The organism is Pseudomonas sp. OA65, from assembly GCF_017498305.1.
GTDB lineage: Bacteria > Pseudomonadota > Gammaproteobacteria > Pseudomonadales > Pseudomonadaceae > Aquipseudomonas > Aquipseudomonas zanjanensis.
Genome location: NZ_JAGDEZ010000017.1, coordinates 1 through 55,852, shown reverse-complemented (window position 1 = coordinate 55,852; position 55,852 = coordinate 1). Strand labels below are relative to the sequence as shown.

Below are 55,852 nucleotides of genomic sequence, written 5' to 3'. Positions count from 1 at the left end.
GTCTACCTGCGGGCCGCCCGTGAGTTGACCCAGAAGCTCGACCATGAGCCCTCACCCGAAGAAATCGCCAACCTGCTGGAAAAACCGGTGGGGGAGGTCAAGCGCATGCTTGGGCTCAACGAGCGGGTGTCCTCGGTGGACGTTTCCCTGGGGCCGGACTCTGATAAAACCTTGCTCGACACCCTCACCGATGATCGACCTACCGATCCGTGTGAGTTGCTTCAGGATGATGACCTGTCCCAGAGCATCGACCAGTGGCTTTCCGAGTTGACCGACAAGCAACGGGAAGTGGTGATTCGCCGCTTCGGCTTGCGCGGGCATGAGAGCAGCACGCTTGAAGATGTTGGACTGGAGATTGGTTTGACCCGTGAGCGGGTGAGGCAGATCCAGGTTGAAGGTCTCAAGCGTTTGCGGGAGATCCTGGAGAAGAACGGCTTGTCGAGTGAGTCGTTGTTTCAGTAACACCGAAGGTAAGTGCAGCAGAAACGCGCCCTGACTGGCGGTGATGCTGTGCAGTTTGAAAAAACGGTGCTTCCCAGAAACGGGAAGTGCCGTTTTTTTGGGCCTGGGTTTGGGGGTATATCCGTTTCAAAAACGATGTGGCCTTGTCGCCGACCTGGTTCTTGATGAGACCGCGTTTCCCCTGTGGGAGCGGGCTTGCTCGCGAAGGCGGCGTTACAGTCGATGATGATTGAATGTACTGGCCCCATCGCGAGCAAGGGGATTGGGTGCGCATGAATTTTATGTCTGCTGAAAATCCAATGTGGGAGCAAGCTTGCTCGCGATAGCGGTGGCTCAGTCCATGAAGATTGAAATGTGCTGGCCTCTTCGCGAGCAAGCCCGCTCCCACAGGTTTTGCGATGTGTATGGGTTTTGTGACTGCTGAAAATCCAATGTGGGAGCGAGCCTGCTCGCGATATCGGTGGCTCAGCCGCATAGATGCCGGCATGTGCCCCGCTTTGCTCTTGCTCTTGCTCTTGCTCTTGCTCTTGCTCTTGCTCTTGCTCTTGCTCTTGCTCTTGCTTTGGATCTGGGCGCCCCGTTAAACCACGCTGGCCGAACGCAGGCATTGCGTAGTGGGCATCCCGGCATGGATGCCGGGATAGCCGCGCTGGGCCATGGATGGCCCTTCGCGGCGGCCCACGGAGCAATGCCGGAGTGAGGGCACACCGAGCCTAAGCGAGGTGCCGAGTGGTGGGGCAAAGCGCTTTTGGTTACTTTTGGCGCTCTTCCAAAAGTGACCCGCCGTAAGGGCGGAACCCTAAGTGGCCGTTACCGCAGCAACGGATATACACACCACCCCTGAACCCCCCCGCTCCTAAAACCATAGAACATCACGACTGGTTCGAATGCTTCTGCATATCTGAAGCATCGCTTCCCCAACCCAGCTCCATTTATAGGTTCAGCTTGTAAGCTTTTGCCTAGTGTTGCGTAAGCGATCGGTTCCTCATCGCCGGGACAGACCGCTATAAACGCCGTGATCCTTTCGTATTCACCTGATTTATAAAGGAAATTATTTGGTGAACATAGTGTGACAGAGCAACCCACCTGTATCACCCGCGTTGCACTCGCCTGGGAAGACACTAATATCAGCCCTGTGTCGACGGACAGACACACCCGTTAAGGACGATGGGAAGGAAGGACATCGCAGGACGCGATTCATCAGGACGATGAATAGGATTAAAGGGATTAGGGAAAAAATGTGGGCGGGTCAAACCGCCCCTTTTTTTTGCCTGCGATTTCTTGATCCGAAAAAGCAAAAAGGCCCGCAAGGGGCCTTTTCGACGAACGCAGGGATGATCAGCGTTCGAGGTCTGCGATCTTGCCAGTCTTGCCATCCCACTCTTCGGCGTCCGGCAGCGCATCTTTCTTCTCGGTGATGTTCGGCCAGATGTCCGCCAGCTCAGCGTTCAGCTCGATGAAGTTCTCCATGCCAGCCGGCACTTCGTCTTCCGAGAAAATGGCATTCGCCGGGCATTCCGGTTCACACAGGGCGCAGTCGATGCACTCGTCCGGGTGAATGACCAGGAAGTTCGGCCCTTCGTAAAAGCAGTCCACCGGACACACTTCTACGCAGTCGGTGTACTTGCACTTGATGCAGTTGTCGGTGACGACGAAGGTCATTTCTAATTCTCTCCTCAGGCGGCGGCAGCGAAGCCCCTTCACGGTAGGGTCGCCAGGTTTGGGAGCGATAGTCTGCGAACCAGGCTAATAGTCCGCAGCATCCCAAACCGCGCGCGATTCTAACAGCTTGAAAGCTTGTGTGTTAGATCCGTGTCTTCAATGTATAGAGTAAGTCCAGTGCCCGACGCGGGGTCAGGTCGTCCAGATCGAGCTTGGCCAGTTCATCGAGCACCGGGTGCGGCAGGCTGGCGAACAGGTCGCTTTGCTGTGGCGCGGCCGGTTTGCCTTTGGTCGGGCGCGGCGCTTCGTGGGGCAGGCTGGTGGTTTCCAGACGGCTCAGGTGCTCGCGGGCCCGACTGATCACTTCACTTGGCACGCCGGCCAGTTGCGCCACCGCCAGGCCATAGCTCTGGCTGGCCGGGCCGGGCAGCACATGGTGCAGGAAGACGATGCGTTCGTTGTGCTCGGTGGCGTTGAGGTGGACGTTGGCCACCAAGGGCTGGCTTTCCGGCAATACGGTGAGTTCGAAATAATGGGTGGCGAACAGCGTGTAGGCCCGCAGGTGCGCGAGGCGTTCGGCCGCCGCCCAAGCCAGGGACAAGCCGTCGAAGGTGCTGGTGCCGCGGCCGACTTCGTCCATCAGCACCAGGCTGCGTTCGGTGGCATTGTGCAGGATGTTCGCGGTTTCGCTCATTTCCACCATGAACGTCGAGCGTCCACCGGCCAGGTCGTCGCTGGAACCGATCCGGGTGAAAATCCGGTCCACCAGGGACAATTCGCAACTGGCAGCCGGCACGAAACTGCCAATGTGCGCCAGCAGCACGATCAACGCGGTCTGGCGCATGTAGGTGGATTTACCGCCCATGTTCGGGCCGGTGATTACCAACATGCGGGTGTTGTCGTCCAGGCTCAGGTCGTTGGCCACGAACGGCGTGGTCAGTACTTGCTCGACCACCGGATGACGACCTTGGCTGATGCGCATGCACGGCTCGCTGACGAAGCGTGGGCAGTTGAGGTCCAGGTTCAGCGCGCGTTCGGCCAGGTTGCTCAGCACGTCCAGTTCCGCCAGGGCACCGGCGGTGTCCTGCAACGGGGGGAGTTGGCTGATCAGGTCTTCGAGCAGCGCTTCGTAGAGCATCTTCTCCCGGGCCAGGGCGCGGCTCTTGGCGGACAGCGCCTTGTCTTCGAACGCCTTGAGTTCCGGGGTGATGAACCGCTCGGCACCCTTGAGGGTCTGGCGGCGAACATAATCGGCCGGGGCTTGCTCGGCCTGCTTGCTCGGCAATTCGATGAAATAACCGTGGATGCGGTTATAGCCGACCTTGAGGTTGGCCAGTCCGGTACGGGCTTTTTCCCGGGCTTCGAGGTCGATCAGGAACTGGCCGGCGTTCTCGCTCAGCGCTTGCAGTTCGTCGAGTTCGGCGTCGTAGCCGGTTTTCAGCACGCCACCGTCGCGGATCACCGCCGGCGGGTTGTCGATAATGGCTTTTTCCAACAGCGCGGCCAGCTCCGGGTAGGTGCTGGTGGTTTGTGCCAGTTGTTGCAGGTGCGGTGCTTCGAGGTCGGTCATCGCCACCTGCAGTTCAGGCAACGCGCCGAGGGCATCGCGCAAGCGCGCCAGGTCACGGGGACGGGCGTTGCGCAGGCCGATACGGGCGAGGATCCGCTCGATGTCGCCGATTTCCTTGAGCTGCGGTTGCAACTGCTCGAAGCGATAACGATCGAGCAGGCAGGTAATGGAGGATTGACGCGCCAGCAGCACGGTCAGGTCCCGCAGCGGACGATTCAACCAACGGGTCAGCAAGCGGCTGCCCATGGCGGTCTGGCAGCGATCGACCACCGATTGCAAGGTGTTGTCGCGCCCACCGGCCAGGTTGGTGTCCAGCTCCAGGTTGCGGCGGCTCGCGCCGTCCAGCACCACGGTGTCATCCAGGCGTTCGTGCCGCAAGCTGCGCAAGTGGGGCAGGGCGGTGCGCTGGGTTTCCTTGGCGTAGGCCAGCAGGCAACCGGCCGCGCCGATGGCCAGGGTCAGGTTCTCGCAACCGAAGCCCTTGAGGTCCTGGGTGGAAAACTGCTGGCAGAGACTTTTCAACGCCGAGTCGCGCTCGAAATCCCAAGGCGCCCGACGACGTACGCCTCGGCGTTTTTCTGCCGGCAAGTCTTTGGGCCAGTCATCGGGAATCAACAGCTCTACCGGATTGACCCGCTCAAGCTCCGCCAGCAGGTTTTCCCAGCCCTTGATTTCCAGCACCGAGAAATTGCCACTGGTGATGTCCAGGACCGCCAGGCCGAACAGGCGTTCGTCGCCCAGCACCGCGGCGATCAGGTTGTCCCGGCGTTCATCCAGCAAGGCTTCGTCACTGACTGTACCCGGTGTGATGATCCGCACGACTTGGCGTTCCACAGGCCCTTTGCTGGTGGCCGGGTCGCCGACTTGCTCGCAGATCACCACGGATTCGCCGAGCTTGACCAGCTTCGCCAGGTAACCTTCTGCCGCGTGGTAAGGAATCCCACACATCGGAATCGCCATGCCCGCCGATTGCCCACGCGCCGTCAGGGTGATGTCCAGCAGCTTGGCGGCTTTCTTCGCGTCCTCGTAGAAGATCTCGTAGAAGTCGCCCATGCGGTAGAACATCAGTTGATCGGGGTGCTGGTTCTTCAGGCGCCAGTATTGCTGCATCATCGGCGTGTGGGAGGACAGGTCGTTCACGGCGGTATTCATGGGTGTCAGGGAAGCTCGTTGAAAGGTGTGGGGCAAAAGGAGGGGCATTGGCCCGGCTTTTCCGCGATGGGCGCAAGGTTAACATGGGTGGTCGGGGGGGACCCAGGGGATGACTGTTTTTGGGATTGGGTGAATATCCGTTGCTGCGGTAACGGCTACTTAGGGTTCCGCCCTGACGGCGGCTCACTTTTGAAGAGCCCGGAAGCCGGCCCAGTCAAAAGTAAGCAAAACGCTTTTGCCCCACCACTCGGTGCCTCGCCTAGGCTCGGCATGCCTGAACGAAGGCATTGCTCCGTGGGCCGCCGCGAAGGGCCATCCATGGCCCAGCGCGGCTAACCCGGCATCCATGCCGGGTTGCCCACTGCGCAATACCTTCGTTCAGCCAGCGTGGTTAACGGGGCGCCCCAGATCAAAAACAAAACCGAGGCGGCCTAATAGCCGACCTGACTCTCCGGTCGTACACCCATCATATCTGTGGGAGCAAAGCTTGCTCGCGAGGCGGCCTGACAGCCGGCCTGGCTCTCCCGGTCGTACCCCCATCAGATCTGTGGGAGCAAAGCTTGCTCGCGAGGCGGCCTGACAGCCGGCCTGGCTCTCCCGGTCGTACACCCATCAGATCTGTGGGAGCAAAGCTTGCTCGCGAGGCGGCCTGATAGCCGACCTGGCTCTGGCATCTGGACTCCGATCCAATTGTGGGAGCGAGCTTGCTCGCGATGACGGTTGCCAATACAACTTAGTTGTAACTGGACTACCGCTATCGCGAGCAAGCTCGCTCCCACAGTGATGACTCGGGTTTCTCTTAGGTCTCGGCTTGCATCATGAGTGCCTACCTCACCTCAACCACATCCAACGCCCGGTTCGCCAGCAACTGACTCAGCTCGATCATCTGTTGAACCCCCAGCAAGATATTCCGCCGCGAGCCCTTCAGGTCGAATGCCAGGTCACTGACCATGGCATTGGCCGAGGCCAGGGTTTCGCTGAGGTTGGCGAGCAGGCATTCGGCGTCGACGTTGGGGGCGATGATGAAAAGGGTGTCGGGCGTGTCAGCGGTTTCCTTGTCGGTTTTCGGCTTGAGGTAATAGTCCAGGGCGCGGGTGGCCGCGTCGTCGAGTTTCTTGGCGTTGGCCGATTGGCTGCGGGAGACGTGATCGTTTGGGGGATTTGGAGTGTTCTTCGGCATTGTTTGGATCCTTGAAGTTGAGCCACCACTCACTCGCGACTAAACGAGGGGGTGGCAGCTGTACGCAGGTTAGTCGACCGGGGATCCAAGGAACCGGCGCGCCCGAGGGCGCCCTGCGCACAGCCACCATTGAGTGCAGGAAGTACCTGACTGAATGGAGCAATGAGCACCTTGGAATACCGAGCGACTAAACCCGATCACTGATGGGCAGTGACAGGATCAAAAGTACCGGTGGCCCCCAAGGCGCACAAGCCGGCGGATTCTGGCGTAGTTGTAGGCAGAGGCGCAAGAAAACGTAGCCTTGCGTCGCATATTTGAAGGACGGCTTTGGAGCCTTTTCCCAACGGCGTGTAGGGCGATTCCGTGGCGAGGGAGCTTGCTCCCGCTGGGCTGCGCAGCAGACCCTTTTGTGAGCGCTTCGCACTCAAGCGGGAGCAAGCTCCCTCGCCACAATGAATGCAACTGGTTGGAATTGCGTGTTTATGCAAAACAGCATTTGTCTTCTGCGAAAAGAACAAGCACTATGCGCGTTATGCAAAAACGCAACGTTTCTTCCGTATTAAGAGCATTGCTCGATCAGCACGGGATCTCCCCCACGGAGCTTCACCGGCGTACCGGCGTGCCTCAGTCCACCCTCTCGCGGATCCTCAGCGGCAAGATTGTCGACCCTTCGGATAAACACATCTCGAAGATCGCCGAATACTTCGCCGTGAGCACCGACCAGTTGCGCGGGCGCGCGGACGTTGCGCCCGCCGGCAATGCCCGCCGCGACGAGCCGCATTCCGAACTCAAGGACATAAGCCTGTGGGACGACGAAACACCTGTCGAAGAAGACGAGGTGTCGGTCCCTTTTCTGCGCGAGGTTGAATTGGCTGCTGGATCAGGAAGATTCGTCATCGAGGAAAGCGAGCGCTCAAGCCTGCGCTTTGGCAAGCGCAGCCTGCGCCACAATGGGGTGCAGTTCGACCAGGCCAAGTGCGTGACGGTGCGCGGCAACAGCATGTTGCCGGTGCTGCGCGACGGGGCCACGGTTGGGGTGAATGCGGGCAAATGCGGGATCGGCGATATTGTCGACGGTGACCTCTACGCCATCAATCACAACGGCCAACTGCGGGTGAAGCAGCTTTACCGCCTGCCCACCGGCATCCGCCTGCGTAGCTTCAATCGCGATGAACACCCGGATGAGGACTACACCTTCCAGGAAATGCAGGATGAGCAAATCGTCATCCTCGGTCACGTCTTCTGGTGGGGCATGTACGCCCGTTAACCCCTCCACTGTCAGATAAAACCCGCCGTCGTGCGGGTTTTTTTTCGCCTCCTGAAAACCCGCGACCCCCGTATTTACGAGAGCCCCATGCATTTACGCATTCATCACGCATAAATAAATGCATTTGCGCATTGACTGGATATGCATCCATGCATATTCTGTGTCCAAGCCGCTCGACAAAGCGGCTGGCAACGAAGCTCTTTAGTTCCACCAACAGGCAGCGATGAACCGGCCTTAACGGTTCAGAGGGTTGGCAACTGACCCGGGTGTGCAGCGTAAAGCACCAGAAGCAGTTATCCGGCGGGCAGGGACCGCGGTCGGAAGAACAATTTGAATGGATCCGTACCGCGCCAGTCGCGCCGAAAGATCAAGCGCATTACTGAAAAGCCTGGGCAACCGGGCTTTTTGGAATGCCTGTGCCGTGAGGCACTTCAAATAAGTAAGGAGACTCCTATGCACTCACTTTTAAAGGCTCAGGAGGTGTTCAGATAAAAACCTGTATCGACGCTCGCAAAAAACCAACTCATTTAAAGGAAGAAAATTGATGAAAAAAATAATCAGCGTACTGATCGCAACAATCCTGGCGACCCAGGCGATCCAAGCCATTGCTGAAACCTCACCTGTCGGTTCCTGGCAATTCGCTTACTACCACGTTCCGGGCGGTGGTTTTTATGCCAACCAAACGATCTGTTTCAAAGCAGACAATACCTGGTACTCGAGTTCGCAGGCCGGCTGGAAGGGCGCATGGTTCCAGAACGGGGACGATCTCCAATGGAATGGGAGTGTGCCAATGCCGGGTGCAGGGAGCGCCAACAATCTCGCGACCATTGCCATGGGTAAGTTAGCCGTCGCTGGTTCGATGTCGGGTAACTACGCGGAATGGGCCGCACCCAGTGCGCTACCGCTGTCTTGGGACAGGCACTACACCTACACCATGACTTACAAAGGCGCGACCTGTGCTGCGCCAAAGTGATGTCCGCCTTCAATGACCTGACAAACATTTGAACGCCATTTCTAGCAACTTAATGGGTTGCACCGACCCACATCTCATTCAACTTCAAACAACTTACCCGCCCAATCTTAATCACCCCAGGAAACGAGACATGACAAACGAGCAACAAGCGTTGCTGGACATGCCGATCTGGCTGGTCATCGTGCTCGCCCTGGTGGGCGGGGTGTCCGGCGAGATGTGGCGCGCCGACAAGGAGGGCGCCCGTGGCTGGCCGTTGCTGCGCCGCGTGGTTCTGCGCTCCGGTGCCTGCGTGGTCTGCGGCGTATCGGCAACCATGCTGTTGTATGCCCTCGGGATGTCGATCTGGAGCGCTTGCGCCCTGGGTTGCCTGACCGCCATGGCCGGTGCCGATGTGGCCATCGGTCTTTACGAGCGCTGGGTCGCCAAGCGGATCGGCGTGTGCGAAGTCCCACCGCGAGACCTTCCTCCCGACCAGCAGTGAACAGCGCTGATCCCTACACAAGGAGGCGATCAATGCCCGTCCTTATCGAAAAACCCTCGCAGTTGTTCTCGGCCATTGCCCAGACGCTGCGCGCCACTTATCCCACCTTGAAAGTCGGCAGCCCTCAGGAGTTCGATGGCACCGACGATCAACCCTGGATACTGATTGCCATCGAGCGTGATGCACCCGGCCACCGCGCCAACGACGGGCGTATCGCCCATGTCCTGACGGTTTCCCTGCAAGTGGTCATGGCCGTTCCGGGATGGGAGGCCTGCGATTTGGCCGCTGAGCTGAAGCACTTGGTCATGGATAACCGCTGGGGTCTGTCGGGCGATCAATGCGACTTGCCCACGGAGATCGATGGCCTGCCATCCACGTTTATCAACCTGACAAGGCCATACACCGCCTGGACCCTTTCCTTCAGCCAAACCCTGTACCTCGGCCCGACGCTGTTGGATGACCCGTTGGGCATCCCGAAGTTTGCCCGCACCTGGGAAGTGTCGAACATCGACGACCCTGACCAATACACCGCACTCGAGGGCTGAGCCATGTTTGATGCGCTGTTACGGATGCATCTGGGGCCGATCATCGAGCGTCTGGCGCAGATGGAAACCGAGCTGGAAGACTTGCATCGACGTGCGGAGAGTTTTTGCCGCATCGGCGTTTGCCAGGAAGTCGACGCGGCCAGCAACACCTGCAAAGTCAGCCATGGCGGACTGCTCACGCCGGCGATCCGCTTTTTCAACCCGAGCGCCGGCGCCCAAAGCGAGTCGCGGATTCCCTCCGTGGGCGAGCAATGCCTGTTACTCAACCATGGCGGCGGCGAAAGCGGCGGGCAGGCGGTGGCGTTGTTTGGCCTCAACGGCGGTCAGTTCCCGCCCGTCTCGACCCAGGCCTCGCTGACGCGTCGCCTCTATCAAGACGGCACGGAAAATGGCTACGACCACGCCAGCCATGTCCTGCATTGGAGGAACGGCCCGGCGACGTTCAGCGGTTCCCGTGAATCGCTCCAGTTGAGCATAGGCCCATCGAGTCTGGTGATGACGCCGCAAATCATCGAATTAAAACTCGGCGCCGTCGGCATTCGTCTCGACGCCTCCGGTGTGCACCTGAGCGGCCCCGTGGTGGATCACCAGGGACGCGTCATCAGCACCGCATAAGAGATTTCCTCATGATTGGAATCGATCGAAATACCGGCGCCACGGTCGACGACTGGCTGCAGTTCGTGCAGCGCGCCACCCGTGCCTTGACCACGCCGTTGGGCACCCGCCAGAAGCGCCCGTTGTATGGCTGCGCACTGACCCAGTTGCTGGGGCAGAACCTCGGCGACGACCTGTTGATCCTCGCCCAGAGCCATGCGGCCCAAGCGTTCTACAACCCCCATAACGGCATCGACGATTTCGAGCCCCAGGTCATCGTCGCCAGCCGGCACGGTGCCGGATTGCTGCTGCGTTTCGCCGGCACCTGGAAAAACCGCAAACAGACTTTCGAGGTGGTGACATGAGCATGTTGATACCCGGCCAGAACCAACTGGCCGAACCGGCCATCGTCACCGTCGAAGCGTTCGAGGACTTGCTCGCCGAGTTCAAGACCTTTGTGGTCGAGTACGTCGCCGCACGCTCGCCCGCCAGCGCCGTCAAGTTGGTGGACAGCCTCGAGAACGAAAGCGAACTGCTGACCCTGGCCCTCGAGGCGTTCTGTGTCCGGCTGCAAACCCACGAACGCAAATACAACGCCCGCATTAAGCAGATGTTGGCGTGGTGGGCCACCGGCACCAACCTCGACGCTCGCCTCGCGGACATGGGGCTCGAACGCCAGTTGCTCGACCCGGGCGACCCGGCGGCGTTCCCGCCCGTTCCCCCGGTCTACGAGAGCGATGACGATGCGCGGTTGCGCTACTACCTGGCGCCCCATGCGCCGGCGGCTGGCTCGCGCATGCAGTATCGGCGGGAGATTTTTACCCTGGGGCAGCGTCCCGTCGTAAAAGTCGAGAACGCCTCGGCGGGTGTGGTGACGGTCACCTACACCTTCGACCCGGACAGCTACGCCGCCCAGATCAAGGACGGTAACGGACGCCGTACCGCGCCCGGCGAAGTCACGGTCACGGTGCTGTCTCGCGACGGCGATGGAACGCCGTCCGAAGCGTTGCTCGACGGCGTCCGCGAGCACTTCGCCCGACCGGATGTACGACCCGAGACGGACTTGGTCATCGTGCAGGCCGCGCAAATCAAACCTTACAAGATCCGCGTCGTGGCGAAGATCAATCCCGGGCCTGACTCGGGCCTGACCCAGGTTGCCGCACAGCAGCAATTGCAGGAATACGCCGAGGCGTGTCATCGCCTGGAAGGCCGAGTGGACCCGAGCTGGATCGACTACACCCTGCACAGCGCTGGCGCGGTTCAACTGCAGATTCTCGAACCGCTTGCGCCGATTGTGACGACGGCTTTCCAGGCGCCGTACTGCACGGGCGTCGAGGTCGAGGTGGATACGTTATGAGTGACGACACATCTCGACCGAACCTGTTGCCGGTCAATAGTTCACCGCTGGAGCGGGCGCTGGATCTTGGGTTTGCCCGGCTGTTGGAACGCATCGATCCGCCGTTTCCCGAACTGATGAACCCGGCGGCCACGCCTTTGGCGTTTTTGCCTTATCTAGGAGCCGACCGCGGTGTCAGTGAATGGAGTTCCGAGGCGCCCGAAGCTGAGAAGCGCCTGACCGTTGAGCTCGCCTGGCCCACCGCTCGGCAGGCCGGGACGCGAAAGGCGCTGGAAAATGCGGCCAAGGGGTTGCAGCTAATGCCTGAAGTGCGCGCCTGGTATGAGCAAACGCCACCGGGCCCGCCCTACAGTTTTTCCGTCAGGGCATTTACCGAGCAGCCCTACAGCGAAGCCATCGACGCCCGTCTCGACCGTCGCCTGGCCGACGCCAAAAGCGAGCGTGACACCTTGAAGGTGTCTGTCGGCTTGAGCGCATTTGGCCGTCACGTCATCGGCGCCGCGACGCTGTGCGGCGAGCTGACCACGGTTTATCCGATCGTCATCGAAGGCCTCGAAGCCTCGGGCCAGGCCTTCATGGCCGCCGGGCTCTACACCGTCGAAACCTCCACTATTTATCCACAGGGGTCCTAAATGGCCGACTACTACACCCTGCTCACCGATGCGGGGATCGCCTACGAAACCGCCTGCAAGGCGGCGGGCACGCCGATCAAACTGTCGCAGATTTCCGTCGGTGACGGTGGCGGCGCCGAATACAACCCGGCCGCTACGGCGACGGCGCTCAAGCGCGAAGTCTGGCGCGGGCCGCTCAATGCGCTGTTCCAGGATGAAAACAATCCAAGCTGGCTGCTGGCCGAAGTCACCATCCCGTCCGACGTGGGCGGCTGGTATGTGCGTGAGGCCGGGATTTGGACCGATACCGGGATTCTCTATGCGATTGTCAAATATCCGGAGTCGTTCAAACCGGTGTTGGCGACGTCCGGTTCGGGGAAAGAGTTTTATATCCGATCGATTTTCGAGACCAGCAATGCCGAGCTGGTGACGTTGCTGATTGACGATACGGTGGTCAAGGCGACACGGGCTTGGGTTGCAGGTTACGTCGCTGATGAGCTTGCCAAGCTCGACAGGAAGCAGTCGGTGCGGGTGGCGACGACGGCCAACATTGTCTTGAGCGGTGCGCAGGCGATCGATGGTGTTGCGGTGATCGCCGGGAATCGGGTCTTGGTCAAGTCACAGACGTTGGCGAAAGACAACGGTATCTACGTTGCCGCGAACGGCGCCTGGGTTCGGGCGAAGGATGCCGATGCGAGTGCCGAAGTGACTTCAGGATTGATTGTCTCGGTGGAGGAGGGCACGACGCTTGGCAATACGATCTGGCAGTTGATTACCGATGGTGTGATTGTGCTGGGCACTACGGCGTTGGCGTTTCAGAACATCACGCAAGGGTTTGCGCCGCTCAATTCGCCCGTGCTGCTGGGCGTCCCGACTGCCCCGACTGCTCCTGTCAGCAACAACAATCAGCAGCTCGCGACGACTGCCTTTGTGCAGCGTGCGCTCGGCAACCATTCAAGCATTGGTGGGTTGGACGCGAGTACCGTTCTGACCGCGGATGCTTTTGGTAAGTCGTTCATCATCAATTCGGCCAACCCAGTGAACATCACCTTGCCGAAGGCAAGCACGGGCTTCAATGGCGGCACCATCAACCTGCTGAACGTGTCGACCGGTACTGCAACTATTGTCCTGCAAGGTACGGATTATGTGGCAGGTATTGCTGCCAATCAGTTGGTGCTCAAGACGATGGACAGCATCACGTTGTCGACCGGCGCGGGAATCACTTGGTATGCGGAGAACGGATCGGTTCCGGATGCGTTGTCTACTGCGTTCAATGGAGGGGTTCGGGCTGTCATGGCTCGTTATGGCCTGGGGGGCTCTGCCTACAGCTACACCGGGAGTATCGATAGCCTCGTGGAAAACGGTGTGTTTCTAGTCAGCGCTTCGACCACGGGAACGAAGCCGGAATATCCCCCACAGCAGGGCACGGGGCAGATTCCCCAGGGCACCGTGTTCCACATGGAGCGGGGCAGCAGCAACATGGCTACGCAGGTTTGGGATTCGTTGGTGAATTCCATCCTACCGATTACTTGTATACGTACTCGTACTGCTAGTGGTGTCTGGACTCCTTGGGCGCAGATATGGAGCAGCAACAACACTCCTAAACAAGCTAACCCGCTCGATCTGACCCCGGGCGCAATGCTTACTCCAGGGGCGTTTGGAGTGGGCCGCGCAATCGTTGGTACCGCGCTGGATTTGAATGACTACACGATACCGGGTGATTACCTGACAGCCACGTCAGGCCAGCTCAACATCCCGCCCGGCTGGAGCCCTACACGACGTTACGGCCTCAGGGTTTCCGGCCTGTCCAATGCCGGCGAGCGTCTGACACAAACGCTGATTGGGGGAATGTCGGGGGATGAGGTTGGCATGGCGGTCCGCGCGCGTCGTGAGGATGGGCAGTGGAAAGACTGGGAGGAAATTACAACCAGTCGACACGGTCCTTTCAAGGCAACTCAGACTTATAAGGCCGCCGGGGTGTTTACCTGGGCAGTGCCAGCTGGCGTCAGGAAGGTCTGGGTGACGGTATTCGGCGGTGGTGGCGGTGGCGGGCGCTTCTCCCACGGCGGAGGCGGCGGAGGTGGCGGCGGGATTGCCGAAGGGTTGGTAGACCTGACCGGCGTTTCCTCTGTCACGGTTACTGTCGGCGCTGGTGGGGCTGGCTGGGCCGGAAGTGATGGCGACGGAGCGCCTGGCAATGCATCGTCTTTCGGCAGTTTCATGAGTGCCACGGGCGGCGCTGGTGCGTCGAAGTGGTGGGGCGGCCCAGCAGGCTTTGGATCAGGTGGAGATATCAATACCACCCTGGGCTCGGGTGGACACGCCACTCGCCACGATAATGGGACTTCCATATACGGCGGCGGACATGGCGCCGGCGGCCGGGGTTACGGCGCAGGGGCAGGTTCGATTGGCCAGGCCGGTACGTCCAGTACGCTTGCCGGCAGTGGCGGGGGCGGCGGCAATGAAAACGGCAACGGCGGCAATGGGTCGCCCGGCCAAGTAGTTATCAGATGGTGATCAACATGTGGGCATTGATACAAGACAGCGTTGTGCATGAGGTGACGGAGGTCGATCCCGCAGGACGTTTCCACCCGGATTTGATGTGGAAGCCATGCGGCGAAGAAGTCAGGCACGGATGGCGGTACGACGGGGAGGCATTTGTCGAGCCGGTGAGGGAGGGTGACTCCCTGGCCGCCAGCGAGCGAGCCTGGCGCGACGCGCAGATGCACGCCAGCGAGTGGCTCGTGACACGTCATCGAGATGAACAGGACTTGAAACAGGCGACTACCCTGACGGACGCTCAGTTTTCCGAATTGCTTATCTACCGGCAGGCCCTCCGGGATTGGCCGCAGTCACCTAGTTTCCCCGACAGCCAGTACCGCCCCGTCGTGCTGCCCTGGTTCGCCAGCCAAACCCAATAAATCGCCCCGCACCACGGGGCATTTTTTTGACCGTCAAATTTCAACAACACCCAAGAGCCCCTTCCCCAGGGGCTTTTTCATATATGGAGACAAACCCAAATGGCACTACGCCAAACCTACACCGTGCTCCTCCCATTCCCCACCGGAGGTGGGCACTGGTCTACCGCCGGCCAGGAGCTCGACCTGCTTGACGTCGAGGCCAACGCCTTGCACAGCGCCGGTCGCCTGGCGCTGAAAAAAACCGAAGTCGTCGAACCGGCTTCTGCATCCAACCCGGCCAAAAAGGCCACCACCAAGAAGGCTGAATAACCATGGCTGAGGTTTTGAACTTCGAGCACAACGGCATTACCGTCAATGCCACCGAATCTCCCGAGGCCATGGGTGGCCTGGGTGACAACGTCATCGGTCTGGTCGGCACCGCGCCGAATGCCAACCCGCTGATTCCGAAAAACACCCCGTTCCGTATCAACAGCTTCACCACCCAGGCCCAGCTGGACCCGACCGGTGCCGAGGCGGGTACGTTGTTCCAGGCGGTCTACCAGATCCTCAAAGTGGTCAAGGTGCCGGTCTATGTGGTCATCGTCGAAGAGGGCGCGACCCTGGCCGACACGCAGAACAACGTGATCGGCGGCATCGAGGCGCAGACCGGGCGCAAGTTGGGCCTGGCCGCGTTGAGTGGCGTCGCGGAAGACCTGACGATTATCGGCGCGCCGGGCTTCACCGGCACCAAGGCCGTGGCCAGCGAATTCGCTTCGTTTGGCAAGCGCATCAAGGCCCGCGTGGTGCTCGATGGCAAGGATGCCTCGGTCGCCGACCAGGTGACCTACAGCCAGGAGCTGGGCGGCGCCGACCTCGGTTTCGACCGTTGCCTGGTGGTGCACAACATGCCGGCCGTGTACTCCAAGGCTGCGAAGAAAAACGTCTTCCTGGCCCCGTCGAGCCTGGCGATTGCCGCGCTTGCCAAGGTCAAGCAATGGGAGAGTCCGGGCAACCAGGTGACCTTCGCCGAAGACGTTTCCCGCACCGTGGAATACAACATCCTCGACACCTCCACCGAAGGCGATCTGCTCAACCGCTACGGCGTCAGCTACTACGCCCGGACCATCCTCGGCGGCTTCTCGCTGTTGGGTAACCGTTCCATCACCGGCAAGTTCATCAGCTACGTCGGTCTGGAAGATGCCATCAGCCGCAAGCTGGTGAAGGCCGGCCAGAAAGCCATGGCAAAAAACTTGACCAAATCGTTCATGGACCAGGAGGTCAAGCGCATCAACGACTGGCTGCAAACCCTGGTGGCCGACGAAACCATTCCCGGCGGCAGCGTGTACCTGCACCCGGAACTGAACAGCGTCGAGAAGTACAAGAACGGCACCTGGTACGTGGTCATCGACTACGGCCGCTACGCGCCGAACGAACACATGATTTATCAACTCAATGCCCGCGATGAAATCATCGAGCAGTTCCTGGAGGACGTTCTCTAATGTTTACCAACCGCGTAAGACAGGCCATCGCGGCCACCCTGCAGGGCCTGCCGTTGTCGGCGACCGTGGAAGATTTCACCCCGCCGAAAATCGAATTCGACATGGAAGAGATGCGTGGCGGCCGTTTCATTGGCGAGGAAATGGCCAAGGGCGGCAAGGTGCTGACGGCCAAGCTGACGCTGCAAGGCCTCGGTCCGGAAGTCATGCTGGCGCTGGGTGTGACGGTGGGCGAGGACATTCTGCTCAACGTGCGTGAAGCCGGCCAGGACCAGGACGGCAACACCTGGTTCACCTATCACACGGTGGGCGGCAAGTTGAAATCCCTCGAGGAAACCCCGCTGAAAATGAACGAGAAGCCCAAGACCAATCTTGAGCTGTCCTGCCGCACTTACAACCGTCTGGAAAACGGCGTCCCGGTGATCGACATCGACGTGCGCACCCAGAAGTTCGTGCTCAACGGCGTCGACATTCTTGGCGATGCACGCCGTGCGGTGTTGCTGCCTTAAACAAACCAGCTGGCTAGACACAGTCCCTGTGGGAGCGGGCTTGCTCGCGAAGAGGCCATCAGCTTCAACAGCAATGTTGACTGACACACCGCTTTCGCGAGCAAGCCCGCTCCCACAGGTGGCTCGTCCACGCTGCTTCACCAAGGAATTGATTTCATGTCCTGGATGCCCCCTACCCATGAGCTGCTGTCGCCGATCACCGGTGACGATGGCTCGCAGATCGAGCAGCTCCCACTCAAGCCGCTGTACTACGCCGCGCAAAAAGACGCCCTGGCCCGCGCTGGCGATGACGAAGACGAGCAGTTCTTCGAGCTGGCCAAACTGGCGACCGGCCTGTCGGTCAAGGAACTCGACCAGCTCAAGCGCCCGGACTACGTGAGCATTGCCCAGTACGTGCATGAAATGTCCACGCGCCCGGCGTCGTACTTCCTGGATGATCCACAGGTCGATCCCGACCAAGTGCAGTTGCTGCAACCGCTAGACATCGCTGGCCGTAGCATGACTGCGCTGACCCTGGAAATGCCGGTACTGCGCGCCACCAAGGCCATGAAGAAACTGAAGACGGCCAAGGAACGCGCCGAGTTCATCACCGCCCATTGCACCGGCCTGATGATTCCCGATCTGGGCCTGCTGACCGTGCCCGACTGGACACAACTTCAGGTACGCATCGACGATTTTTTAAACAAACCGGCGGACTTCTTTCGGAGCGCGACATCGAAGTGATCCTCGATGTGGTGCCGCTCATTTACTCGGTAAGTGAGGCGGAAATTCTGGAGTGGGACGCCGGCAAGGCCTTGCGCCGCTACGACATCGCGATCACTCGCCTTGGCGTGAAACAGGAGTAGAGCGGGATGGCGGACGATAGATATTCGCTCAAATACGCAACCTTCAATGAGCCTGGGTTGGCGTTCGGTAATGTCAGCCTCACCAGTGGCGTGTCGGCACAAGGCGCGTTCGCCAGGGATCAACTGGCGAGTCTCGATCTGGCGCTGGAAAAACTCGGGCTCAAGCTCGGGTTGCTGACCACGGCGATCGAGTCGCTGACCGTGAAGCTTTCGGCGCAACGATTGTTCTCCCAAACAATGGGAACCGGCGCCAAGGGCGAGTCGGCGGGTGAGTCAAAGGGCAAGTCCAGTGGCGGTATTGAACCACCGGCGCTGCTCAAACCTGCGATAGCGATGGACTCGGCCATGGCCGATCTGAAGCAGGTCACCGGATTTACCCCTCGCCAGATCGAACAGACGACTGAGTCAACCCGGCATGTCGCTACCGCCAAGCTGGTGGCGGCCGGGGGCACCACGGCGGTTGAAGTGGTGAAGATGCAAAGCCTGGCGGCCAGCAAAGGGATCGGCAACGATTTAGCCAAGGCCTCGGACCGACCGTCGGAGCTGTCGCGTTTCGCCTCGGATGCTGCCGTCATCGCGACGGCAACCAAGAGGCCGGCCATGGAGGTTGCCGAGATGCTGGCCGACTGGCGCATCTCCATGAAGCTCAACGGTGCTCAAGCCTTTGACTTGGCGGATGCAACCAACCAGTTGGGCAAGCTACCCGATGGTGCGAAACCGGCAGAGATCGGCGCGGTCTTGCAGCGTGACGGTGCGGCTGCAACGACGGCAGGCCTGGCCCCTGCCCAAGCCGCAGCGGTGACGGCGGCATTGCTCAATACCGGGACCAAACAAGCGGAAGCCGGCGTGGCGCTGGATAGCTTCGCGACGGCCCTGGGCAAGGGTGGTCAAGTCTCCGCCACCGAGCAAACGGCCTGGAAACAGTTAGGCCTGGAGCCCACGGCGGTGGCGAGCGGCTTGCGTGACAAGGACACGGCGCCTGGCACGGTGATGACGGTGCTGGCGGCCTTGAATGCGCAACCGGCCGAGAAGCGCTCGGCCCTTGCCACCACGCTCTTCAGCCATGGCGATGAAGCCGTGCTGCGCATGGCGCAGAAGCTGACCGATGTGAACGCGGCTTTCTTGCAGGTGAAAGACCCAGGCCAATACGCCACTTCACAATTGGGCAACGACGGTTCGGTGCGGCAGGATGCATTGGCGCTGTCGAAAACCCATCAAGGCCAACTGAATATCCTCAACGCCCGTAATGAGCGTTTGTCCTTGGCCACGGGAAACGCGCTGATGCCTTCGGCGGGTAGCTCATTTCAGGGGCTGGGTTCGCTGGCCGATGGCATGAGTGAATTGGCAGAGTCCTCACCCAAAGCCGCCGCGGCCATCGTGTTGATCGGCGCGGCGATCAAACCGCTGGTGGGCGCGTTGCTCAAGGCGGTAGGGGATGAGATCTCCAGTCAGGTGGCCAAGCGGGTGTTGGGTAGGGCCGCTCCGCACCTTCCCGGTCGATTGGGTGAAGCGATCTCCGAAGATTTCAGAAATCCTCGGGTGGGCAAGCTGGATACAAGCAATGCCAACCAGCGTCCCGAACCCACGAAAGGGCCGAAAATACGCGTCAGTGCACGAGGTTCGGTGGGGAGCGCGAGACGTTTATCCCTCGGACCAACGGCCTCATTACGCTCGATGACTCGCCGTGCGCCCGGCCCATTGAAAATAGTCGGCGCCGTCGCTGATGTGGCCGAGGGTGTACTGACCGGCGACAAACGGATGATGGGCGCAGGCCTGGGAGCCGCCGGTGGCGGCTGGGCCGGCGCTGCGGCGGGTTCAGCGGCCGGTGCTGCGTTGGGCAGTGTCGTGCCGGTGCTCGGCACGGCCATTGGCGGTGTGATTGGCGGACTGCTGGGCGGCTGGCTGGGGAGCGATGCCGGCGCGTCTCTGGGGGAAAAACTCGTCGCCCCGGTCGACAGGCTCGCCGCTCCGGACCAGGTCAGCAAAGACTTGACCAATGCCCAGACCACCACTCAACAGAACACCCTGACCGCGAACATCTACATCAACGGCCAGGACCAGGCCAGTGCGAGTCAGTTGGCGAACCTGGTCGTGCAACAGATCAGCGGCCAGTTCGGCCTGACATCCATGCCCAACTCACTGGCCATGCGCAGTGACGCGGCCCTGACCGACGGAGGTACGTGATGCGTCAACAAATGGCTCTCGGCAGTTTCATCTTTGGCCTGTCGAGAAATTTTGCGTACCACCAATTGGTGCATACGTCGGACGGTGGCTGGAAAAGCATCGATATCCTCACCAGCAAGCCCAAGTCCAGCCAGATCGGCCAAGGCCTGCAAGGGCTGACGATCACCGGCAAATCGATGTACGCCACCGCCATGGATCGCCTCGATGAGTTGCGCGCGTTGCAGGCGCAGCGCGTCCCACTGCCGTTGGTCGATGGCATCGGCCGCAACTGGGGCCTGTGGCAGATCAACAATGTCACGGAAACCCAGACCGCAATCATTGATGACGGCACGGCGATGGTGGTCGGCTGGGTGGTTGAATTGAAGGAGTTCGCCAATGCGTAGGGTTCGAAGTATTGCCGGTGATTCGGTGAATCTGTTGCTGTACCGCGAGCTGGAACGTTGCGACGACCTCGTCGAGGAGGCGCTCTGGCGTCTCAATCCCGGATTGGCTGAATGGGGCCCGGTATTGCCGGCGGGTGTGTGGGTGGTCTTGCCGGAAGTGGACCTCAAGCCCGTGGCAACCCCACCGGTTTCGGCCTGGGATTAAGGAGGCGACATGGCATTGGGTTTTACGCCTGCGGTGGAGATTTATGGCGCGAACGCCGCGCTGCTCAACGAACGCCTGCTCCAGTGGGAGCATGTCGATGCGGCAGGGATCGAGTCCGATCAACTGACGCTCACCATCAGCCTGGAAGGGCTTGAAGGGTTGCCCAGCCTGGGCGGGAAAATCGGCCTGCGGGTCGGTTATCTGGAGTCGGGGCTGGTGGACAAAGGCGAGTTTGTCATCACCCGGCGCACGCCGTTCCTGTTTCCCCTGCAACTCGTTCTGGTGGCCATGGCGGCGCCGTTCAGCGCGGCGGACCAGACCGGCTTCAAGCAGCGCCGATCCGTCAGCCATGGCCCGACCACCCTGGGGGCGCTGTTTCGTCAGTTGACCTCCAGGCACGGCTTTTCCCCCCGTGTGGCGCCGGACCTCTCACTGATAAAAATCGAGCACATCGACCAGACCAACGAAACCGACATGGGGTTCCTCACGCGCCTGGCCCATCGTTATGACGCCGTCGCCAAGCCGGTCAACGAGTTGTATGTGCTGGCCCGGCGCGGCCAGGCGAAGTCGTTGTCGGGCAAGGTCCTGCCCGAGATGAAACTGTCAGTGACGACGAACAATCGCCCGGGCGACCACGCCTTCATTTCCGCCAAGTTTGATGAAACCGCCCGAGCCAAGTACCAGGGCTGCAAGACCAGTTGGTGGGATCCGGCGGCGGGCAAGCTACGGGTCGAGCAGAGCGGCATCGCGCCGTTCAAGACCCTGCGCCAACGCTTTCAGAGCGCAGACGACGCCCGCGCCGCCGGTGAAGGCGAGGTGCGGAGGATGGAGCGCGAAGCCCTCAAGGTGAACATCGAGTGCCCTGGCAACCCGGGGCTGTCCGCCGAGGGCATCGTACTGCTGGACCCGTCCTGGCCGGACTTCATGCGCGGTCGCTGGTCGATCGACAAGGTCACCGCCAGTGGCGACCGGGAAAAAAGCTACCGCTGCACCATTGACGCGACCTGCCTGGACGCCAAGGGCTGATCCCATTTCCTGTGGGAGCGAGCTTGATTCTGTGGCGAACTATTTTTTGTGGCCACTGAAAAAACCACTGTGGGAGCGAGCTTGCTCGCGATAGCGTCAGCTCAGTCACTTTGATATCGACTGACCCACCGCTATCGCGAGCAAGCTCGCTCCCACAGGTCTCCCTCGACTGCAACTTCTCAATAACTGGAATTCCTCCATGAAGATCACACCGATCCTCACGCAGTTTTTCTGAAGCCGATCCAGCATTGGGACAATCAAGGAGAATGCCATGCTCGTCACGCGAGCCCAACTGCTGCAAATCCTCCCGAGCGCCGGCGCCAATGCCAGCGTTTTTGCACCGGTCCTGAACGCTGCCATGGACCGTTATCGGATCATCAGCGTCAAACGAATGGCCGCGTTCCTGGCCCAGGTCGGTCATGAGTCAGGACAATTGCGTTATGTGCGCGAGCTAGGCAGCGAGCAGTACCTTGGAAAATACGATACCGGAACCCTGGCCGTTCGCCTGGGCAACTCGCCCCAGGCTGACGGTGACGGTCAAAAGTATCGCGGCCGAGGACTCATCCAGATTACCGGCCACGACAACTATCTGCGTTGCAGCCTCGGCCTGTTCGGCGACGAACGCCTGCTGGCCTTGCCTGAGCTTCTTGAACGGCCGCAATGGGCCGCCGAATCCGCCGCCTGGTTCTGGGAGCAGAACGGCTTGAACGAATTGGCCGACCGCGATCAGTTCAACACCATCACCCGTCGTATCAACGGCGGTTTGAACGGTCTGGAGGATCGCCTGCAATTGTGGGCGCGGGCGAAGGAGGTGTTGTGCCAACCTTCGACCTGATGCCCTTTTCATCCCGTGCCCTGGGCGTTGTCGTGTTGCTCGCGCTGCTGGCCGGCGGTTCGGCGCTGCTTGCGTGGCGGTTTCAGGACTGGCGTTACGGTCAGCAACTGGCCCGACTCGCACAGGCCCAGGCCGAAACGCTGAATCAAATTACCCAGGCGGCGGCGATGCAGCAAAAGGCCGAGCAGGACAAGCGCCTGGCCCTGGAGCTACAACTCGCTGCCAGCGAACAAACCCATTACCGAGCCTTGAGCGATGCCCAACGTGACCAGGATCGCCTGCGCGATCGCCTTGCTACTGCCGATGTCCGGCTGTCAGTCCTCCTCGACGCCGACGATGTTGCCGCCGGTTGTGCAGTGCCTGCCGCCGCCCGCGCCGGCGGCATGGATCATGGCGCCCCACGCGCCCGACTTGACCCGGCGCATGCTCAACGAATTATCGCCATCACCGACGCCGGTGACCGCGGATTGATCGCGTTGCAGGCTTGCCAGGCCTACATCAGGGCCCTGGGTCAGTAGTCTGGCGAGCCTTGCAAGCTTCGAGCGCTCGTGTACGGTAGGCCCCAATTGCGTGGAATCAGGAGAGCACCATGGACGACATTACCGAACTGGCCGCGGAACTGGGCAGGCGCCTGCAGCGGCTCAATGCCCATGTGACCACAGCCGAGTCCTGTACGGGCGGGGGGATTGCCGAGGCGATCACGCGGATCCCCGGGAGTTCGGCCTGGTTCGAGGCCGGTTATGTCACCTATTCCAATCGTCAGAAAAGCCAGCAGCTGGATGTGCCCGCCGAGTTGTTTCAGACGGTGGGGGCGGTCAGCCGCGAGGTGGTCGAGGCCATGGCGCTAGGTGCCCAGCGCAAAAGCCTGGCGCGGTTTGCCGTGGCGGTCAGCGGCGTGGCCGGGCCGGACGGGGGCTCGCCGAGCAAACCGGTGGGTACCGTGTGGATCGCCTGGAGGGTTGGCGAGGCGGTGTACAGCGAGCAGAATTTCTTTCCCGGCAACCGCGACGAGGTCCGCCGACAAACGGTGAAGGCCGCGCTAGACGGGCTGTTACAACATGCCGCCGTAGAAATCTCAAATCAGGGGTAGGCGATCCCGGATCGCTGTGGAATAATACTGGCTACTTATACAGGTGTTGGCCGCCAGGCCTTATTGATTACGTGAGGACTTTAATGGACGACAACAAGAAGAAAGCCTTGGCTGCGGCCTTGGGTCAGATCGAACGTCAATTCGGCAAGGGTGCCGTAATGCGTATGGGCGATCAGGACCGTCAGGCTATTCCTTCCATCTCCACCGGCTCCCTGGGCCTGGACATTGCGCTTGGCATTGGCGGTTTGCCAAAAGGCCGAATCGTTGAAATCTACGGTCCTGAATCGTCCGGTAAAACCACACTGACCTTGTCCGTGATCGCCCAGGCCCAAAAAGCCGGCGCGACCTGCGCCTTCGTCGACGCTGAACACGCCCTGGACCCGGAATACGCCGGCAAACTGGGTGTCAACGTCGATGACCTGCTGGTTTCCCAGCCGGACACCGGTGAGCAAGCCTTGGAAATTACCGACATGCTGGTGCGTTCCAACGCAGTTGACGTGATCATCGTCGACTCCGTGGCAGCACTGGTACCAAAGGCTGAAATCGAAGGTGAAATGGGCGACATGCACGTGGGCCTCCAGGCTCGCCTGATGTCCCAGGCCCTGCGCAAGATCACCGGTAACATCAAGAACGCCAACTGCCTGGTGATCTTCATCAACCAGATCCGTATGAAGATCGGCGTGATGTTCGGTAGCCCGGAAACCACCACCGGTGGTAACGCACTGAAGTTCTACGCCTCGGTTCGCCTCGACATCCGCCGTACTGGCGCGGTGAAAGAAGGTGATGAAGTGGTCGGCAGCGAAACCCGCGTCAAGGTCGTGAAGAACAAGGTGGCTTCGCCGTTCCGTCAGGCCGAGTTCCAGATTCTTTACGGCAAGGGCATCTACCTCAATGGCGAGATGATCGACCTGGGTGTGTTGCACGGTTTCGTCGAGAAGTCGGGCGCCTGGTACGCCTACAACGGCACCAAGATCGGTCAGGGCAAGGCCAACTCGGCCAAGTTCCTGGCGGATAACCCGGAAGTTGCCGCGGCCCTCGAGAAGCAGCTGCGTGACAAGCTGTTGAGCCCGGTGGCAGACGTCAAGTCCGTGGCTAATCGCGAGCCCGTTGACGACCTGGCCGACGCTGACATCTGATTGATCCGATGACCGCCGTACTCGATACCCTCGTCGCGGTGCGGCGAACCGCGATGGACCTGCTCGCCAGACGCGAGCACGGTCGGGTCGAACTGACGCGTAAATTGCGTCAGCGCGGCGCAACCGATGAGTTGATCGACACAGCCCTCGACCGCTTGACTGAAGAGGGCTTGCTGTCGGAGTCCCGTTACCTGGAAAGCTTCGTCGCTTATCGTGCTCGCTCCGGCTACGGTCCTTTGCGCATTCGTGAGGAGCTGGGCCAGCGCGGCTTGCAACGCCCGGATATCGAACTCGCCCTGCGCGAAAGCGGTATCGATTGGCAGGAGCAATTGACGGATACCTGGCGTCGCAAGTTCTCAGGGCATTTGCCCATCGATGCACGAGAGCGAGCCAAGCAGGGGCGTTTCCTGGCGTACCGAGGGTATTCCATGGAAATGATCAACCGCTTGTTCAGCGGTCGCGGTATGGATGATTGAATAAAAACGGCCCGCTATTTCGATAGCGGGCCGTTTTTTTATGGGCTCAGGTTACCTTGATCGGCTCCCATGTGAGCGGGTGAGTCTTCTGGGCGGGCTGGGCCCAGTTTTCCGGCAGGTTGATGTAATCCACCAGTTCCCTCAAGCGACCGTGGTTGCGGGCGTTGAAGGCAAACGTCAGCCGTGTCAGATGACTGAACCGGGCCTCGTCATGCTCTTCACCGCTGTAGTCATGTTGGTGAAAACAATCGTTCAGGCACAGGTCGGCAAAATCTACCTGCATCTGCTGCATGGCCTGTTCGCTTAGCTTGTGATGCATGCGGATCACGAACTGATGCTTGAGCCAGCGACTGGAGTGGAAGTTGAGGTAGAACTGGTTGATCTCTTCCACGGCCTCCTCGGCGTTGTACACCAGGCGCATGAGCTTCATGTCTGTGGGCAGGATGTAGCGATTCTCCTCCAGCTGCTCGCGGATAAAATCCAGGGCGCCTTGCCAGAACTTGCCTCCGGGAACATCCAGCAGGACCACCGGTACCAATGGGCTTTTACCGGTCTGTATCAGCGTCAGGACTTCCAGCGCCTCATCAAGCGTGCCGAAACCGCCGGGACAGAGCACCAGTGCGTCGGCCTCCTTGACGAAAAACAGCTTGCGGGTGAAGAAGAAGTGGAACGGTAGCAGGTTCGACGTGCCTTCAACGGTCGGGTTTGCGTGCTGCTCGAAAGGTAGGGTGATATTGAAGCCCAGGCTATGGTCACGCCCTGCGCCTTCATGGGCCGCGGCCATGATGCCACCGCCGGCACCGGTGATGACCATCATGTCCGAGCGGGCCAGCGCAGCGCCCAGCTCTCGGGCCAGGCCGTACAGCGGATGTTCGATGGGCGTTCGGGCCGAGCCGAAGACCGTGACCTTGCGCCGGCCCTTGAATTGTTCGAGCGTACGAAAGGCGTGTTCCAATTCCCTCAGGGCTTGCAGCGTAATCTTGGCATTCCAGCGGTTGTGATCTTCCTGGGCCATGCGCAGCACAGTCAGGATCATGTCACGGTAAATGGGGAGGTTGGGGCTGTCTGGGGATACCAGGTTGAGTTGTTCTTCGACCTTGCGGGTGAGGTCGTGGCCGTGGTTCTCAAAATGACGGCTGAGCAGGTCATTCGGTTTATAAGGCATTCAGCTTCTCCTTCTTAACAGGACCCCGGCCCGAACGAGAGATTCGTCAGGGCCACGACATTCCGTGTGTCGTTGTCAGCCCAGGCATCGGCTGGCGGCTGACCTGGCTTGACGCGGTCTGCGGCAGGGCGACCAAGCCATCCAGCGGGTTCTGTTTTTCCCTTTGATAAAAACAAGCACGCCAAGGTGTTGGCCGGGCAGCCTCTTTCTGCCCGATGCAAATACTTAGAATACTTCTGAATCTAGCCGATCTTTGCTGTCCTGATCATGGCGCTCAAACGTAACTGTTGGCAACCGCTGGATAAACGCACGGCAATATCGCACCGCTCGTCAGATTGCCGACCGGGTGCGTGCCGCTCTGATTAACTGATAATAAGCGTGCCAATGCTAATTGACGCCCAGGGCTGGGCGCCACGTGATGGATTGAAGCGGATCGGGCATGGAGGCGGGAGAAGTGAAAAAGGTGACTTTGGAGCTCGACAGGCAGTTGTACCTGATGCTGCGGGAATCGGCACAGGCCAATCGGGTGAGTCTTGAGGAAGAATGCTGTCGTCGGCTGGGCGGGCGAGCATGGCGCTCGCGCTACCTGCAGGCGCTGGTGGCGGAACTGCGCGCCGACGATGAGCAGCGGCGCGCAAGCTCGGGTTGATTACTTCTTCGTCTTGGCGGGTTTCGGGCAATCCGATTCCTGGAAGCGTTCGGTCGCGACCGGACGGTTGGTCTTAACCTCGGTAAATTCATAACGCATCGTCGCGCCCTTGGCCATCAACTTGCGAAAGCCCGGGTTGGTGCACACCGTGGAGCCCAGTTGGAAATACACGGCCTTGGGGTCTGCGCGCATTTTCTGGGCATGGCTGCTTTGCACGCTGAGGTGGTTGACCAGCTCGGTGCCTTCGACGGTATAACCCTGGTCGAGAATGTCTTCGTTGATCGCCCGCGGCGTGCCGACGCTACTTTCCTTGGCAACGTTCTGCAGCATCTTGTTCAGTTCGAGTTCTTTCAGCGAGGCAGCCTGAGCGCTGAAGGACGTCGCCAGCAGAACGGCAACGGTAGGGACGATAAGGCGCAGCATGAAACTCTCCTGGTTCAGTGACTGGTGGTTCGACCGATCACATGACTGTGCGTTCAGTGGCCGGGGATTATAGGGGAGCCCGTGTGGACGGTACAGGTTCGTGCGCTCTGGTAGACTGCCGGCCTTTATTACCCTGCCGAGTGTTGTTCGTGTCGAGTTTTCCTGTCCGTCGGCGTTGCCCACGATGAATCACGCCCCTAACGCCGTAGCCCGCCTGCGCGACCAGCGCATCGATGAAGGCATCAAGCCGATTCAGGCCCGGGGCTGGCGCGCGCCCCGTTGCAGCGCCTGCAGGGTGATCGAGAGCCATTGCCTGTGCGCCTGGCGTCCGAGCGTCGAGACCCGTTCCGGGGTTTGTTTGATCATGACCAACAAGGAAGTGTTCAAGCCAAGCAATACCGGTTGGCTGATTGCCGATGTAGTGCGTGACAATCATGCGTTCATCTGGTCGCGCACCGAGGTCGATGAGCAATTGTTGGCGTTGCTGAACGATCCGCAGTGGCAACCATACCTGGTGTTCCCCGGCGAATATGTCGAGCCATCGCGAGTCACCCATACGGTGGATCTCGATCACGCCAAGCGCCCACTGTTCATCCTGCTGGATGCAACCTGGACGGAGGCGCGGAAGATGTTCCGTAAAAGCCCGTATTTCGACCGGCTGCCGATCCTGAGCCTGCTGCCCGACAGACTGTCGCGCTACCGCTTGCGTCGTTCGACCCGCAGCGAGCACTTGTGCACCGCTGAGGTGGCGGCGTTGTGCCTGGAGTTGGCGGGGGACAGCGACGCCGCGTCGGCCCTGGATGCCTATTTCGATGTGTTCAGCCAGCATTACCTGGGCGCCAAGGGCCAGCAGGAGGTGAACGTGTCGACCCCGGCCCATGCCGAGTTGCAACCCTTCATTCGTACGCCGCACGCGGTATTGGCCCAATAGTGGCCCATACTGGACACAGGGGCGGCCGTGCTGCTTGACCACCCCGGCTTCGCTGGGCATGCTTGGCGCCGACCAGGGCGCCGCCCACTGTTTGAAACGCTGTGTTTGGCGTTGAACGTGCCCCTGTGGATGCCGCTGCAAGGCGGTGTCTTGAGTTGTCTTGGCGAGGCGCGAATGCATCGGGCCTGCCATTAAAAACAGGATCATTTGAAAAATGGCCACATACGAAATCCTGATTGCCGATGACCACCCGCTTTTCCGCAGCGCGTTGCATCAGGCAGTGACCCTGGGCCTTGGCCCGGCTGTCCGGTTGACGGAGGTGGCCAGCATCGCGGAACTGGAGGCCCGGCTGACAGACAAGGCCGACTGGGACCTGGTGCTGTTGGACCTGAATATGCCCGGTGCCTATGGTTTTTCAGGGCTGGTGCTGTTGCGTGGCCAATATCCACAGATTCCCGTGGTCATGGTCTCGGCCCAGGAAGAAGCCTCGGTGATGGTCAAGGCCCGGGAGTTCGGTGCCAGTGGCTTCATACCCAAGTCCAGTTCCCTTGAAATGATTCAAAAAGCCGTGAAGGCGGTCCTGGACGGCGATGTCTGCTGGCCGCCCCAGGCGTTCGAAGCGGTGAGTGTGTCCGAAGAAGCCAAGGCCGCCAGCGCGGGCCTGGCCAGCCTTACGCCGCAGCAGTTTCGGGTGTTGACCATGGTGTGCGAAGGCTTGTTGAACAAGCAGATTGCCTATGAGCTGAACGTGTCGGAGGCCACCATCAAGGCCCACGTCACGGCGATCTTCCGTAAACTGAACGTCCGCACCCGGACCCAGGCGGCGCTGTTGCTGCAACAACTTGAGTCAATTTCGCCGCAGGCTTGATGCGCTGCTTCACGCTTTTTTGACCGGGTTTGAATTAGTTTCTCCACTCCTTTTCGATCAGTTGCCCACTCTATGTCACCTTTTAAAGGCCAGACCGGCCTGAAACGCATCCTCAACGCCTCCGGCTATTCCTTGGACGGGCTGCGCGCGGCTTTTGTCGGCGAAGCGGCTTTCCGTCAGTTGGTGCTGCTCAACGTCGTCCTGATTCCGTTGTCGTTCTTCCTGAACGTCAGTCGTGTCGAACAGGCGCTGCTGATTGCCGTGTGCCTGCTGGCACTGATCGTGGAGTTGCTCAACTCGGCGGTGGAGGCGGCCATCGACCGCATCTCGCTGGAGTTGCACCCGTTGTCGAAAAACGCCAAGGACATGGGCAGCGCCGCCCAGTTCGTCGCCCTGACGATGATCGCGTTGGTGTGGGGCTTGATCCTGCTGTAACGGCTCAGGCAATGGCCGGTAGCACGATTTCGTCGCTGCGCTGGGCCCCGGCGGTGAAGGCCCGGCACAGTTCGAGGAATTCGCGCATGGCCGAGGTCTGGTACTTCTGTTTATGCCAAATGAAATAGAACTGCCGCGCCAGGTCCATGTCCGGTGTTTCCACCGCGACGAGGCTGCCGCGACGGAAGGCGTCGCGCAGCGCCAGGCGGGAGATGCAGCCAATGCCCAGGCCGGACTCCACGGCGCGCTTGATCGCTTCGGTGTGTTCCAGCTCCAGGCGGATATTCAACGCGCTGCGGTGGTGACGCATGGCCTGGTCGAAGGTCAGTCGCGTGCCTGAACCCTGTTCCCGCAGAATCCAGGCTTCATGGGTCAATTCTTCCATGGTCGCCTGGCCGCGCTTGGCCAGCGGATGTTGAGGGGCACAGAACACCACCAGTTCGTCCTCGACCCAGCTCTGCACTTCGATGTCCGGGTGACTGCAGTCGCCTTCGATTAGACCCAGATCAATTTCATAGTGGGCAACCTGGTGCACGATATTGGCAGTGTTCTGCACATGCAGCTTCACCTGGCTTTCCGGATGGCGCTGCATGAAACCGCCGATCAACAAGGTCGCCAGGTAATTGCCGATGGTCAGTGTCGCGCCGACCGCCAGTGAGCCGAAACCGGACTTGCCATTGAGCAGGTCTTCGATCTCCTTGGCTTGGTCCAGCAGCGCTACGGCCTGGGGCAGCAGTTGTTTGCCCAAGGCATTGAGGCTCAGGCGCTTGCCGGCACGGTCGAACAACTGGCAGCTCGATTGCCGCTCCAGTTCGGTGATGGAGGTGCTGGCCGCCGACTGCGACAGATTGAGCTGGCCCGCAGCGCGAGACACGCTTTCCTGCTGGGCGACGGCGACGAAGACTTGAAGTTGACGTAGAGTAAATCGCATATCGATATAACCGATAACCCTTATCTTAATAATCCATTTAACAGATATTGTCGCCGCCATTAGAATGCGATGCAATTGCGCAGATTATCGGCGCAGGCATCATTCCCAGGAGTCCCCGTACATGAGCAACATGAACCACGAGCGTGTCCTCAGTGTTCATCACTGGAACGACACTCTGTTCAGCTTCAAGTGCACCCGCGATCCGGGCCTGCGCTTCGAGAACGGTCAGTTCGTGATGATCGGCCTGCAACAGCCCAACGGCCGCCCGCTTATGCGCGCTTACTCGATTGCCAGCCCGAACTGGGAAGAGCATCTCGAATTCTTCAGCATCAAGGTGCCCGATGGTCCGCTGACCTCCCAGCTGCAGCACCTGAAGGAAGGCGACGAGATCATCATCAGCAAGAAACCCACCGGCACCCTCGTGCTGGACGATCTCAAGCCTGGCAAGCATTTGTACCTGCTCAGCACCGGCACTGGCCTGGCGCCGTTCATGAGCGTCATCCAGGATCCGGAAACCTATGAGCGTTTCGAAAAAGTGATCCTGTGCCACGGCGTGCGTTACGTCAATGAAGTCGCTTACCGCGAGTTCATCACCGAACACTTGCCGCAGAACGAGTTCTTCGGCGAAGCCCTGCGTGACAAGCTGATCTACTACCCGACCGTGACGCGCGAGCCGTTCGAGAACGAAGGCCGCCTGACCGACCTGATGCGTAGCGGCAAGCTGTTCCGCGACATCGGCCTGCCACCGATCAACCCGCAGGACGACCGTGCCATGTTGTGCGGCAGCCCGAGCATGCTCGACGAGACCAGCGAAGTGCTCAACAGCTTCGGCCTGACCGTTTCGCCGCGTATGCGCGAGCCGGGTGACTACCTGATCGAGCGGGCGTTTGTAGAGAAGTAAACTTCGGCATTTGCGGTGGCCGATCTACCGCCATCGCGAGCAGGCTCGCTCCCACAAGGGGATTTGTGTTGAATCCAAATGCGTGAACAACACAGATCAAATGTGGGAGCGAGCCTGCTCGCGATGGCAGCGACTCGGTCCAACTGACAGACTACGAAAAGCCCGCGCCGCCTGATGAAGGCCGCGCGGGCTTTTTCGTTTCCGGGTTTTATTCAGCCGCAGGAACGACTTCCAATACCCGGATCAACCCCGGCTCCGGATAATGCCAACGCACATCCAGATCCCAGAACTGCGCACCATATTCCCTTTCGGCCGTAGGAATCTGGTACGCCGGGCGTGGGTCTTGGGCCAAACATTGCTCGATCAGCTCCACCAAGGGTTCTTCCAGGCGCGTGGCATGCTCGCGCGCCTGGAGCAGGGCAGTGTCCGCCCATTGCACCGGAATCAACTCAGGCGCGGCGCTGGCGATGCTGTTGGAGGCCGAGCCGATGATGTCGGCGTAGGGCACGTAGGGCTTGATGTCGAGCACCGGGGTGCCGTCCAGCAAATCGATGCCTGAGAGCCACAGGCGCCCGGCTTCGACCCGTTCCAGCTTCACCACCGACTGGCCGATGCCGTTGGGGCGATGGGTGGCACGGGTGGCGAACACGCCCATGGACTTGTTGCCGCCCAGGCGTGGCGGCCGCACTTTCAAGCGCGGCTTGTCTTCCAGGGCCTGGTGGAACAGAAACAGCAGCCAGACATGGCTGACCTGCTCCAGGCCCTGCACCGCCTCGCCCTGGTCGAACGGCGCCACCAGTTCCAGCACGCCGCGTGCGGCCGGCGCCAGTTGCGGTTGGCGGGGAATGGCGAACTTCTCCTTGAAGCAGGAGCGTAGGAAGCCGATGGGGGAGACGCTGTAGGTCATTTCAAGAGCTTCAAGTGACAAGCGACAAGCCGCAAGCTTTGAACTTGTCGCTTGAAGCTTATGGCTGCTGTTTAAGCTCTGACGCGCAGCGTCAGGCCCTTGAGGAAGTTGCGCAGCAACTGGTCACCGCACGGTCGGTAGTTGGTGTGGCCGAACTTGCGGAACAGCGCGCTCAGTTCCGGCTTGGACACCGGGAACTCGGCGGCCTTGAGGATGGCGTGCATGTCGTCTTCCTTCAGTTCGAAGGCCACCCGCAGTTTCTTGAGGATGATGTTGTTGGTCACCGGCACTTCGATCGGCTGCGGCGGACGGCTTTCGTCCTTGCCACGCTTGAAGATCACCAGGCCATCGAGAAAATGCGCCATGACCTCGTCAGGGCAGAAGACGAAGCCTTCTTCCTCATCTTTCTTGAGGTAGCCGGCCAGGTCCGCCAGGGAGACGTCCAGGCCGCCCAGCTTGATGATCTCGATGACTTTCTTGTCGCTGATGTCGAGCATGTAGCGCACGCTGCGCAGTACGTCGTTGTGAATCATGTGTGCAGTCCTGATCGATCGGCAGTGGGCGCCTGCATTCGGTGCGGCGCCGGGAAAATTAGAACTTTTCTTTGGTAGACAAGTAGCGCCACTGGCCCAGCGGCACTTTGCCGATGGACACCCCGCCGATGCGGATGCGGCGAATGGCGACGACCTTGAGGCCGACCGCCTGGCAAAACAGTGCGATCACGCTGGGCTGCGGATTTTTCATCGCAAAGCGCAGGCGGTTCTCGTTCTGCCAGCTGGCCTTGACCGCCGGCAACTCCTTGCCCTTGTAGGTCAAGCCATGGTTCAGGCGATTGAGGCCGTGGGCGACCATTTCGCCTTCGACTTCCACGACGTATTCCTGCTCGATCTTGGCGGCGTCGGCGGTGAGTTTGCGCAAGATCTTCCAGTCCTGAGTGAACACCAGCAGCCCGCTGGCGTTGGCCTGCAGGTCGGCGCTGGCGGTCAGGCGCAGGAAATGCCCCTTGAGCGGGCGCTTGCCAAAGCGATGCTCTTCGCTCAGGGTCTGCGGTCCTAGGGAAGCCATTGCGGTGTCTACATCCATGCCTGCCGGGACGTTCAGCAGGAGCGTCACCGGCTCCGGCGCGGTGGCCTTGGCCTCGGGGTCGAGTTCGACTTTCTGGGTCGTCACCTTGAACTGCGGCTCATCGATCACTTCGCCATCCACGGTGACCCAGCCGCCCTCGATGAACAGCTCAGCCTCCCGACGGGAACAGCCGACGAGTTCGATGAGGCGTTTGGAGAGACGAGTCGGGTCAGTCATGACGGGGGCCGTAACAAAAAGAGGGTGGGCATTGTACCTGCCTGGCGTCGGTTAATCGCGGGTCCATTTGCCTCATGCAACTTTTAGCCGCGTCCCGCCTTCAGGTCAGGCTGCTTGTAGCGCATGTGCAGCAGCGGGTAGGGCTGGTTCATGCCATCTTTTGCCGAGCGCCCGACCACTTCGAAGCCTTGCTTGAGATAAAAGCCCAAGGCTTGCGGGTTCTGTTCGTTGACGTCCAGTTGATCGGCGTTCAGGTGCTCCATGGCGTAGCGCAGCAACAGCTTGCCCAGGCCCTGGCCACGGTGCTGTGGGTCGATGAAGAGCATCTCGATCTTGCCGGCCGCGACACCGGCGAAACCGGTGATCCGCTGACGCGCGTCCCGGGTGCAAATGAGCATCACCGCATCCAGGTAGCGAGTGAGCACCAGGTTTTTCAGCAATTCGATGTAGCTGTCCGGCAGAAAGTCATGGGTGGCCCGCACCGACGCCTCCCAGACCTGGGTCAGTTCCTGGTAATCGCTCGGTTTCGGTGTGTGGATGACCGAATGCTGGCGCATGTCCATCAGTTCCTTGTGCTGGATGTGCTGGTTTCTCCATACGATAGCCGTAAAAAAGCCCCGCATCTCGTTACAAGAGCGGGGCTTCAAAATTTTTTCGGTGCCGGCAGGTGAATGGCTTGCGAACACCCCGTGGCGAGGGAGCTTACTCCCGCTCGATTGCGTAGCAATCGCAAAGAGGGGCTACTTCGTAGCCCAGCGGGAGCAAGCTCCCTCGCCACAACAGCGGTCCCGCTTTGCGCGGATCAACCGATCTGCTCAGCCCACAAATCGTACTCATCGGCGTCGGTCACCTTGCACCAGACCTTGTCGCCTGGCTTGAGGTTGCTGCCGTTGTCGATGAAGACGTTGCCGTCGATTTCCGGCGCGTCGAAGAAGCAGCGGCCCACGGCGCCTTGCTCGTCCACTTCATCCACCAGCACTTCGATTTCACGGCCGATGCGCATTTGCAGGCGCGCCGAGCTGATGGCCTGCTGGTGCGCCATGAAACGCTCCCAACGGTCCTGCTTGACGTCGTCCGGCACCACGTCCAGGTCCAGGTCGTTGGCCGGTGCGCCTTCGACAGGGGAATACTGGAAGCAGCCGACGCGGTCGAGCTGGGCTTCGGTCAGCCAATCCAGCAGGTACTGGAAATCTTCTTCGGTTTCGCCGGGGAAGCCGACGATGAAGGTCGAGCGGATGATCAGGTCCGGGCAGATTTCGCGCCAGTTCTTGATGCGGGCCAAGGTCTTGTCTTCGAACGCCGGGCGCTTCATGGCCTTGAGGACTTTCGGGCTGGCGTGCTGGAACGGGATGTCCAGGTACGGCAGGATCTTGCCGGCCGCCATCAGCGGGATCAGCTCGTCGACATGGGGATACGGGTAGACGTAATGCAGGCGAACCCAGACGCCGAGGGTGCTGAGGGCTTCGCACAGCTCGGTCATGCGGGTTTTCACCGGCGCGCCGTTCCAGAAGCCGGTGCGGTATTTCACGTCGACGCCGTAGGCGCTGGTGTCTTGGGAGATCACCAGCAGCTCCTTGACGCCGGCCTTGACCAGGCGCTGGGCCTCGTCGAGGACATCGCCCACTGGACGGCTTACCAACTTGCCGCGCATCGACGGGATGATGCAGAAGCTGCAGCTGTGGTTGCAGCCTTCGGAAATCTTCAGGTAGGCGTAGTGGCGCGGGGTCAACTTGATGCCTTGTGGCGGCACCAGGTCGATCAGCGGGTTGTGATCCTGGCGCGGTGGCACCACCTCGTGCACGGCGTTGACCACCTGCTCGTACTGCTGCGGTCCGGTCACGGACAGCACGCTTGGGTGCACGTTGCGGATGTTGCCTTCTTCCACGCCCATGCAGCCGGTGACGATAACCTTGCCGTTTTCCTTGATGGCTTCGCCGATCACTTCCAGGGACTCGGCCTTGGCCGAATCGATGAAGCCGCAGGTGTTGACCACCACCACGTCGGCGTCCTGGTACGTGGACACGACGTCATAACCTTCCATGCGCAACTGGGTCAGGATGCGCTCGGAGTCGACCAGAGCTTTCGGGCAACCCAGGGATACGAAGCCAACCTTCGGATTGGCGGGCGCGGGAGTGGTGGACATGTCTAACCTCGGTGTAGGGGGATCGTCTCTTGTCGAGACAGGGCGCCTGGCGCGCCTCTGATCAAAAAGTGCGCAATTCTATCCAGGGTCGAGGCACTTGACCAGCTTTATACCGGGAAATACGACGAGTGCTGCGCTATGCTTCGCGCCTTTGCGCTCTGGCGATTGCTACAGTCAACAAAACGTCTGTAACAATACGTAAAACAGCGCACGCTGCCTCAACAAAGCATCGTGTTTCGTTCAAGAAGACAGGTCTGGGAATCGGGAGTGTTGGATGGCTCATGCAAGTAGTCAGGTGGCAGGTGCCGAGCATTCGGCAGCGAAGCCGCTGAGCATGCTGGTCGCGGCGGTCGGAGTGGTTTATGGCGACATCGGCACGAGCCCGTTGTACACCCTCAAGGAAGTGTTTTCCGGGGCCTATGGCGTACCTGTCAATCACGATGGGGTGCTGGGGATCCTGTCGCTGATTTTCTGGTCGCTGATCTGGGTCGTGTCGATCAAGTACATGATGTTCGTCCTTCGCGCCGACAACCAGGGCGAAGGCGGGATCATGGCGCTCACCGCCCTGGCGCGGCGAGCGGCGGCGGGAAGGGCGCGGCTGCGTACATTCCTGGTGATCTGCGGCTTGATCGGCGCGGCGCTGTTCTACGGTGACAGCATGATCACCCCGGCGATCTCGGTGCTTTCGGCGATTGAAGGCCTTGGCTTGGCATTCGAAGGCATCGACCACTGGGTGGTGCCCTTGTCGCTGGTGGTGCTGGTGGGGCTGTTCCTGATCCAGCGCCACGGCACTGCAAGGATCGGCATTCTGTTCGGCCCGATCATGGTGACTTGGTTCCTGGTACTTGGCGCCCTGGGTGTGTATGGCATCAGCCAACACCCGGAAGTGTTGCAGGCGGTGAACCCGGCCTGGGCCGTGCGCTTCTTTGTGGTCCATCCGGGCATGGGCGTGGCCATCCTCGGCGCGGTAGTGCTGGCGCTGACCGGCGCCGAAGCGCTGTACGCCGACATGGGCCACTTCGGTCGCAAACCGATTGCACGCGCCTGGTTCCTCCTGGTGTTGCCAGGCCTGATGCTCAACTATTTCGGTCAAGGGGCCTTGCTGCTCGGTGACCCGGAAGCGGCGCGCAACCCGTTTTATCTGCTGGCGCCGAGTTGGGCGTTGCTGCCGTTGGTCGGCTTGTCGACCCTGGCCACGGTCATCGCTTCGCAAGCGGTGATTTCCGGCGCGTTCTCCCTGACGCGCCAGGCGATTCAACTCGGTTACATCCCGCGCATGTACATCCAGCACACCTCTAGCGCCGAGCAGGGCCAGATCTACATCGGCGCGGTGAACTGGTCGCTGATGGTCGGCGTGGTGCTGCTGGTGCTGGGCTTCGAATCGTCCGGCGCGCTGGCTTCGGCCTACGGCGTGGCGGTGACCGGTACCATGTTGATGACCACGATCCTGGTGTCCGCGGTGATCCTGCTGTTGTGGAAATGGCCACCGCTGCTGGCAGTCCCGTTGTTGTTCGGTTTCCTGCTGGTTGACGGTCTGTACTTCGCCGCCAACGTGCCGAAGATCATTCAGGGCGGTGCGTTTCCGGTCATCGCCGGTATTGCCTTGTTCGTGCTGATGACCACCTGGAAGCGCGGCAAGCAACTGCTGGTGGATCGTCTGGACGAAGGGGCGTTGCCACTGCCGATCTTCATCAGCAGCATCCGCGTGCAACCCCCACACCGCGTACAAGGGACAGCCGTGTTCCTGACCGCGCGTTCAGATGCCGTGCCTCACGCCCTGCTGCACAATCTGTTGCACAACCAGGTGCTGCATGAGCAGGTGGTGCTGCTGACGGTGGTGTACGAGGACATTCCCCGGGTACCGCCGCAACGGCGCTTTGAGGTCGACGCCTACGGCGAAGGGTTTTTCCGGGTGATCCTGCACTTCGGTTTCACTGACGAGCCGGACGTGCCCGAGGCGCTCAAGCTCTGCCATCTGGATGATTTGGATTTCAGCCCGATGCGCACCACCTACTTCCTCAGCCGCGAAACCGTCATTGCCTCCAAGCTCGAAGGCATGGCTCGCTGGCGTGAGTCGTTGTTCGCCTTCATGTTGAAAAACGCCAACGGCAACCTGCGCTTCTTCAATCTACCGTTGAACCGGGTGATTGAATTGGGAACGCAGGTCGAGATGTAGCACCTGGAAACAACAAGCCCTCGTTGCCTTGCGGCGGCGAGGGCTTTTTTGTGGGGACGTCTTTTCAATACAGCTGTTCCAACTTGATTTATACACATTGTTGCTCAACACTTTACGCATCAAGGTATGTATAAAGATATGCAATATTCATGCGGCAGGAGGTAAGACATGGCAGCGTTACTCGAGCGGGCTGATCAAGCAGTATCCGTTACGGCAATGGTCAGGGGGTTCAGCGCGAAGCTCAAGGAAGTATCGAGCCGTGCAACCGAAAGGCTGGTCATTTTCAAGGACAATGAACCGGCAGCGGTGATTATCAACGTCGATGCCTATCAGGAATTGCTCGATGAGCTGGAAAACCTTCGCGTCGAAGCGACGGCTCGCGAGCGCCTGATCGGCTTCGACCAAGCCAAGGCTATCAGCCATGGGGATATACGGGCACGGTACGCCAAAAACGACTGAAGGAGCGGTGAATGGCTTGGGATGTTATTTACCATCCGGAGGTTCAAGACGATTTGGATCAGTTGGGTGCGGCGGCTGCAAACCGTATTCTCGATGTCATCGAAGCGCGGATTATGAATGGTGAACCGGACAAAACCGGCAAGCCGCTCAGAGCCAGCCTGGCGGGATGTCGAAGAATTCGAACAGGTGACACCCGTATCGTGTACAGGGTCGACGGGAAAGCGATTCAGGTGTTGATCGTGGCCGTTGGCGCTCGGCGGGATAAGGAAGTGTACGACGCGGCAGAACGTCGTCTTTAAAAAGCCCTCGTTGCCTTGCGGTAGCGGGGGCTTTTTTGTGGCATGCAAGATGACCAGTGAAGCTTTGTGGGAGCGAGCCTGCTCGCGATAGCGGTCTGCCTGAGTGGGTGATGCTGGATGTACCGCCGCTATCGCGAGCAGGCTCGCTCCCACAAGGGGCTCTATGTGCAGTTGAGCTGGCACAAAAAAGCCCCGGCAACCGTAAGGCTGCCGGGGCTTTTGTCTGGCTTGTATCCGCTTACTGTTCGGCTGTCTTGTTCTGGCGCTTGTTGATCTCATCGATCAAGCGCTTGGCCAGGGCCGGGTAGTTTTCGTCGAAGTGGTGGCCGCCAGGCAGCTTGATGGCTTCCCCTACGGCGGTCTTGTCGGTGCAGCCACTTTCATCGGCTTCTTCAGCGCCGTAGATGCACACCACCTTGTCGGCTGGCAGCTTGGCCATTTCCGGGCCGGTGGCGGCTTCAGTGCCGGCGTTGCCGAGCCAGCCTTCGACTTCGATCTCGAAACTGCCGGTGCGGGCGAAGGCGAGCAGGATGATCGCGTCGACCCGCTGTTGTTCGGTGGCCGGCAGGCGGTTGTAGATCGCCGGCAACACGTCGGCGCCGAAGGAGTAGCCGGTCAGGATGAAGCGCTTGGTGCCCCAGATCTGCCGGTAGTGCTGCATCAGCTCGGTCAGGTCCGCCGCGCTCTGCTCGGGGCTCTTGTGCTGCCAGTAGTAGCGCAGGGTGTCGATGCCGACCACCGGATAGCCGATCTTGGCCATTTCATCGGCTACATCGCGGTCCAGGTCCCGCCAGCCGCCGTCGCCGGAGAGGAACAGGGTCACGGTATCCCGCGCCTGGCTGGCAGGCACTTCCACCACGGGAATGCTCAGGCCGCCCTTGGCCTTGTCGGTGCCCACCAGGATTTTGCGCAGTTCGTTGTTCAGCACTTGCGGCAAGTTGATGTCGTAATCGCTGATGCTGGTTTCGGCATTTTGCTGATCCCTTACGAAACCGGCGCTGGTGTCGTCAGGGTTATCGTTCCAGGCCACCAGCCAATGGCCATGGGCTGCGCTTTTAGGCAACAGGTGGGTGCAGCCGGGTTTTTCCAGCGCAAGGTCCACCGACACGGCCTTGGCCTTGTCGTCCTTCTGCTCGGCCAGCCACCGCCAGGCCAGCACGGCGCCAGGGCCGATGCCGCTGACCAGCGTGGCCGGGCCCTGGAGCTCTCTCAGGCCGGCTTGCAAGGCGCGACCCTGCAATATGCAGTCCTTGGGCAGGGTCACTTGGACGATCTGCGCCGAGCCGCTGCGGCTGAGGGTCGTTAATTGGGTGTCGCTGAGCTTCTGGTCTTCATTGACTGCCACCAGCACCCGGGCAAGCGCCTTGGCGCCGGGGGTGACCCGGGTCAGTGCTGCGCCATCGGCGGGCGCCAGCTGTTCCAGGGTGGGTTGTGGGGCCGGGCGGTTCCAGTACCAGTAACCGCCACCGAGAATCACCGCCAGCACCAGCAGGGCGGCCACTACGTATCGCCAGGAGCGTTGCATCATCAGCGTTTCACCAGTCCAGTCAGGCCGCCCGCAATCAGGGCGGCAGTATCGGCCAGCGCTACCAGCGGATCGAGTCCGGCGGGCACGGCCATGTAACGAGGTTCCCAGTCAGGCTGGAATTTGTCTTTGAAGCGGCGCAGCCCCTGGAAGTTATAGAGCTGCTCGCCTCGGCGGAACACCATCGAGCCCAGGCGCTGAGTCAAGGGTGCGCCGCGCCGCGGTTGCAAGCCCGACAGCGGGACCATGCCGAGGCTGAAGCGGGCGTAGTCATGGTTTTTATAATGCTGGATGAGGCCGACCATCATGAATTCCATGGTCAGTTTCGGCGCCTCGGGGTGGGCGCGCATCAGGTCGAGGCTGGCCAGTTCGTGGCTGTGGGTTTCCAGCAGGTTGGCGAACGCCACCGGCCGGCCCTCGAAACGAATCACCGCGATGCGGAAATGCTTTAGATAGTCGTCGCTGAATCGACCCAGGGAGAAACCTTTTTCCCGGACATTCTTGCCGGTCAGCCAGGCATCGGAAATGACCTTGAGTTCGTCCATCGGCGCCTGGCCCGGTTCGTGGATCTCCAGCGACAAGCCATCACGGGTGCCGCGGTTCCAGGTGTAGCGCAAGTCCTTCATCTCTTTGCCCTTGGCTTCGAGATCGAAACGCTTGAGGTCGACCCGTGCTTCCTCGCCCAGCTTGATGGCCGTCAGGCCGATGTCCATGTAGTACGGCAGGTTTTCGGCGCGCACCTGATAGAACACGGGACGCGCATGGTGGATGTCACACAGGTCGCGGAACTGCCAGATCATTTCGGCCCGTTGCTGGGTCGGACCGATCGGGTCATACAGCGCCACCAGGCTGCGCCCACGGCGGGCATACATCAGGAACGCCTCGTCGTTGGGGTGGAACAGCAGCGCCTTGTCACCGGTCAGGGCCAGGCCGCCGTCGGGTTGTGACGATGCCATGAGGATCGTTTTGGCCCGTTCCAGTTCTCCTGCCGTCGGCAAATGGATCACCGGCCGTGCCGTGCGCAGCAGCCAGGTCAGGGACACCACCACCAACAGCACGGCGGCACCCAGCAGGGAGCGCAGGCCGCGAGGGGCGTCGGCATCGAGGGTGAACTGCCACCACAGTTGATGGCTGTAGGGCACGTCCTGGTAGGCAAACAGCAGCAGCCAGATCGAGGCGCCGAGCACGCAGAGGCTGGCGATCAGGAACAGCGGGGAGAAGGGCAATTCGGTCAGGCGGCTTGGACGATAAAAGGAGCGCCGGAATACAGCCAGCAACGCCGCCGTCAGCGTCAGCAGCGTGGCTTCTTCCCAGTCGAAACCCTTGAGCAGCGAGAGCAGGGCGCCCACCAGCAGCAAAACCGTGGTCAGCATCCAGGCGGCCGACAGGCGACGGCGCAGGCCTTGGGCGAGCAGCAGGCACAACACGCCCACCAGGCTGGCACCGAAATGCGAAGCGTCCACCAGCCGATGGGGAATCAGGAAACCGATGTGCTCCAGGCGGGTGTCGATTTCCGGTGTCACGCCGGAAAACAGCAGCACCACACCGGAGAGAAACACCAGCACCGCTAGGATCGGCGCGGCAAGCCCCGAGGCTGCCCGCAGGGTCTGACGCGTCTGGAACAGCCGTTGCGCCTCATTGATCAGCAGCAACACGCAGGCCACCAGCATTGGCAGCAGCACGTAGATCAAGCGGTACAGCAACAGCGCCGCGGCTAAGGGGGCGGCGCCGAGTTTGTCGGCAAACGCGGCCAGCAGAATCGCCTCGAATACCCCGACTCCGCCCGGCACATGGCTGAGCACCCCGGCGGCCAACGCCAGCAGGTACACCAGCAGGAAGGCGCCGAACGGCGGTGCCTCGGGCAGCAATAGATACAACACAGTGGCGGCTGCGGCCACATCCAGCGCGGTAATCACCAGTTGCAGGAAGGTCAGGCGACGGCCCGGCAGGCGCAGCGTGCGACGCCCGGCCTTTACCAGAAGGCTGTCCCGATGGGGCTGCTCCGGCAGGCGCCGGCGGTAAATGCCGATGGCCAAGGCGCTGGTGAGCAGCAGCACGGCCACGGAAATCACCCCAAGCAAAGCGGCAGGTAAATGCAGCGCTGCAGACGCGGCGGGCAGGTTGCTGAGTGTTGCCAGGGCTGCCAACGGCGGCAACGCACAGCCCAAGGACAGGCTGGCGAAGAGCGTCATGTGGGCGACATCCGATGCCCCGAGGCCATGGCGCGCATATAGGCGGTAGCGAACCGAGCCGCCCGACAGCAGCGACAGGCCGATGGCATTGCCAATGGCGAATGCGGTGAACCCACCGAGGATCATGGTTTGCGGTGGCAGCGTCACACCGGCATAGCGGCTGGCGGACCATTCGTAGCCCAGGAGAAGGATGAAGCCGACGACCGTGGCGGCGATCGCGCCGAGCAGGGCAGGCCGGGGCACTTCCAGAATGGAGTCGTGCAGGGCGTATAGATCAAGCTCGCTCAGCAAGTGGCGGCAGGCAATCAATGCAATCGCAAATAGCAGCAGCGTGACGGCGAGGCCGATGGGCTGGCGGTACTGACTGATCCGATCCAGCCAGCGCAGTCGCTCGGCCTTGATCGGTTGTGTCGCAGTAACGGAGTCTTGCGGGTCAGACGAGTGGGCGCGCATCAATCACCTCTTGAGCTATGCGCGACAGGATGGGGGTATCCAGCCAAGTTACCAATCCCCGCAGTAAAAAATAATTACAAAATATTTGTAATGAAGCCTTTTTCATCAGGCACAAAAAAGGCCACTCTTTCGAGTAGCCTTTTTTGATGTTTGGTTGCGGGAGCCGGATTTGAACCGACGACCTTCGGGTTATGAGCCCGACGAGCTACCAGACTGCTCCATCCCGCGTCTGTGTGGCGGCATTCTACAGGCGAATGCCCGAGTGTCAACCGTTAAAAGGTGAAGGGGGCAAATAAACCACCGATCCGTCCCTTGCCTGGCTAAATGCTCGGAATCTAAAGAAAATTGTCCTACAACCTGCGGCGCGTAGGGTGTCGCAGGCGGCGTCTCTCTGATCGTATGGTCAAAAAACGAACAGGCACAAAAAAGGCCACTCTTTCGAGTAGCCTTTTTTGATGTTTGGTTGCGGGAGCCGGATTTGAACCGACGACCTTCGGGTTATGAGCCCGACGAGCTACCAGACTGCTCCATCCCGCGTCTGTGTGGCGGCATTCTACAGAGGATCGAGCAGCTGTCAAGCTTGGTGTTCTAAAAAACTGTTCCGCTTCAAGCGCTTAGCCTAGGGAAAAGGCATTGTGACAGCCCTGTGACGTAGGCCTGGCAAGGGCTGGCGCTCTATTGAGCGGTTCGTCGCGATTGAAGAAGTAAATTTGTGTAGGCGTTTTCGGGCGTCAACGAAGGATCTTTCAAACTACTGGTGCTATATACAGGTGCCGGTGCGATACTGATGGCCCGATTCGTCGCACACCCTGTTCCGCTATGACGCAACGTAAAATCATCCATGTCGACTGTGACTGTTTTTATGCCGCTATCGAGATGCGCGATGACCCGCAGCTGGCCGGCAAGCCCTTGGCTGTGGGTGGCTCGGCGGATCGGCGGGGTGTGATTGCAACCTGTAACTACGAAGCGCGGGCCTACGGGGTGCGCTCGGCCATGTCTTCCGGCCACGCCTTGAAGCTCTGCCCAGACCTCACCATCGTCAAGCCACGGATGGAGGCCTATCGGGAAGCGTCGAAGGAAATTCATACGATTTTCAGCGATTACACTGACCTGATCGAGCCGCTGTCCCTGGATGAGGCCTATCTGGACGTCTCGGCCAGCGCCCATTTCGGCGGCAGCGCCACCCGTATCGCCCAGGACATTCGCCGGCGCGTATCCAATCAGTTGCACATCACCGTGTCCGCCGGCGTCGCACCAAACAAGTTCCTGGCCAAGATCGCCAGTGACTGGAAAAAGCCCAACGGCTTGTTTGTCATCACCCCGGACCAGGTCGAGGACTTTGTCTCGGCCCTGCCGGTCAGCAAGCTCCACGGTGTTGGCAAGGTCACTGCCGATAAGCTGAACCGGCTCGGCATCGCCGATTGCTCGCAGTTGCGTCAATGGGACAAGCTGGCGCTGGTGCGCGAATTCGGCAGTTTCGGTGAGCGGCTCTGGAGCCTGGCTCGTGGGATCGACGAGCGTCTGGTGCACAACGACAGTCGGCGGCAGTCCATCAGCGTGGAGAATACCTACGATGTCGACTTGCCCGACTTGGCGAGCTGCCTCGACAAACTGCCAGAACTGATGGAAACCCTCCGAGGGCGCATGGCGCGGATCGACAGCAGTTATCGACCGGGCAAGCCGTTCGTCAAAGTGAAGTTCCACGACTTCACCCAGACCACGCTGGAGCAGGCCGGGGCAGGGCGGGACTTGGGCAGCTACCAGTTGTTGTTGACCCAGGCGTTCAACCGGGGCGGCAAGCCTGTGCGGTTATTAGGGATCGGGGTACGGCTGGAGGATTTGCGCGGTGGGTTTGAGCAGTTGGAGTTGTTTGAACGGTGAGGGCGTCGGTTGGCGGAATGCCTTGCCTTGCTCTTGTGGCTAGGGAGTCTTGTGGGAGCAAAGCTTGCTCGCGATGGCATCCTTGAGACCGCCATCGCGGGCAAGCCTTGCTCCCACAGGTCTTGCCCTCACGCAATCCCCTTGCCGCAGGGGCTCAGTGAGCGCCCGGATCCGCCACCAGTCGCCCGCCATCCTTGGTCAGTGCCTTGATGAACTCGGTCTGCAACTCCGGATCGTTGCGGGTCAGTTCGATCAGGCTCTGCTCCAGTTCGCTGGCCTCTTCTTCAAGTCCCAGCTCCGACAGGCGCTTGACCCGATGAACCCACTGGCTCACTTCGTCGTCTTCCAGGTCGTCGTAGATCAGCGCGTGGGCTTCCACCAGCTTGCTGCGCAAGGTGCTGCTGATGCTCAGGGATGAGTCGGTGTGCACCTCGTCCTGGGCATCGGTCACGCTGATCTGCAATTTGCCGAACTGGCTCAGGTCCTGTTCGGCGAACGGGCTTTCCAGCAGGTTCAAGCGCAGCACGCCGTTACGGTCGGTGCTCAGTTCGAAGGTCTGCCGGGCGGCCTTGATCTCCACAGGACGTTCGCTCCAGGGCAGGCTCGAGTGTTCCGTACGCTTGTCGCGCTGGACTTCGTCGATGCCCGCCAGGTTCTGCTGGGCGCGGCCATGGGAAGGGGCGTTCATGAACGGGTTGAGCCCGGCGAAACCGTAGCTGATCCAGTCACGGGTCGCCGTGTCCGGCAGGTTGCCGAGGGCGAACACATTGACCACGTTCGCACCGACACCGGCCACGACGGCCACCGCGCCCAGTGGGATTTCGTAGATTTCCCGCCAGGGTTGGTACGGCGTGTAGCGATCATAATGGCGGGTGACCTCGAACTCAGTGACTTCGAAGGTCTTCTGCTCATTGATGCGCACCCGACGCTGCGGCAGATCGAGCACCTTGGGTTCGCCCACGTCGATCTGCAGGCTGTGGTCGAGCAATTTGCGCTCGACCCGCTCTTCGTGTTCGCTGCGTTGTGACATTTGGTTGGCACAGCCGCTGACCAGCAGGGCGCCGCACAGGGCGGCGCCACCGAGGCCTAAGGTGTTTCGCTTGAACATGACGTCTCTATCTGGTGTCAGCGGCGGATACGGGCCTGGAGGAACGACAACACGTCGGCGACCGGCAGCGCTTGCGGCTCGGCCTCGGTGCGGCTCTTGTATTCCAGGTTGCCTTCGGCCAGGCCACGGTCACTGACGACGATCCGATGGGGGATGCCGATCAGTTCCATGTCCGCGAACTTGATGCCGGGGCTGGTTTTCTTGTCGCGGTCGTCCAGCAGCACTTCGAAGCCAGCTGCCGTCAATTCGGCGTAGAGCTTGTCGGTGGCTTCACGCACCAGGTCGGTTTCATAGCGCAGTGGCACCAGGGCCACCTGGAACGGCGCCAACGTGTCGCTCCAGATGATGCCTTTCTCGTCGTTGTTCTGCTCGATGGCGGCGGCCACCACGCGGGAAACGCCGATGCCGTAGCAACCCATTTGCAGGGTGACCGGCTTGCCGTTCTCGCCCAGCACTTCGCATTTCATCGCCTTGCTGTACTTGTCGCCCAGCTGGAAGATGTGCCCGACTTCGATGCCGCGCTTGATTTCCAGGGTGCCCTTGCCGTCCGGGCTTGGATCGCCGGCCACGACGTTGCGCAGGTCCGCCACGGTTGGAACCGGCAGGTCGCGTTCCCAGTTCACGCCGAAGTAGTGCTTATCATCAATGTTCGCGCCGATGGCGAAGTCGCTCATCAACTCCACGGAACGGTCGATGATGATCGGCAGTGGAAGGTTCAGCGGGCCGAGGGAGCCTGCACCGGCGCCGATGGCATCGCGCAGGTCGGCGTCGGTGGCCATGACCAGTGGGCTGGCAACGCCTGGCTGGTTGGCGGCCTTGATTTCATTCAGCTCATGGTCGCCACGGACGATCAGGGCAATCAATTTGCCGGCTTCTTCCGCCCGTACGATCAGCGTCTTGATGGTGCGCTCGATCGGCAGGTTGTAGCCTTCCACCAACTGGGCGATGGTCTTGGCGTTCGGCGTGTCCACCAGGCGCAACGCTTCAGTCGGCGCAGCGCGGGAGGTTTCCCGTGGCACGGCTTCGGCTTTCTCGATGTTGGCGGCGTAGTCGGAGCCGTTGCTGAAGACGATGTCGTCTTCGCCGGACTCGGCCAGCACGTGGAACTCGTGGGAGCCGGCGCCGCCGATGGAACCGTTGTCGGCCTCCACCGGGCGGAATTTCAGGCCCAGGCGGGTGAAGATGTTGCAGTACGCCTGGTGCATGCGGTCATAGGTGACCTGCAGCGAGGCCAGGTCGGCGTGGAAGGAGTAGGAATCCTTCATGATGAATTCGCGACCGCGCATCAGGCCGAAGCGCGGACGGATCTCGTCACGGAATTTGGTCTGGATCTGATACAGGTTGATCGGCAGCTGCTTGTAGCTGCTCAACTCGTTGCGCATCAGGTCGGTGATCACTTCTTCGTGGGTCGGGCCTGCACAGAAGTCGCGACCGTGACGGTCTTTGATGCGCAGCAGCTCAGGGCCGTATTCTTCCCAGCGTCCTGACTCCTGCCACAGCTCGGCCGGCTGGGTGCTCGGCATCAACACTTCCAGGGAGCCGGCGGCGTCCATCTCTTCGCGAACGATGGCTTCCACCTTGCGCATGACCCGCAGGCCCATCGGCAGCCAGGTGTACAGGCCCGAGGCGAGTTTGCGGATCATGCCGGCACGCAGCATCAATTGATGGCTGATCACGACGGCATCGGAAGGCGTTTCTTTTTGTGTGGCGAGCAAAAATTGACTGGTGCGCATGGTTGGCCGTTGTCGGTTGCTGATGACGAGAAGTGACGGAGCATTGTACGGGCGAGATGCCCTGGCGTACAGGCGCGTGGCCGGTCGGCAGGTGCGGACACCGGTTTTCCCGGTGTTTTCTGAAGTTTCCTACGACTCTTCCGCGGGGCGGGTGGGCGCCGGTTCCTTGGCGGGTGCCGAGTCCTGGCGACGGTTCTCCTGGAACCAGTGCAAGGCGATCAGCAACAGGGTCGGCACGCCCAGCAGGGCGGTGATGAGGAAGAAATTGTGGTAGCCGAACTTCTCCACCATCACCCCTGAATAGCCACCGATCAAACGCGGCAGCAACAGCATGATCGAGCTGAGCAAGGCGTATTGGGTGGCGGAGAACTTCAGGTTGGTCAGGCTCGACAGGTAGGCGACGAACGCCGAAGTGGCCAGGCCGGAGCTGAAGTTGTCCAGGGAAATGGTGACAATCAACATCTGCAGGTTGGCGCCCATGTCGGTGAGCATCAGGAAGAGGATGTTGGTGGCGGCCGAGGCGACACCGCCGATGAACAGGATGGGCAGGATGCCGAAACGCACGATCAACAGGCCGCCCATGCCGGCGCCGACGAGGGTCATGATCAGTCCGAAAATCTTGCTGACGCTGGCGATCTGGTCCTTGGTGAACCCCTGGTCGATGTAGAACACGTTGGCCATGACCCCCATGACCGTGTCGGACATCCGGTAGGTGGCGATCAGTCCGAGCAGCAGCAGGGCCTGCCAGCGATAACGCAGGATGAAGTCGTTGATCGGCGTCAGTACCGGCGCCAGTCCGCGCCGGCCCATGGCCGACAGGCACAGGGCGGTCAGGATGGTATAGAGGATGGCGCGCAGGAATGCGCGGTCTTCGAGCAGCAGGTCGAGCAGGCTGACGCCCTCGAACAGCACGCTGGCGAAGTCGGTGTTGAAAAGCTGGGTGAATAGCGCTGGGACGGAAACCAGCAGCACGATCAGCACGAATACCGACGCCAACTGATGGACAAACGTGTAGCGCCCGGCCTGCAACTGGGTGCGCAGCGGTACCGGTGGCTCGCGCATGAACAGGGACGTTAGCAGCGCCGGCACCATCAACACGCCGAACAACAGGTAAGTACCGGCCCAGGCCGAGTGTTTGTAGCTGAAACCGGTGGAGCCAAAGCCTTCGGCGAAGAACAGGGCGCCGGCGGTGGCCAGCAGCGCGGCGATGCGGTAGCCGGACATGTAGCTGGCGGCGAGGGCGGCCTGGCGGGTGTCGTCGGCGATCTCCAGGCGGTAGGCGTCGACAGCGATGTCCTGCGTCGCGGAGGCGAAGGCTACGATCACGGCGATGGCGATCAACCAGGACAAGTGTTTTTGTGGGTCGCAGAAACCCATGCCGATCAGGCCGAGGATCACCAAAGCCTGGGAGAGCACCAGCCATGAACGACGGCGCCCCAGTTTGCCGAGCAGCGGCAGGCGCCATTGGTCGAGCAGTGGCGACCAGACCCATTTAAAGGCATACGCCAGGCCGATCAGGCTCGCGTAGCCAATGGTTTCGCGGGCCACGCCGGCTTCGCGCAACCAGACGGAAAGCGTGGAAAACACCAGCATGTATGGCAAGCCGGCGGCGAAGCCAAGCAGCAACAGCACGAGCGTCGAGGGACTGGCATAGGCGGCGAGGGCGGCGCGCCAGGTTTTACGGGGCATGGGCTGGAGTCTGCCTCAAAAATTGCGAAAACAAAGCGCGCACTCTAACCGCTGTGCTCTACCGGGCGCCAGCCATGGCGCTGAATATCAACACGATTGTTCAGGATACTGATTCCTTCCATGCGCAGGCGTGCGCGCTGTTCATCCCCCGAGGCGCTGCCCGCCGGCAGGCTGATCCGACCACCGGCCGCCAATACCCGATGCCAAGGCAGCGTGGTGTCGTTCGGCAATTGGCTGAGGGTTCTTCCCACCCAGCGCGCCGCGCGGCCCAGGCCGGCCATCTCGGCAAGTTGGCCATAGGTGACGACCTTGCCCGTCGGCACTTGCGCCAGGGTCAGGTAAAGAGTGGTGCGGCGTATTTGGGCGGCGTTCTCGGAGTCCGCGGGGGCGTCAGTCACGTAGGGGTTCCTGGTTGGGATGTCCGTCCGTAGATTAATTCCTACAGGGCTGGTTGAGAAATGAACTCATCGGTCCTACACGGGTCAGTCCTTGCTGAGGTGTCATCCTGGGGGATAATGCCGCCTTTTCATCGCAAACTTGAGCCCTTTATCGCTTATGTTGTCTAGAACCCTGCTATGCCTGGCTGTTACCAGCGCCTCCATGCCCCTGCTTGCCGACACTGTCTGGCTGAAGAATGGGGACAAACTCAGTGGCAAGATTACCGTTTTCGATGGCGGCAAGTTGCTGATCCAGACCGATTATGCCGGCGCGATTCCCATTGACTGGAAACAGGTCAAGACCCTGGAGAGTGATCAGCAACTCCTGGTCAAGCAGGATGCCTACACCGGCGAGAAAGCCAAGGCGCTGCAAGCGGCCGAGGATGGCAAGGTCACCCTGGCCAACGGTGATGGGCCCAAAACCGTCGAGCTGGCCAGTATCCAGCAGATCCTCAAGCCCAAGCCGGTGGTCGAGGACCTGGTGTGGAAAGGCAATGTCGATGCCGCGCTGGATTACCAGCGTGCGGAAGCCGATACCGATGATTACGACATCGATTTCAAGACTTCGGCACGCCACGGCAGATGGCGGCACACTGCTGAAGGCGAATACAACCGTGAATTCCAGGATGACGTCGTGTCCGCCGATAACTGGCGCCTGGAGTATTCCCTCGATCGGTTCATTACCGACAAATGGTTCTGGCAAGGTCGCTTGAATTACAAACGCGACAAAGTCGAAGACCTGGCTCGCCAGCGCGTAGTGGGTACCGGTCCGGGCTACCAGTTCTGGGATGACGAACTGGGGGCGTTCTCCCTGGGTTCGCTGCTCAACCGCACCGATTACGAGTACCGTGACGGCGGCAAGGACAACTTCTATTCCGTGGCGATGAAGTGGGATTACAACCGCTACCTGATCGGCAAGCGCGTCGAGTTCTTCACCAACGGCGAAGTGGGCAAGCCGCTGTCCGGCGTGGCGGAGTACGCCTATGACGCCGAGATGGGGCTGCGCTACAAGGTCACCGACTGGGCATCGCTCAATCTCAAGGCCGAGAAGGATGTCATCGAGGGCACCGAGGACAGCGACCTGAGCAAGACGCGCTACACGGCGGGGTTTGGCGTGACCTGGTAACCCCAGGCTAGCCAACAAATCAATGTGGGAGCGGGCCTGCTCGCGAAAGCGGTGTGTCAGTCAACGAAAATGTTGCTGGTCCATCGCTTTCGCGAGCAAGCCCGCTCCCACAGTTTTTTTGCGCCGGTAAAAACTGACAGGCACAAAAAAGCCCCGCTTTTGAGGGCGGGGCCTTTTACTAAAGCAAGGACAAGTTAGATAACTTGAACTTCTTCAGCTTGCATGCCTTTCTGACCGCGGGTAGCGATGAAAGAAACCTGTTGGCCTTCTTTCAGGCTTTTGAAGCCGTCGGATTGGATAGCTTTGAAGTGAACGAACAGGTCGTCACCGGATTGTGGGGTGATGAAGCCGAAGCCTTTTTCATCGTTGAACCACTTAACGGTACCGGTTTGGCGATTAGACATGGTGTAACTCCTTGAACAAAGATAACTGCGACTCAGGAAGAACCCTGGCCGAGACTGAGTGCAAAGAGCAGGAAAAATTCTTGTAGATGGTTGGATCGAAATTCAACATATCGTGTAGAGATTCTCAGTGACACAAGCAACACAGTGGCGCCACCTTAACCCTTTTTCCAGAATGTGCCAATGGTCTTTGCGAAGGTTTCTCTTATTTGGTGACTGACGGCGCCGGCGATGGCCGGCAGGACCCGGAAATCAAGGTGGATCGGCGAGATTTGCGTGACGCGCTTTGAACCCTGCCCCGCGCCCCGGTAAGATGCCGGACGTATTTTTTCCACCTCGCTATTTCAGGAAACCGCCATGAGCATCAAATCGGACAAGTGGATTCGCCGCATGGCGCAAGAGCACGGCATGATCGAGCCCTTCGTCGAGCGCCAGATGCGTGGCGAAGGCGCCGACCGGCTGATCTCCTTCGGCGTCTCCAGCTACGGCTACGACGTGCGCTGCGCCGACGAATTCAAGGTGTTCACCAACATCAACTCGGCCACGGTCGACCCGAAGAACTTCGACGAGAAGAGCTTCGTCGACGTCAAGAGCGACGTGTGCATCATCCCGCCGAACTCCTTCGCCCTGGCCCGCACCGTCGAGTACTTCCGCATTCCGCGCAATGTGCTGACCATTTGCCTGGGCAAGAGCACCTACGCCCGTTGCGGCATCATCGTCAACGTCACGCCGCTGGAACCCGAGTGGGAAGGCCACGTGACCCTGGAGTTCTCCAACACCACGACCCTGCCGGCAAAAATCTACGCCAACGAAGGCGTGGCGCAGATGCTGTTCCTTGAATCCGACGAAGAATGCGAAGTGTCCTACAAGGACCGTGGCGGCAAGTACCAAGGCCAGCGCGGCGTGACGCTGCCGCGTACCTGAATCTGACGAGCTGTTGGAATTCCTGAGCGGGCAGACACTCTATTGCGTGTACTGCCCGTTTTTGTGCGTCAGCGCAGCGGGCCCCCGCTCAGGAGTTGCTCTATGAAGATCGATCCGCGAATCAGTGCCGAACTGGCAAGGCTTGAGCCCAATCAGATCGGCGTCATGGCCTGGTCATTGCTGGCCCATCCTGCCGAAGCGGCGGGCGGCATCCCCGGCCAGCCCGATCCCGATACGCCTAACGAACAGCCTACCGAACCTGGCGAACCCACCCTGCCGGACGAGCCGCCTCCTGCGCCGGTGGCATGAAATCAGCTGCAAGTTACAAGCTGCAAGCTGCAAGTTGGCACACGTAGCTTGGCTTGAAGCTTGAAGCTTGAAGCTTTCAGCTCACAGGCCATATTTCGTTATCGCCAATGACAAAAATCCTGCAATCGCTGTCTTGCTCGACGCGATAACCGCCCGTGAACGCGCCAAACGCCGGTAATAGGCTGATCTCGCTGCCCAGTCGAAAACAGGCCAGGCGCAGCCGCTGTCGGCCCTTGCCGCTCAGGTGGTAGACCGGATGCACGTGACCGGCCAGCACATGGCGGCTGGAGTGCGGGGTGGGCTCGTGCTGCACAGCGAACGGGCCCAGCAGCAACGGCTCCGGCACGACGCGAATATTCAGCTCCGGCGGTGGGTCGCCGGCGCGCTTGTCATGGTTGCCGCGGATCAGCGTCATGGCCAGGTGCGAATTTCGCGCACGCCAATCGGAAAGGGCCTTCAGGGTGCCGGGCGCGTGAGAACCCGGGCCGTGGAGAAAATCCCCGAGAAAAATCAGCTGTCGACACGCCAGGCTGGCCAGTAACCCATCCAGCACCGCGATGTTGCTGGCGGTGGTGCCGTGGGGCACCGGTTGCCCAAGGCTGCGATAGGCGGCGGCCTTGCCAAAATGAACATCGGCCACCATCAACGTTTCCTGGGCGGGCCAGTACAGGGCTTTTTCCGGGAGCAGCCAGAGTTCTTCGCCGGCGAGGTTAACGGGATAAGGCGCTGGCATCAGGCGTCACCGCGATTGGCAGTCTTTTCCAACTCGTTGACCATCCGCCGGATGCGGTCGGCGAGTTTTTCCGAGCTCATGCTTTCCCGGAAACGTTCCACCAGCAGCGGGAAGCCGAGCGGGGTGGGGCGCCTGATCATGTGCAGGTCCAGCTTCAAGGCATTGAGGCGTTGCAAGGTCTGCTCCAATCGATTGATATCCAATTCCTCACGCAAGACTTCCTCCCCGGCCTGGGCCAGCAAGAGATTGTCGGCGTCGTATTGCTTGAATACCTGGAAGAACAAGCCACTGGAGGCCTGCACTTGCCGGGTGCTTTTCGGCGCACCGGGGTAGCCGGCGAAGACCAGCCCGGCGATCCGGGCGATTTCGCGAAAGCGCCTGAGGGCCAATTCCCCGGCGTTCAAGCTGGCGAGCACGTCGGTCAACAGGTGATCGACGCTCAGCAGGCCCGGGGTCAGGTAATGCGACCAATCCACTGCCGTGGCGCTGAGCAGTTCCAGGCCATAGTCGTTGACCGCAATGGAAAACGTCACCGGCTGTTGCCGACTGACGCGCCAGGCCAGCAGGCTGGCCAGGCCCAGATGAACCTGGCGCCCGGCGAACGGGTAGAGGAACAGGTGCCAGCCTTCCCGGGACTTGAGGGCTTCGGCCAGCAGGGTGTGTTGCGTGGGCAAACCGGACCAGCGTTGCTGGGTCGTCAGCAAGGGTTGCACAGCTCGCATCTCCGGCCCCTCGAAGCGGCCGCCGGCGGCTTCGCTCAAACGGGCCACGACGGCGGCCGCCAGTTCGCTGGAGAGCGGCATGCGTCCGCCGTTCCAGCGGGGTACGGCGGCCTTTTTGGCTTGGCTGCGCCGCACGTAGGCGGTCATGTCTTCGACCCGGACCAACTCCAGCAGCCGCCCGGCGAACAGGAAACCATCACCGGGACGCAGGCGAGCGATGAAGCCTTCCTCGACACTGCCCAGGGTCTTGCCGCCGCCGCCCTTGCTCCAGAACTTCAATTGCAGGCTGGCATCGCTGACGATGGTGCCGATGCTCATGCGGTGACGCCGGGCCAGGCGCGCGTCGGGGACTCGCCAGATCCCGTGTTCGTCCGGCTCGACCCGTTGGTAATCGGGGTAGGCGGTCAAGGACAAACCGCCGTGGCGTACAAAGGCCAGGGCCCAGGCCCATTCGGCCGGATTGAGGTCGCGGTAGGCCCAGGCCCCCCGCACCTCCGTGAATAATTCGTCGGGAACGAAGCCGCCGCCCAGGGCCATGCTCACCAAGTGCTGCACTAGGACATCCAGCGGCTTATGGGGTGATAGGCGAGGCTCGATGCGCCGTTGGGCCACGGCGTCCTGGGCGGCGGCGGCCTCGATCAATTCCAGGCTGTGGGTCGGCACCAGCGTCACCCGTGAGGTCCGCCCTGGTGCGTGGCCGGAGCGCCCGGCCCGCTGCATCAGCCGCGCCACACCCTTGGCCGAGCCGATCTGCAGCACCCGTTCCACCGGCAGGAAATCCACCCCCAGGTCCAGGCTCGACGTGCAGACCACCGCTTTGAGCTGGCCGTCCTTCAACGCACGCTCCACCCAATCCCGGGTGTCGCGGGACAGCGAGCTATGGTGCAGGGCGATCAGCCCGGCCCAGTCGGGCCTTGCTTCAAGGATGGCCTGATACCAGATTTCCGATTGCGCCCGGGTATTGGTGAAGACCAGGCAACTGCGACTGGCGTCGATTTCGGCGACGACCTTGGGCAGCATTTTCAGGCCGATGTGCCCAGCCCACGGGAAACGTTCGAGGGCCGGAGGTAGCAGCGTGTCGACCTGCAGCGCCTTGCCGTTGGCGCCCTGCACGCTGATGCCGTTGCCTTGCGGGATCAACACCTGTTCGGCGTGGGCCTGGTTGCCGAGGGTTGCGGACACGCCCCAGACGATAAGTTCGGGGTGCCAGTGCCGCAAGCGTGCCAGGGCCAGCTGCAACTGCACGCCCCGTTTGTTGCCGAGCAATTCATGCCATTCATCCACCACCACCATGCGCAAGGTCGAAACGGCGGCGTGCGCGTCGGCTCGAGCAAGCATCAGCGTCAGGCTTTCGGGTGTGGTGATCAGCGCGGTGGGCAAGCGTCGGCCCTGGCGGGCGCGTTCGCTGGGGCTGGTGTCGCCGGTGCGCAGGCCGACACTCCACGGCAGTTGCAGGTCGGCCAGGGGCGCTTCGAGGGCTTTGCCGGTGTCGGCCGCCAATGCGCGCATCGGCGTAATCCACAGGACCGTCAGCGGTTCGGCCGGCGGCTTGCGTTTGCGCGGTTTGTCCGGCGGCGGTGCCGGGCGGGCGAAACGGTTGAGGGCGGCAAACCACACGGCGTAGGTCTTGCCGGCGCCGGTACTGGCATGCAATAGCCCGGAGTCTCCGCGCTTGACCGCGGCCCAGACCTGCTTCTGAAAGGCGAACGGCTTCCAGCCCCGGGCATCGAACCACTGTTTTGCGAAATTGCTGGATGTCGCCATGCCTGCCGCGTGCGCCCTGGAAGTCCTTCTTCAGTGACCACGGCGGGGGATGAAAGGTTTTATGCAGGACATTGTGGCGAGCGCGCTTCTGTGGCGAGGGAGCTTGCTCCCGCTGGAGGCGCAGCCTCCCTCCTGCAGTACGTCTTCCAGATGCAGGGGGCCGCTTCGCAGCCCAGCGGGAGCAAGCTCCTATCAAACAGAACGCAAGCACTTGATTTTCTAAAACAAATTCCAGGTCAAGGCTGCACGATAGCGAATAGGTTCAATTTCCACGGAAAATGTGGTTGCCCAGAATCTATGGCCAACTATCAGACCGCCTTCGCGAGC

Annotated in this window: 57 protein-coding genes, 2 tRNA genes and 1 pseudogene (1 of these 60 cut by a window edge); 38 read left to right on the top strand and 22 right to left on the bottom strand. The window is 60.7% G+C overall.

What is annotated here, in order from left to right:
• On the top strand, positions 1-462 hold the final stretch of the coding sequence (gene rpoS, locus J3361_RS16300; RefSeq protein ID WP_003198289.1) for an RNA polymerase sigma factor RpoS. Its footprint begins 546 nt before the window's first position; 462 of the gene's 1,008 nt are visible here — the last part of the coding sequence; its start codon lies off the left edge, out of view; its stop codon occupies positions 460-462.
• A 1,338-nt stretch (positions 463-1,800) separates the two neighbouring features.
• Here the strand turns inward: rpoS and fdxA are convergent.
• The 3 genes from fdxA to J3361_RS16285 all read right to left on the bottom strand — a co-directional run bounded on the left by fdxA (position 1,801) and on the right by J3361_RS16285 (position 6,026).
• Positions 1,801-2,124 (bottom strand): ferredoxin FdxA, encoded by a 324-nt coding sequence (fdxA, locus tag J3361_RS16295; RefSeq protein WP_030139464.1) that lies wholly within the window; start codon positions 2,122-2,124, stop codon positions 1,801-1,803.
• A gap of 142 nt (positions 2,125-2,266) precedes the next feature.
• On the bottom strand, positions 2,267-4,834 hold the full coding sequence (gene mutS, locus J3361_RS16290) for a DNA mismatch repair protein MutS (protein WP_207965478.1): 2,568 nt from the start codon (positions 4,832-4,834) through the stop codon (positions 2,267-2,269).
• Positions 4,835-5,672: 838 nt separating this feature from the next.
• On the bottom strand, positions 5,673-6,026 hold the full coding sequence (locus tag J3361_RS16285; RefSeq protein ID WP_207965440.1) for a DUF6124 family protein: 354 nt from the start codon (positions 6,024-6,026) through the stop codon (positions 5,673-5,675).
• A 532-nt stretch (positions 6,027-6,558) separates the two neighbouring features.
• Between J3361_RS16285 and J3361_RS16280 the strand changes: the two genes are divergently transcribed.
• From J3361_RS16280 to recX, 25 genes and pseudogenes are all read left to right on the top strand, one after another.
• Complete coding sequence (locus J3361_RS16280) at positions 6,559-7,293, top strand: XRE family transcriptional regulator (RefSeq protein WP_207965477.1); 735 nt, start codon at positions 6,559-6,561, stop codon at positions 7,291-7,293.
• A gap of 544 nt (positions 7,294-7,837) precedes the next feature.
• Positions 7,838-8,266, top strand: coding sequence for a hypothetical protein (locus J3361_RS16275; RefSeq protein ID WP_207965439.1), 429 nt, complete (start codon positions 7,838-7,840; stop codon positions 8,264-8,266).
• Between the two features lie 130 nt (positions 8,267-8,396).
• Entirely contained in the window at positions 8,397-8,747 is a 351-nt protein-coding gene (locus tag J3361_RS16270) for a phage holin family protein (RefSeq protein ID WP_060738977.1), read from the top strand.
• A gap of 32 nt (positions 8,748-8,779) precedes the next feature.
• Complete coding sequence (locus J3361_RS16265; RefSeq protein ID WP_207965438.1) at positions 8,780-9,292, top strand: hypothetical protein; 513 nt, start codon at positions 8,780-8,782, stop codon at positions 9,290-9,292.
• A 3-nt stretch (positions 9,293-9,295) separates the two neighbouring features.
• Positions 9,296-9,907 carry a phage baseplate assembly protein V gene (locus J3361_RS16260; protein ID WP_207965437.1) on the top strand — a complete coding sequence of 204 codons (612 nt, stop codon included), beginning with the start codon at positions 9,296-9,298 and terminating at the stop codon, positions 9,905-9,907.
• Between the two features lie 11 nt (positions 9,908-9,918).
• Complete coding sequence (locus tag J3361_RS16255) at positions 9,919-10,251, top strand: phage baseplate protein (protein ID WP_207965436.1); 333 nt, start codon at positions 9,919-9,921, stop codon at positions 10,249-10,251.
• The gene (locus tag J3361_RS16250; RefSeq protein ID WP_207965435.1) at positions 10,248-11,243 is read left to right on the top strand and encodes a baseplate J/gp47 family protein; all 996 of its coding nucleotides are present in this window, start codon (positions 10,248-10,250) and stop codon (positions 11,241-11,243) included. The genes J3361_RS16255 and J3361_RS16250 overlap by 4 nt, the downstream gene beginning before the upstream one ends.
• On the top strand, positions 11,240-11,875 hold the full coding sequence (locus J3361_RS16245; RefSeq protein ID WP_207965434.1) for a phage tail protein I: 636 nt from the start codon (positions 11,240-11,242) through the stop codon (positions 11,873-11,875). Before J3361_RS16250 ends, J3361_RS16245 begins: the two co-directional genes overlap by 4 nt.
• A pseudogene (locus tag J3361_RS16240) lies at positions 11,876-12,850 on the top strand (phage tail protein); the annotation flags it as partial.
• A 189-nt stretch (positions 12,851-13,039) separates the two neighbouring features.
• Positions 13,040-14,371 carry a glycine-rich domain-containing protein gene (locus J3361_RS29805; RefSeq protein ID WP_347709635.1) on the top strand — a complete coding sequence of 444 codons (1,332 nt, stop codon included), beginning with the start codon at positions 13,040-13,042 and terminating at the stop codon, positions 14,369-14,371.
• A complete protein-coding gene (locus tag J3361_RS16235) occupies positions 14,365-14,775 on the top strand; it encodes a phage tail assembly chaperone (protein ID WP_207965433.1) in 411 nt (136 codons plus the stop codon). The genes J3361_RS29805 and J3361_RS16235 overlap by 7 nt, the downstream gene beginning before the upstream one ends.
• Positions 14,776-14,874: 99 nt before the next feature.
• The gene (locus tag J3361_RS16230) at positions 14,875-15,084 is read left to right on the top strand and encodes a hypothetical protein (RefSeq protein ID WP_207965432.1); all 210 of its coding nucleotides are present in this window, start codon (positions 14,875-14,877) and stop codon (positions 15,082-15,084) included.
• 2 nt (positions 15,085-15,086) lie between these two features.
• Positions 15,087-16,253 carry a phage tail protein gene (locus tag J3361_RS16225; protein ID WP_207965431.1) on the top strand — a complete coding sequence of 389 codons (1,167 nt, stop codon included), beginning with the start codon at positions 15,087-15,089 and terminating at the stop codon, positions 16,251-16,253.
• Complete coding sequence (locus J3361_RS16220) at positions 16,253-16,759, top strand: phage major tail tube protein (protein ID WP_186705528.1); 507 nt, start codon at positions 16,253-16,255, stop codon at positions 16,757-16,759. The genes J3361_RS16225 and J3361_RS16220 overlap by 1 nt, the downstream gene beginning before the upstream one ends.
• A gap of 156 nt (positions 16,760-16,915) precedes the next feature.
• On the top strand, positions 16,916-17,482 hold the full coding sequence (locus J3361_RS16215; RefSeq protein WP_207965430.1) for a phage tail assembly protein: 567 nt from the start codon (positions 16,916-16,918) through the stop codon (positions 17,480-17,482).
• A complete protein-coding gene (locus J3361_RS29720) occupies positions 17,479-17,604 on the top strand; it encodes a hypothetical protein (RefSeq protein WP_003184823.1) in 126 nt (41 codons plus the stop codon). The genes J3361_RS16215 and J3361_RS29720 overlap by 4 nt, the downstream gene beginning before the upstream one ends.
• 6 nt (positions 17,605-17,610) lie before the next feature.
• A complete protein-coding gene (locus J3361_RS16210; protein WP_207965429.1) occupies positions 17,611-19,788 on the top strand; it encodes a phage tail tape measure protein in 2,178 nt (725 codons plus the stop codon).
• Positions 19,788-20,171 (top strand): phage tail protein, encoded by a 384-nt coding sequence (locus J3361_RS16205; protein WP_207965428.1) that lies wholly within the window; start codon positions 19,788-19,790, stop codon positions 20,169-20,171. The genes J3361_RS16210 and J3361_RS16205 overlap by 1 nt, the downstream gene beginning before the upstream one ends.
• Positions 20,164-20,376: a tail protein X gene (locus J3361_RS16200; protein ID WP_186728883.1), complete on the top strand. Its 213-nt coding sequence runs from the start codon at positions 20,164-20,166 to the stop codon at positions 20,374-20,376. The genes J3361_RS16205 and J3361_RS16200 overlap by 8 nt, the downstream gene beginning before the upstream one ends.
• A 9-nt stretch (positions 20,377-20,385) precedes the next feature.
• A complete protein-coding gene (locus J3361_RS16195) occupies positions 20,386-21,402 on the top strand; it encodes a contractile injection system protein, VgrG/Pvc8 family (RefSeq protein ID WP_207965427.1) in 1,017 nt (338 codons plus the stop codon).
• Positions 21,403-21,673: 271 nt separating this feature from the next.
• Positions 21,674-22,237, top strand: a complete 564-nt coding sequence (locus tag J3361_RS16190; RefSeq protein ID WP_207965426.1) for a glycoside hydrolase family 19 protein — start codon at positions 21,674-21,676, stop codon at positions 22,235-22,237.
• On the top strand, positions 22,219-22,755 hold the full coding sequence (locus J3361_RS16185) for a lysis system i-spanin subunit Rz (protein ID WP_207965425.1): 537 nt from the start codon (positions 22,219-22,221) through the stop codon (positions 22,753-22,755). The genes J3361_RS16190 and J3361_RS16185 overlap by 19 nt, the downstream gene beginning before the upstream one ends.
• Positions 22,756-22,826: 71 nt before the next feature.
• Positions 22,827-23,327, top strand: coding sequence for a CinA family protein (locus J3361_RS16180; protein ID WP_207965424.1), 501 nt, complete (start codon positions 22,827-22,829; stop codon positions 23,325-23,327).
• 83 nt (positions 23,328-23,410) lie between these two features.
• Positions 23,411-24,463 (top strand): recombinase RecA, encoded by a 1,053-nt coding sequence (recA, locus tag J3361_RS16175; RefSeq protein ID WP_014336835.1) that lies wholly within the window; start codon positions 23,411-23,413, stop codon positions 24,461-24,463.
• 8 nt (positions 24,464-24,471) lie between these two features.
• Positions 24,472-24,939, top strand: a complete 468-nt coding sequence (recX, locus tag J3361_RS16170; protein ID WP_207965423.1) for a recombination regulator RecX — start codon at positions 24,472-24,474, stop codon at positions 24,937-24,939.
• A gap of 46 nt (positions 24,940-24,985) precedes the next feature.
• Here the strand turns inward: recX and J3361_RS16165 are convergent, their stop codons facing one another.
• Positions 24,986-26,104 carry a TIGR00730 family Rossman fold protein gene (locus tag J3361_RS16165; protein WP_207965422.1) on the bottom strand — a complete coding sequence of 373 codons (1,119 nt, stop codon included), beginning with the start codon at positions 26,102-26,104 and terminating at the stop codon, positions 24,986-24,988.
• Between the two features lie 454 nt (positions 26,105-26,558).
• Here J3361_RS16165 and J3361_RS16160 point away from each other — a divergent pair, with 454 nt between their 5' ends.
• A complete protein-coding gene (locus tag J3361_RS16160) occupies positions 26,559-26,753 on the top strand; it encodes a hypothetical protein (RefSeq protein WP_207965421.1) in 195 nt (64 codons plus the stop codon).
• Here J3361_RS16160 and J3361_RS16155 read toward each other — a convergent pair whose 3' ends face one another.
• Positions 26,754-27,176: a quorum-sensing-regulated virulence factor family protein gene (locus J3361_RS16155; RefSeq protein ID WP_207965420.1), complete on the bottom strand. Its 423-nt coding sequence runs from the start codon at positions 27,174-27,176 to the stop codon at positions 26,754-26,756. It abuts the gene before it with no gap.
• A gap of 184 nt (positions 27,177-27,360) precedes the next feature.
• Here J3361_RS16155 and J3361_RS16150 point away from each other — a divergent pair, with 184 nt between their 5' ends.
• From J3361_RS16150 to J3361_RS16140, 3 genes are all read left to right on the top strand, one after another.
• The gene (locus J3361_RS16150; protein ID WP_207965419.1) at positions 27,361-28,107 is read left to right on the top strand and encodes a tRNA-uridine aminocarboxypropyltransferase; all 747 of its coding nucleotides are present in this window, start codon (positions 27,361-27,363) and stop codon (positions 28,105-28,107) included.
• 214 nt (positions 28,108-28,321) lie between these two features.
• Positions 28,322-28,975, top strand: a complete 654-nt coding sequence (erdR, locus tag J3361_RS16145; protein WP_186705557.1) for a response regulator transcription factor ErdR — start codon at positions 28,322-28,324, stop codon at positions 28,973-28,975.
• 72 nt (positions 28,976-29,047) lie between these two features.
• Positions 29,048-29,410: a diacylglycerol kinase gene (locus tag J3361_RS16140; protein WP_053118952.1), complete on the top strand. Its 363-nt coding sequence runs from the start codon at positions 29,048-29,050 to the stop codon at positions 29,408-29,410.
• A gap of 4 nt (positions 29,411-29,414) precedes the next feature.
• Here the strand turns inward: J3361_RS16140 and J3361_RS16135 are convergent, their stop codons facing one another.
• Entirely contained in the window at positions 29,415-30,341 is a 927-nt protein-coding gene (locus J3361_RS16135; RefSeq protein ID WP_024617637.1) for a LysR family transcriptional regulator, read from the bottom strand.
• Positions 30,342-30,462: 121 nt separating this feature from the next.
• Between J3361_RS16135 and fpr the strand changes: the two genes are divergently transcribed.
• Entirely contained in the window at positions 30,463-31,242 is a 780-nt protein-coding gene (gene fpr / locus J3361_RS16130; protein WP_003184787.1) for a ferredoxin-NADP reductase, read from the top strand.
• A 208-nt stretch (positions 31,243-31,450) separates the two neighbouring features.
• Here fpr and tsaA read toward each other — a convergent pair whose 3' ends face one another.
• The 5 genes from tsaA to rimO form a co-directional block, all read right to left on the bottom strand.
• The gene (gene tsaA, locus J3361_RS16125) at positions 31,451-32,149 is read right to left on the bottom strand and encodes a tRNA (N6-threonylcarbamoyladenosine(37)-N6)-methyltransferase TrmO (RefSeq protein ID WP_207965418.1); all 699 of its coding nucleotides are present in this window, start codon (positions 32,147-32,149) and stop codon (positions 31,451-31,453) included.
• A gap of 71 nt (positions 32,150-32,220) precedes the next feature.
• On the bottom strand, positions 32,221-32,682 hold the full coding sequence (locus J3361_RS16120; RefSeq protein ID WP_072410539.1) for a DUF1456 family protein: 462 nt from the start codon (positions 32,680-32,682) through the stop codon (positions 32,221-32,223).
• A gap of 58 nt (positions 32,683-32,740) precedes the next feature.
• Complete coding sequence (locus J3361_RS16115; protein WP_207965417.1) at positions 32,741-33,451, bottom strand: rRNA pseudouridine synthase; 711 nt, start codon at positions 33,449-33,451, stop codon at positions 32,741-32,743.
• 83 nt (positions 33,452-33,534) lie between these two features.
• The gene (locus tag J3361_RS16110; RefSeq protein ID WP_186705560.1) at positions 33,535-34,008 is read right to left on the bottom strand and encodes a GNAT family N-acetyltransferase; all 474 of its coding nucleotides are present in this window, start codon (positions 34,006-34,008) and stop codon (positions 33,535-33,537) included.
• 245 nt (positions 34,009-34,253) lie between these two features.
• A complete protein-coding gene (gene rimO, locus J3361_RS16105) occupies positions 34,254-35,594 on the bottom strand; it encodes a 30S ribosomal protein S12 methylthiotransferase RimO (protein WP_207965416.1) in 1,341 nt (446 codons plus the stop codon).
• A gap of 274 nt (positions 35,595-35,868) precedes the next feature.
• Between rimO and J3361_RS16100 the strand changes: the two genes are divergently transcribed.
• From J3361_RS16100 to J3361_RS16090, 3 genes are all read left to right on the top strand, one after another.
• Complete coding sequence (locus J3361_RS16100) at positions 35,869-37,770, top strand: potassium transporter Kup (protein ID WP_207965415.1); 1,902 nt, start codon at positions 35,869-35,871, stop codon at positions 37,768-37,770.
• A 168-nt stretch (positions 37,771-37,938) separates the two neighbouring features.
• Positions 37,939-38,229 (top strand): type II toxin-antitoxin system Phd/YefM family antitoxin, encoded by a 291-nt coding sequence (locus tag J3361_RS16095; protein ID WP_207965414.1) that lies wholly within the window; start codon positions 37,939-37,941, stop codon positions 38,227-38,229.
• Positions 38,230-38,240: 11 nt separating this feature from the next.
• The gene (locus J3361_RS16090; RefSeq protein ID WP_207965413.1) at positions 38,241-38,528 is read left to right on the top strand and encodes a type II toxin-antitoxin system RelE/ParE family toxin; all 288 of its coding nucleotides are present in this window, start codon (positions 38,241-38,243) and stop codon (positions 38,526-38,528) included.
• 238 nt (positions 38,529-38,766) lie between these two features.
• Here the strand turns inward: J3361_RS16090 and J3361_RS16085 are convergent, their stop codons facing one another.
• The 4 genes from J3361_RS16085 to J3361_RS16070 form a co-directional block, all read right to left on the bottom strand.
• Positions 38,767-40,056, bottom strand: a complete 1,290-nt coding sequence (locus J3361_RS16085) for a virulence factor family protein (RefSeq protein ID WP_207965412.1) — start codon at positions 40,054-40,056, stop codon at positions 38,767-38,769.
• Positions 40,056-42,698, bottom strand: coding sequence for a bifunctional lysylphosphatidylglycerol flippase/synthetase MprF (gene mprF / locus J3361_RS16080; protein ID WP_207965411.1), 2,643 nt, complete (start codon positions 42,696-42,698; stop codon positions 40,056-40,058). The genes J3361_RS16085 and mprF overlap by 1 nt, the downstream gene beginning before the upstream one ends.
• Before the next feature lie 151 nt (positions 42,699-42,849).
• A tRNA-Met gene (locus J3361_RS16075) sits at positions 42,850-42,926 on the bottom strand.
• A 232-nt stretch (positions 42,927-43,158) separates the two neighbouring features.
• Positions 43,159-43,235 (bottom strand) — tRNA-Met (locus J3361_RS16070).
• 282 nt (positions 43,236-43,517) lie between these two features.
• On the opposite strand from J3361_RS16070, the gene dinB reads away from it, so the two are divergent.
• A complete protein-coding gene (gene dinB / locus J3361_RS16065; RefSeq protein WP_207965410.1) occupies positions 43,518-44,579 on the top strand; it encodes a DNA polymerase IV in 1,062 nt (353 codons plus the stop codon).
• Positions 44,580-44,733: 154 nt separating this feature from the next.
• On the opposite strand, the gene J3361_RS16060 is transcribed toward dinB, so the two are convergent.
• The 4 genes from J3361_RS16060 to J3361_RS16045 form a co-directional block, all read right to left on the bottom strand.
• Positions 44,734-45,687, bottom strand: coding sequence for a hypothetical protein (locus J3361_RS16060; protein ID WP_207965409.1), 954 nt, complete (start codon positions 45,685-45,687; stop codon positions 44,734-44,736).
• A 17-nt stretch (positions 45,688-45,704) separates the two neighbouring features.
• Entirely contained in the window at positions 45,705-47,420 is a 1,716-nt protein-coding gene (locus J3361_RS16055) for a proline--tRNA ligase (protein ID WP_207965408.1), read from the bottom strand.
• A gap of 129 nt (positions 47,421-47,549) precedes the next feature.
• Positions 47,550-49,109 (bottom strand): AmpG family muropeptide MFS transporter, encoded by a 1,560-nt coding sequence (locus tag J3361_RS16050; protein ID WP_207965407.1) that lies wholly within the window; start codon positions 49,107-49,109, stop codon positions 47,550-47,552.
• A 44-nt stretch (positions 49,110-49,153) separates the two neighbouring features.
• A complete protein-coding gene (locus J3361_RS16045) occupies positions 49,154-49,507 on the bottom strand; it encodes an MGMT family protein (RefSeq protein ID WP_207965406.1) in 354 nt (117 codons plus the stop codon).
• Positions 49,508-49,664: 157 nt separating this feature from the next.
• Between J3361_RS16045 and J3361_RS16040 the strand changes: the two genes are divergently transcribed.
• Positions 49,665-50,672 (top strand): DUF481 domain-containing protein, encoded by a 1,008-nt coding sequence (locus tag J3361_RS16040; RefSeq protein ID WP_207965405.1) that lies wholly within the window; start codon positions 49,665-49,667, stop codon positions 50,670-50,672.
• Between the two features lie 194 nt (positions 50,673-50,866).
• On the opposite strand, the gene J3361_RS16035 is transcribed toward J3361_RS16040, so the two are convergent.
• Positions 50,867-51,076, bottom strand: coding sequence for a cold-shock protein (locus J3361_RS16035; RefSeq protein WP_002554837.1), 210 nt, complete (start codon positions 51,074-51,076; stop codon positions 50,867-50,869).
• A 354-nt stretch (positions 51,077-51,430) separates the two neighbouring features.
• Here J3361_RS16035 and dcd point away from each other — a divergent pair, with 354 nt between their 5' ends.
• The gene (gene dcd / locus J3361_RS16030) at positions 51,431-51,997 is read left to right on the top strand and encodes a dCTP deaminase (RefSeq protein WP_003184751.1); all 567 of its coding nucleotides are present in this window, start codon (positions 51,431-51,433) and stop codon (positions 51,995-51,997) included.
• Positions 51,998-52,099: 102 nt separating this feature from the next.
• On the top strand, positions 52,100-52,306 hold the full coding sequence (locus tag J3361_RS16025) for a hypothetical protein (RefSeq protein ID WP_041022879.1): 207 nt from the start codon (positions 52,100-52,102) through the stop codon (positions 52,304-52,306).
• 76 nt (positions 52,307-52,382) lie between these two features.
• Here J3361_RS16025 and pdeM read toward each other — a convergent pair whose 3' ends face one another.
• Positions 52,383-53,039, bottom strand: a complete 657-nt coding sequence (gene pdeM / locus J3361_RS16020) for a ligase-associated DNA damage response endonuclease PdeM (RefSeq protein ID WP_207965404.1) — start codon at positions 53,037-53,039, stop codon at positions 52,383-52,385.
• On the bottom strand, positions 53,039-55,525 hold the full coding sequence (locus J3361_RS16015) for a ligase-associated DNA damage response DEXH box helicase (protein WP_207965403.1): 2,487 nt from the start codon (positions 55,523-55,525) through the stop codon (positions 53,039-53,041). Before J3361_RS16015 ends, pdeM begins: the two co-directional genes overlap by 1 nt.
• Positions 55,526-55,852 lie beyond the last annotated feature (327 nt).

Coding starts and splice junctions, on each gene's coding strand:
- J3361_RS16285 (WP_207965440.1), bottom strand. CDS start 6,026: ATGCCGAAGAACACTCCAAATCCCCCAAACGATCACGTCTCCCGCAGC.
- J3361_RS16190 (WP_207965426.1), top strand. CDS start 21,674: ATGCTCGTCACGCGAGCCCAACTGCTGCAAATCCTCCCGAGCGCCGGC.
- J3361_RS16155 (WP_207965420.1), bottom strand. CDS start 27,176: ATGCTGCGCCTTATCGTCCCTACCGTTGCCGTTCTGCTGGCGACGTCC.
- fpr (WP_003184787.1), top strand. CDS start 30,463: ATGAGCAACATGAACCACGAGCGTGTCCTCAGTGTTCATCACTGGAAC.
- J3361_RS16095 (WP_207965414.1), top strand. CDS start 37,939: ATGGCAGCGTTACTCGAGCGGGCTGATCAAGCAGTATCCGTTACGGCA.
- J3361_RS16055 (WP_207965408.1), bottom strand. CDS start 47,420: ATGCGCACCAGTCAATTTTTGCTCGCCACACAAAAAGAAACGCCTTCC.
- J3361_RS16140 (WP_053118952.1), top strand. CDS start 29,048: ATGTCACCTTTTAAAGGCCAGACCGGCCTGAAACGCATCCTCAACGCC.
- erdR (WP_186705557.1), top strand. CDS start 28,322: ATGGCCACATACGAAATCCTGATTGCCGATGACCACCCGCTTTTCCGC.
- J3361_RS16015 (WP_207965403.1), bottom strand. CDS start 55,525: ATGGCGACATCCAGCAATTTCGCAAAACAGTGGTTCGATGCCCGGGGC.
- J3361_RS16250 (WP_207965435.1), top strand. CDS start 10,248: ATGAGCATGTTGATACCCGGCCAGAACCAACTGGCCGAACCGGCCATC.
- J3361_RS16120 (WP_072410539.1), bottom strand. CDS start 32,682: ATGATTCACAACGACGTACTGCGCAGCGTGCGCTACATGCTCGACATC.
- J3361_RS16085 (WP_207965412.1), bottom strand. CDS start 40,056: ATGATGCAACGCTCCTGGCGATACGTAGTGGCCGCCCTGCTGGTGCTG.
- J3361_RS16040 (WP_207965405.1), top strand. CDS start 49,665: ATGTTGTCTAGAACCCTGCTATGCCTGGCTGTTACCAGCGCCTCCATG.
- dinB (WP_207965410.1), top strand. CDS start 43,518: ATGACGCAACGTAAAATCATCCATGTCGACTGTGACTGTTTTTATGCC.
- J3361_RS16205 (WP_207965428.1), top strand. CDS start 19,788: ATGCGTCAACAAATGGCTCTCGGCAGTTTCATCTTTGGCCTGTCGAGA.
- J3361_RS16150 (WP_207965419.1), top strand. CDS start 27,361: ATGAATCACGCCCCTAACGCCGTAGCCCGCCTGCGCGACCAGCGCATC.
- J3361_RS16050 (WP_207965407.1), bottom strand. CDS start 49,109: ATGCCCCGTAAAACCTGGCGCGCCGCCCTCGCCGCCTATGCCAGTCCC.
- J3361_RS16260 (WP_207965437.1), top strand. CDS start 9,296: ATGTTTGATGCGCTGTTACGGATGCATCTGGGGCCGATCATCGAGCGT.
- J3361_RS16135 (WP_024617637.1), bottom strand. CDS start 30,341: ATGCGATTTACTCTACGTCAACTTCAAGTCTTCGTCGCCGTCGCCCAG.
- J3361_RS16060 (WP_207965409.1), bottom strand. CDS start 45,687: ATGTTCAAGCGAAACACCTTAGGCCTCGGTGGCGCCGCCCTGTGCGGC.
- J3361_RS16035 (WP_002554837.1), bottom strand. CDS start 51,076: ATGTCTAATCGCCAAACCGGTACCGTTAAGTGGTTCAACGATGAAAAA.
- J3361_RS16210 (WP_207965429.1), top strand. CDS start 17,611: ATGGCGGACGATAGATATTCGCTCAAATACGCAACCTTCAATGAGCCT.
- J3361_RS16255 (WP_207965436.1), top strand. CDS start 9,919: ATGATTGGAATCGATCGAAATACCGGCGCCACGGTCGACGACTGGCTG.
- J3361_RS16265 (WP_207965438.1), top strand. CDS start 8,780: ATGCCCGTCCTTATCGAAAAACCCTCGCAGTTGTTCTCGGCCATTGCC.
- J3361_RS16280 (WP_207965477.1), top strand. CDS start 6,559: ATGCAAAAACGCAACGTTTCTTCCGTATTAAGAGCATTGCTCGATCAG.
- dcd (WP_003184751.1), top strand. CDS start 51,431: ATGAGCATCAAATCGGACAAGTGGATTCGCCGCATGGCGCAAGAGCAC.
- mprF (WP_207965411.1), bottom strand. CDS start 42,698: ATGCGCGCCCACTCGTCTGACCCGCAAGACTCCGTTACTGCGACACAA.
- J3361_RS16025 (WP_041022879.1), top strand. CDS start 52,100: ATGAAGATCGATCCGCGAATCAGTGCCGAACTGGCAAGGCTTGAGCCC.
- rimO (WP_207965416.1), bottom strand. CDS start 35,594: ATGTCCACCACTCCCGCGCCCGCCAATCCGAAGGTTGGCTTCGTATCC.
- J3361_RS29805 (WP_347709635.1), top strand. CDS start 13,040: ATGGACAGCATCACGTTGTCGACCGGCGCGGGAATCACTTGGTATGCG.
- J3361_RS16220 (WP_186705528.1), top strand. CDS start 16,253: ATGTTTACCAACCGCGTAAGACAGGCCATCGCGGCCACCCTGCAGGGC.
- J3361_RS16180 (WP_207965424.1), top strand. CDS start 22,827: ATGGACGACATTACCGAACTGGCCGCGGAACTGGGCAGGCGCCTGCAG.
- fdxA (WP_030139464.1), bottom strand. CDS start 2,124: ATGACCTTCGTCGTCACCGACAACTGCATCAAGTGCAAGTACACCGAC.
- J3361_RS16100 (WP_207965415.1), top strand. CDS start 35,869: ATGGCTCATGCAAGTAGTCAGGTGGCAGGTGCCGAGCATTCGGCAGCG.
- J3361_RS16165 (WP_207965422.1), bottom strand. CDS start 26,104: ATGCCTTATAAACCGAATGACCTGCTCAGCCGTCATTTTGAGAACCAC.
- tsaA (WP_207965418.1), bottom strand. CDS start 32,149: ATGACCTACAGCGTCTCCCCCATCGGCTTCCTACGCTCCTGCTTCAAG.
- J3361_RS16275 (WP_207965439.1), top strand. CDS start 7,838: ATGAAAAAAATAATCAGCGTACTGATCGCAACAATCCTGGCGACCCAG.
- pdeM (WP_207965404.1), bottom strand. CDS start 53,039: ATGCCAGCGCCTTATCCCGTTAACCTCGCCGGCGAAGAACTCTGGCTG.
- recX (WP_207965423.1), top strand. CDS start 24,472: ATGACCGCCGTACTCGATACCCTCGTCGCGGTGCGGCGAACCGCGATG.
- J3361_RS16270 (WP_060738977.1), top strand. CDS start 8,397: ATGACAAACGAGCAACAAGCGTTGCTGGACATGCCGATCTGGCTGGTC.
- J3361_RS16115 (WP_207965417.1), bottom strand. CDS start 33,451: ATGACTGACCCGACTCGTCTCTCCAAACGCCTCATCGAACTCGTCGGC.
- J3361_RS16200 (WP_186728883.1), top strand. CDS start 20,164: ATGCGTAGGGTTCGAAGTATTGCCGGTGATTCGGTGAATCTGTTGCTG.
- J3361_RS16215 (WP_207965430.1), top strand. CDS start 16,916: ATGTCCTGGATGCCCCCTACCCATGAGCTGCTGTCGCCGATCACCGGT.
- J3361_RS16245 (WP_207965434.1), top strand. CDS start 11,240: ATGAGTGACGACACATCTCGACCGAACCTGTTGCCGGTCAATAGTTCA.
- J3361_RS16110 (WP_186705560.1), bottom strand. CDS start 34,008: ATGCGCCAGCATTCGGTCATCCACACACCGAAACCGAGCGATTACCAG.
- J3361_RS16235 (WP_207965433.1), top strand. CDS start 14,365: ATGGTGATCAACATGTGGGCATTGATACAAGACAGCGTTGTGCATGAG.
- J3361_RS16230 (WP_207965432.1), top strand. CDS start 14,875: ATGGCACTACGCCAAACCTACACCGTGCTCCTCCCATTCCCCACCGGA.
- J3361_RS16195 (WP_207965427.1), top strand. CDS start 20,386: ATGGCATTGGGTTTTACGCCTGCGGTGGAGATTTATGGCGCGAACGCC.
- recA (WP_014336835.1), top strand. CDS start 23,411: ATGGACGACAACAAGAAGAAAGCCTTGGCTGCGGCCTTGGGTCAGATC.
- J3361_RS16225 (WP_207965431.1), top strand. CDS start 15,087: ATGGCTGAGGTTTTGAACTTCGAGCACAACGGCATTACCGTCAATGCC.
- J3361_RS16090 (WP_207965413.1), top strand. CDS start 38,241: ATGGCTTGGGATGTTATTTACCATCCGGAGGTTCAAGACGATTTGGAT.